Source organism: Streptomyces sp. NPDC055815, from assembly GCF_053616475.1.
This window is the reverse complement of sequence record NZ_JBSHDU010000036.1, coordinates 11,301-65,099: the sequence shown is the minus strand read 5'-3', so window position 1 is coordinate 65,099 and position 53,799 is coordinate 11,301. Positions and strand designations below refer to the sequence as shown.

The 53,799-nt window shown below is 72.4% G+C and carries 54 protein-coding genes, 1 tRNA gene, 1 pseudogene and 1 riboswitch (1 of these 57 cut by a window edge); of the genes and pseudogenes, 36 read left to right on the top strand and 20 right to left on the bottom strand.

What is annotated here, in order from left to right; translation table 11 throughout:
- Both ACWGN5_RS22970 and ACWGN5_RS22965 read right to left on the bottom strand, forming a co-directional pair.
- Positions 1-351, bottom strand: the 5' portion of a protein-coding gene (locus ACWGN5_RS22970) for an HAAS signaling domain-containing protein (protein WP_453518138.1). The gene continues 243 nt to the left of window position 1, outside the view; the window shows 351 of its 594 coding nt (coding positions 1-351); the start codon lies at positions 349-351; its stop codon lies beyond the left edge, outside the window.
- Positions 348-722, bottom strand: a complete 375-nt coding sequence (locus ACWGN5_RS22965) for a PadR family transcriptional regulator (RefSeq protein ID WP_453518136.1) — start codon at positions 720-722, stop codon at positions 348-350. The genes ACWGN5_RS22970 and ACWGN5_RS22965 overlap by 4 nt, the downstream gene beginning before the upstream one ends.
- A gap of 94 nt (positions 723-816) precedes the next feature.
- On the opposite strand from ACWGN5_RS22965, the gene ACWGN5_RS22960 reads away from it, so the two are divergent.
- Genes ACWGN5_RS22960 through ACWGN5_RS22950 form a run of 3 tightly spaced genes read left to right on the top strand, consistent with a single transcriptional unit; the run spans position 817 to position 2,395 of the window.
- Positions 817-1,545, top strand: a complete 729-nt coding sequence (locus ACWGN5_RS22960; RefSeq protein WP_453518134.1) for a DUF2625 domain-containing protein — start codon at positions 817-819, stop codon at positions 1,543-1,545.
- Entirely contained in the window at positions 1,542-2,039 is a 498-nt protein-coding gene (locus ACWGN5_RS22955; protein WP_453518131.1) for a GNAT family N-acetyltransferase, read from the top strand. Before ACWGN5_RS22960 ends, ACWGN5_RS22955 begins: the two co-directional genes overlap by 4 nt.
- The gene (locus ACWGN5_RS22950) at positions 2,036-2,395 is read left to right on the top strand and encodes a hypothetical protein (protein WP_453518129.1); all 360 of its coding nucleotides are present in this window, start codon (positions 2,036-2,038) and stop codon (positions 2,393-2,395) included. The genes ACWGN5_RS22955 and ACWGN5_RS22950 overlap by 4 nt, the downstream gene beginning before the upstream one ends.
- Here ACWGN5_RS22950 and ACWGN5_RS22945 read toward each other — a convergent pair.
- Positions 2,298-4,676: a YfhO family protein gene (locus ACWGN5_RS22945; RefSeq protein WP_453518127.1), complete on the bottom strand. Its 2,379-nt coding sequence runs from the start codon at positions 4,674-4,676 to the stop codon at positions 2,298-2,300. The two genes, ACWGN5_RS22950 and ACWGN5_RS22945, sit on opposite strands and share 98 nt — an antisense overlap.
- Before the next feature lie 126 nt (positions 4,677-4,802).
- On the opposite strand from ACWGN5_RS22945, the gene ACWGN5_RS22940 reads away from it, so the two are divergent.
- The 4 genes from ACWGN5_RS22940 (at position 4,803) to ACWGN5_RS22925 (ending at position 7,948) form a co-directional block, all read left to right on the top strand.
- A complete protein-coding gene (locus ACWGN5_RS22940) occupies positions 4,803-5,786 on the top strand; it encodes a glycosyltransferase family 2 protein (RefSeq protein WP_453518125.1) in 984 nt (327 codons plus the stop codon).
- 80 nt (positions 5,787-5,866) lie between these two features.
- Positions 5,867-6,511 (top strand): SurA N-terminal domain-containing protein, encoded by a 645-nt coding sequence (locus tag ACWGN5_RS22935; RefSeq protein ID WP_453518121.1) that lies wholly within the window; start codon positions 5,867-5,869, stop codon positions 6,509-6,511.
- Positions 6,512-6,560: 49 nt separating this feature from the next.
- Positions 6,561-7,523 (top strand): nucleoside triphosphate pyrophosphohydrolase, encoded by a 963-nt coding sequence (locus tag ACWGN5_RS22930; RefSeq protein WP_453518118.1) that lies wholly within the window; start codon positions 6,561-6,563, stop codon positions 7,521-7,523.
- The gene (locus tag ACWGN5_RS22925) at positions 7,520-7,948 is read left to right on the top strand and encodes a hypothetical protein (RefSeq protein ID WP_453518115.1); all 429 of its coding nucleotides are present in this window, start codon (positions 7,520-7,522) and stop codon (positions 7,946-7,948) included. The genes ACWGN5_RS22930 and ACWGN5_RS22925 overlap by 4 nt, the downstream gene beginning before the upstream one ends.
- Before the next feature lie 11 nt (positions 7,949-7,959).
- Here ACWGN5_RS22925 and ACWGN5_RS22920 read toward each other — a convergent pair whose 3' ends face one another.
- Positions 7,960-9,171: a globin domain-containing protein gene (locus ACWGN5_RS22920; protein WP_453518112.1), complete on the bottom strand. Its 1,212-nt coding sequence runs from the start codon at positions 9,169-9,171 to the stop codon at positions 7,960-7,962.
- A gap of 114 nt (positions 9,172-9,285) precedes the next feature.
- Here ACWGN5_RS22920 and ACWGN5_RS22915 point away from each other — a divergent pair, with 114 nt between their 5' ends.
- The 9 genes from ACWGN5_RS22915 to ACWGN5_RS22875 all read left to right on the top strand — a co-directional run bounded on the left by ACWGN5_RS22915 (position 9,286) and on the right by ACWGN5_RS22875 (position 19,672).
- Entirely contained in the window at positions 9,286-10,542 is a 1,257-nt protein-coding gene (locus ACWGN5_RS22915) for a cytochrome P450 family protein (RefSeq protein WP_453518178.1), read from the top strand.
- A 94-nt stretch (positions 10,543-10,636) separates the two neighbouring features.
- Positions 10,637-11,656 carry a transglycosylase family protein gene (locus tag ACWGN5_RS22910; RefSeq protein ID WP_453518109.1) on the top strand — a complete coding sequence of 340 codons (1,020 nt, stop codon included), beginning with the start codon at positions 10,637-10,639 and terminating at the stop codon, positions 11,654-11,656.
- Positions 11,657-11,914: 258 nt separating this feature from the next.
- Positions 11,915-12,088: riboswitch (cyclic di-AMP (ydaO/yuaA leader) on the top strand.
- Between the two features lie 3 nt (positions 12,089-12,091).
- Entirely contained in the window at positions 12,092-12,796 is a 705-nt protein-coding gene (locus tag ACWGN5_RS22905; RefSeq protein ID WP_453518106.1) for a transglycosylase family protein, read from the top strand.
- A gap of 309 nt (positions 12,797-13,105) precedes the next feature.
- The gene (gene eno, locus ACWGN5_RS22900; RefSeq protein ID WP_369144621.1) at positions 13,106-14,392 is read left to right on the top strand and encodes a phosphopyruvate hydratase; all 1,287 of its coding nucleotides are present in this window, start codon (positions 13,106-13,108) and stop codon (positions 14,390-14,392) included.
- 90 nt (positions 14,393-14,482) lie between these two features.
- Positions 14,483-14,953 carry an FtsB family cell division protein gene (locus ACWGN5_RS22895; RefSeq protein ID WP_453518104.1) on the top strand — a complete coding sequence of 157 codons (471 nt, stop codon included), beginning with the start codon at positions 14,483-14,485 and terminating at the stop codon, positions 14,951-14,953.
- Positions 14,954-14,991: 38 nt separating this feature from the next.
- Positions 14,992-15,534, top strand: coding sequence for a DUF501 domain-containing protein (locus ACWGN5_RS22890; RefSeq protein ID WP_453518102.1), 543 nt, complete (start codon positions 14,992-14,994; stop codon positions 15,532-15,534).
- On the top strand, positions 15,531-16,445 hold the full coding sequence (locus tag ACWGN5_RS22885; protein ID WP_453518100.1) for a Ppx/GppA phosphatase family protein: 915 nt from the start codon (positions 15,531-15,533) through the stop codon (positions 16,443-16,445). Before ACWGN5_RS22890 ends, ACWGN5_RS22885 begins: the two co-directional genes overlap by 4 nt.
- Positions 16,446-16,815: 370 nt before the next feature.
- Positions 16,816-18,201, top strand: coding sequence for an NAD(P)/FAD-dependent oxidoreductase (locus ACWGN5_RS22880; protein ID WP_453518097.1), 1,386 nt, complete (start codon positions 16,816-16,818; stop codon positions 18,199-18,201).
- Positions 18,202-18,379: 178 nt separating this feature from the next.
- Positions 18,380-19,672 (top strand): class I SAM-dependent methyltransferase, encoded by a 1,293-nt coding sequence (locus ACWGN5_RS22875; protein ID WP_453518095.1) that lies wholly within the window; start codon positions 18,380-18,382, stop codon positions 19,670-19,672.
- 55 nt (positions 19,673-19,727) lie between these two features.
- Here ACWGN5_RS22875 and ACWGN5_RS22870 read toward each other — a convergent pair whose 3' ends face one another.
- Complete coding sequence (locus tag ACWGN5_RS22870; protein WP_453518092.1) at positions 19,728-22,262, bottom strand: ABC transporter permease; 2,535 nt, start codon at positions 22,260-22,262, stop codon at positions 19,728-19,730.
- 53 nt (positions 22,263-22,315) lie between these two features.
- Entirely contained in the window at positions 22,316-23,086 is a 771-nt protein-coding gene (locus ACWGN5_RS22865) for an ABC transporter ATP-binding protein (protein WP_453518089.1), read from the bottom strand.
- A gap of 391 nt (positions 23,087-23,477) precedes the next feature.
- Between ACWGN5_RS22865 and ACWGN5_RS22860 the strand changes: the two genes are divergently transcribed.
- Positions 23,478-23,562, top strand: a tRNA-Leu gene (locus ACWGN5_RS22860).
- An 8-nt stretch (positions 23,563-23,570) separates the two neighbouring features.
- On the opposite strand, the gene ACWGN5_RS22855 is transcribed toward ACWGN5_RS22860, so the two are convergent.
- Positions 23,571-24,185, bottom strand: coding sequence for a hypothetical protein (locus ACWGN5_RS22855; protein ID WP_453518086.1), 615 nt, complete (start codon positions 24,183-24,185; stop codon positions 23,571-23,573).
- 184 nt (positions 24,186-24,369) lie between these two features.
- Here ACWGN5_RS22855 and ACWGN5_RS22850 point away from each other — a divergent pair, with 184 nt between their 5' ends.
- Complete coding sequence (locus ACWGN5_RS22850; RefSeq protein ID WP_453518084.1) at positions 24,370-25,272, top strand: Bax inhibitor-1/YccA family protein; 903 nt, start codon at positions 24,370-24,372, stop codon at positions 25,270-25,272.
- A gap of 97 nt (positions 25,273-25,369) precedes the next feature.
- Here ACWGN5_RS22850 and ACWGN5_RS22845 read toward each other — a convergent pair whose 3' ends face one another.
- Complete coding sequence (locus ACWGN5_RS22845) at positions 25,370-25,930, bottom strand: TetR/AcrR family transcriptional regulator (RefSeq protein WP_453518081.1); 561 nt, start codon at positions 25,928-25,930, stop codon at positions 25,370-25,372.
- A 102-nt stretch (positions 25,931-26,032) separates the two neighbouring features.
- Between ACWGN5_RS22845 and ACWGN5_RS22840 the strand changes: the two genes are divergently transcribed.
- On the top strand, positions 26,033-26,905 hold the full coding sequence (locus tag ACWGN5_RS22840; RefSeq protein ID WP_453518078.1) for an alpha/beta fold hydrolase: 873 nt from the start codon (positions 26,033-26,035) through the stop codon (positions 26,903-26,905).
- Between the two features lie 18 nt (positions 26,906-26,923).
- On the opposite strand, the gene ACWGN5_RS22835 is transcribed toward ACWGN5_RS22840, so the two are convergent.
- On the bottom strand, positions 26,924-27,154 hold the full coding sequence (locus tag ACWGN5_RS22835; protein ID WP_453518076.1) for a DUF4287 domain-containing protein: 231 nt from the start codon (positions 27,152-27,154) through the stop codon (positions 26,924-26,926).
- A gap of 109 nt (positions 27,155-27,263) precedes the next feature.
- Here ACWGN5_RS22835 and ACWGN5_RS22830 point away from each other — a divergent pair, with 109 nt between their 5' ends.
- Positions 27,264-27,593, top strand: a complete 330-nt coding sequence (locus tag ACWGN5_RS22830) for a hypothetical protein (RefSeq protein WP_453518074.1) — start codon at positions 27,264-27,266, stop codon at positions 27,591-27,593.
- A 16-nt stretch (positions 27,594-27,609) separates the two neighbouring features.
- On the opposite strand, the gene ACWGN5_RS22825 is transcribed toward ACWGN5_RS22830, so the two are convergent.
- The 3 genes from ACWGN5_RS22825 to ACWGN5_RS22815 form a co-directional block, all read right to left on the bottom strand.
- Positions 27,610-28,443, bottom strand: a complete 834-nt coding sequence (locus tag ACWGN5_RS22825; RefSeq protein ID WP_453518071.1) for a hypothetical protein — start codon at positions 28,441-28,443, stop codon at positions 27,610-27,612.
- Positions 28,444-28,789: 346 nt separating this feature from the next.
- Complete coding sequence (locus ACWGN5_RS22820) at positions 28,790-30,010, bottom strand: acetyl-CoA C-acetyltransferase (protein ID WP_453518068.1); 1,221 nt, start codon at positions 30,008-30,010, stop codon at positions 28,790-28,792.
- Between the two features lie 517 nt (positions 30,011-30,527).
- Positions 30,528-31,526: an SGNH/GDSL hydrolase family protein gene (locus ACWGN5_RS22815; RefSeq protein ID WP_453518065.1), complete on the bottom strand. Its 999-nt coding sequence runs from the start codon at positions 31,524-31,526 to the stop codon at positions 30,528-30,530.
- Positions 31,527-31,630: 104 nt separating this feature from the next.
- Between ACWGN5_RS22815 and ACWGN5_RS22810 the strand changes: the two genes are divergently transcribed.
- The 3 genes from ACWGN5_RS22810 to ACWGN5_RS22800 all read left to right on the top strand — a co-directional run bounded on the left by ACWGN5_RS22810 (position 31,631) and on the right by ACWGN5_RS22800 (position 34,711).
- The gene (locus tag ACWGN5_RS22810) at positions 31,631-33,019 is read left to right on the top strand and encodes a cystathionine beta-synthase (protein ID WP_453518062.1); all 1,389 of its coding nucleotides are present in this window, start codon (positions 31,631-31,633) and stop codon (positions 33,017-33,019) included.
- Between the two features lie 322 nt (positions 33,020-33,341).
- A complete protein-coding gene (locus tag ACWGN5_RS22805; RefSeq protein ID WP_453518060.1) occupies positions 33,342-33,815 on the top strand; it encodes a hypothetical protein in 474 nt (157 codons plus the stop codon).
- A gap of 62 nt (positions 33,816-33,877) precedes the next feature.
- Positions 33,878-34,711: a MurR/RpiR family transcriptional regulator gene (locus tag ACWGN5_RS22800; protein WP_453518058.1), complete on the top strand. Its 834-nt coding sequence runs from the start codon at positions 33,878-33,880 to the stop codon at positions 34,709-34,711.
- 13 nt (positions 34,712-34,724) lie between these two features.
- On the opposite strand, the gene ACWGN5_RS22795 is transcribed toward ACWGN5_RS22800, so the two are convergent.
- The 6 genes and pseudogenes from ACWGN5_RS22795 to ACWGN5_RS22770 all read right to left on the bottom strand — a co-directional run bounded on the left by ACWGN5_RS22795 (position 34,725) and on the right by ACWGN5_RS22770 (position 38,697).
- Positions 34,725-35,096, bottom strand: coding sequence for a hypothetical protein (locus ACWGN5_RS22795; protein ID WP_453518056.1), 372 nt, complete (start codon positions 35,094-35,096; stop codon positions 34,725-34,727).
- 68 nt (positions 35,097-35,164) lie between these two features.
- Positions 35,165-35,599, bottom strand: a complete 435-nt coding sequence (locus tag ACWGN5_RS22790; RefSeq protein WP_351191428.1) for a roadblock/LC7 domain-containing protein — start codon at positions 35,597-35,599, stop codon at positions 35,165-35,167.
- Positions 35,599-36,354 (bottom strand): transcriptional regulator, encoded by a 756-nt coding sequence (locus ACWGN5_RS22785; protein WP_453518053.1) that lies wholly within the window; start codon positions 36,352-36,354, stop codon positions 35,599-35,601. Before ACWGN5_RS22785 ends, ACWGN5_RS22790 begins: the two co-directional genes overlap by 1 nt.
- Positions 36,351-36,733: pseudogene (locus ACWGN5_RS22780) on the bottom strand (hypothetical protein). The gene ACWGN5_RS22785 and the pseudogene ACWGN5_RS22780 overlap by 4 nt, the downstream one beginning before the upstream one ends.
- A gap of 135 nt (positions 36,734-36,868) precedes the next feature.
- A complete protein-coding gene (locus ACWGN5_RS22775; RefSeq protein WP_453518051.1) occupies positions 36,869-37,348 on the bottom strand; it encodes an SRPBCC family protein in 480 nt (159 codons plus the stop codon).
- Between the two features lie 32 nt (positions 37,349-37,380).
- Entirely contained in the window at positions 37,381-38,697 is a 1,317-nt protein-coding gene (locus ACWGN5_RS22770) for a diaminopimelate decarboxylase (RefSeq protein WP_453518049.1), read from the bottom strand.
- A 114-nt stretch (positions 38,698-38,811) separates the two neighbouring features.
- Between ACWGN5_RS22770 and hutU the strand changes: the two genes are divergently transcribed.
- The 5 genes from hutU (at position 38,812) to ACWGN5_RS22745 (ending at position 44,955) form a co-directional block, all read left to right on the top strand.
- Entirely contained in the window at positions 38,812-40,488 is a 1,677-nt protein-coding gene (gene hutU, locus ACWGN5_RS22765; RefSeq protein WP_453518047.1) for a urocanate hydratase, read from the top strand.
- Between the two features lie 17 nt (positions 40,489-40,505).
- A complete protein-coding gene (locus ACWGN5_RS22760) occupies positions 40,506-41,702 on the top strand; it encodes an allantoate amidohydrolase (protein WP_453518176.1) in 1,197 nt (398 codons plus the stop codon).
- Positions 41,693-43,033: a formimidoylglutamate deiminase gene (locus ACWGN5_RS22755; RefSeq protein ID WP_453518044.1), complete on the top strand. Its 1,341-nt coding sequence runs from the start codon at positions 41,693-41,695 to the stop codon at positions 43,031-43,033. The genes ACWGN5_RS22760 and ACWGN5_RS22755 overlap by 10 nt, the downstream gene beginning before the upstream one ends.
- Before the next feature lie 102 nt (positions 43,034-43,135).
- Positions 43,136-44,302, top strand: a complete 1,167-nt coding sequence (gene hutI, locus ACWGN5_RS22750) for an imidazolonepropionase (protein WP_453518042.1) — start codon at positions 43,136-43,138, stop codon at positions 44,300-44,302.
- A gap of 41 nt (positions 44,303-44,343) precedes the next feature.
- Entirely contained in the window at positions 44,344-44,955 is a 612-nt protein-coding gene (locus ACWGN5_RS22745) for an HD domain-containing protein (RefSeq protein WP_453518040.1), read from the top strand.
- Positions 44,956-44,989: 34 nt separating this feature from the next.
- Here ACWGN5_RS22745 and ACWGN5_RS22740 read toward each other — a convergent pair whose 3' ends face one another.
- The gene (locus ACWGN5_RS22740) at positions 44,990-45,346 is read right to left on the bottom strand and encodes a hypothetical protein (protein ID WP_453518038.1); all 357 of its coding nucleotides are present in this window, start codon (positions 45,344-45,346) and stop codon (positions 44,990-44,992) included.
- Between the two features lie 107 nt (positions 45,347-45,453).
- On the opposite strand from ACWGN5_RS22740, the gene ACWGN5_RS22735 reads away from it, so the two are divergent.
- Complete coding sequence (locus ACWGN5_RS22735; RefSeq protein WP_453518037.1) at positions 45,454-46,044, top strand: hypothetical protein; 591 nt, start codon at positions 45,454-45,456, stop codon at positions 46,042-46,044.
- Positions 46,045-46,108: 64 nt separating this feature from the next.
- Here the strand turns inward: ACWGN5_RS22735 and ACWGN5_RS22730 are convergent, their stop codons facing one another.
- On the bottom strand, positions 46,109-46,996 hold the full coding sequence (locus ACWGN5_RS22730; protein WP_453518035.1) for an RNA polymerase sigma factor SigF: 888 nt from the start codon (positions 46,994-46,996) through the stop codon (positions 46,109-46,111).
- Between the two features lie 222 nt (positions 46,997-47,218).
- Between ACWGN5_RS22730 and ACWGN5_RS22725 the strand changes: the two genes are divergently transcribed.
- The 7 genes from ACWGN5_RS22725 (at position 47,219) to ACWGN5_RS22695 (ending at position 53,671) form a co-directional block, all read left to right on the top strand.
- The gene (locus ACWGN5_RS22725) at positions 47,219-47,587 is read left to right on the top strand and encodes an STAS domain-containing protein (protein WP_453518032.1); all 369 of its coding nucleotides are present in this window, start codon (positions 47,219-47,221) and stop codon (positions 47,585-47,587) included.
- Between the two features lie 80 nt (positions 47,588-47,667).
- Positions 47,668-48,087 (top strand): ATP-binding protein, encoded by a 420-nt coding sequence (locus ACWGN5_RS22720; protein ID WP_041129544.1) that lies wholly within the window; start codon positions 47,668-47,670, stop codon positions 48,085-48,087.
- Between the two features lie 108 nt (positions 48,088-48,195).
- A complete protein-coding gene (locus tag ACWGN5_RS22715; protein ID WP_453518029.1) occupies positions 48,196-49,464 on the top strand; it encodes an RNA-guided endonuclease InsQ/TnpB family protein in 1,269 nt (422 codons plus the stop codon).
- A gap of 166 nt (positions 49,465-49,630) precedes the next feature.
- On the top strand, positions 49,631-50,314 hold the full coding sequence (locus ACWGN5_RS22710) for a peptidase (RefSeq protein ID WP_453518173.1): 684 nt from the start codon (positions 49,631-49,633) through the stop codon (positions 50,312-50,314).
- A complete protein-coding gene (locus ACWGN5_RS22705) occupies positions 50,314-51,126 on the top strand; it encodes a COG1470 family protein (RefSeq protein WP_453518026.1) in 813 nt (270 codons plus the stop codon). Before ACWGN5_RS22710 ends, ACWGN5_RS22705 begins: the two co-directional genes overlap by 1 nt.
- Positions 51,123-52,199 (top strand): hypothetical protein, encoded by a 1,077-nt coding sequence (locus ACWGN5_RS22700; protein ID WP_453518024.1) that lies wholly within the window; start codon positions 51,123-51,125, stop codon positions 52,197-52,199. Before ACWGN5_RS22705 ends, ACWGN5_RS22700 begins: the two co-directional genes overlap by 4 nt.
- Before the next feature lie 14 nt (positions 52,200-52,213).
- Entirely contained in the window at positions 52,214-53,671 is a 1,458-nt protein-coding gene (locus ACWGN5_RS22695) for a hypothetical protein (RefSeq protein WP_453518022.1), read from the top strand.
- The last annotated feature ends 128 nt before the right edge of the window (positions 53,672-53,799 follow it).

The following is a 53,799-nucleotide window of genomic DNA, read 5'->3' as shown; positions in this document are numbered from 1 at the left end:
GAAGGGGGAGACGACGGTGGCGACCCCGCTGACGCCGAGCAGCACGGCGGTGGTGACGGTCCGCGACCGGGGCTGCGGGTCCTCGGCGGGAGCCGGTGCCGGCGCCGGTGCCGGTGCCGCGGCGGCCTCCGGCTCCTCCGCGCGGGCCGCGGCCACGATGGCCGAGGGGCTGCCGAGCCGTTCGAGGGCATCGCGGACGGCCTGCGGGTCCTCCTCGTCCCCGACGGCGACCGCGAGGTGTTCGCGCAGGTCGGCGAGGAGTTCCTCGCGGCGCCCGGCGGGCAGGAAGGACGCCTCCCGCTCGATCGTGGCCAGGTAGTCGGTCACGAGGGGGTGTTCGGTGCCGGTCATGCGGAGCCTCCGTGGGATGCGGTCAGGAAGTGGTCGACGCCGTCGCGGAAGCGCGGCCAGCTCTCGGCGAACTCGGTGAGCGCGGTCCTGCCCGGCGGGGTGAGCGTGTAGTAGCGGCGGGCGGGTCCGGTGGCCGACTCGCGCAGCTCGGTGTCGACGAGCCCGTCGCGGCGGAGCCGGGACAGCAGGGGGTAGATCGTGCCCTGGCTGGTGGTCATGACGCTGACCGCGGCCAGTTCGTCGAGGATCTCGACGCCGTAGCGCGGGCCGTCGCGCAGCAGGGCGAGGACGCAGTACTCCAGCACCCCCTTGCGCAGCTGACTGGCGACCTTTCCGGCCGCCGGATCGGATCTTGCTTCGCCAGGAACCATGTAATGCAAGATACCCCCGAGAGTGCCCCCGATCAACGACCCCCGAACAACGACCCCCGAACAACGTCTCCGAACCGCGTGGGACGATTTCCACGTGCGTGAACTCAGCGAGCTGACCGAGGTCGACGAGCCGGCGTGGCCGCTGCTCGAAGAGGAGCTGCGGGCCGCGAAGGTGCCCGTCGAGGTACTGGACCCCGACCCCGGACAGGCGGCGGCCACCCTCCTGCAGACACAGGTCACCGTCCGCTCCTACCTCGGCGCGTTCGTGTTCCACACCGGCGGGGTGCTCGTCGACGACGGCTGGCTGCGGCTGTACGGCAGCCCGGCCGTCCACAACGACCGGCGCCTGCCCGGCCTCGCCCGGGTCAACGGCTACCCCGACGAACCCGACGCCGACTGGCGGCCCGCCGCGGGGCTCGTCGTGGCGCACGACGTGCTCGGCGGGGCCTTCGCGATCCAGGGCGGCACGGAGGAGGAGACCGGACTGCCGGGCCGGCCCGGCGAGATGGTCTACTTCGCGCCCGACTCGCTGCGCTGGGACGCCGTCGGCGCCGGGTACGGCGCCTGGCTGTCCTGGCTGCTCGCCGGGGGCGCCGAGGAGTTCTACGAGGGGCTGCGCTGGCCCGGCTGGCGCGACGAGGTCCCCGGGCTGACCGGCGGGGAGGGGCTCAGCCTCTATCCGCCGCTGTGGTCCGCCGAGGCGCACCAGGACCTGGCCGGGACCAGCCGCGCGGTCGTCCCCCTGGGCGAGCTGCTCGGCCTCGGACGCGAGACGGCCCTGCAGCTCGACGGCACCGACCCCGGCTTCCTGGGCGCCCCGTGAGGACCACCACGGTCGGCACGGGGCGGCTCGACCTCGTCCCGCTCGCCGTCGCGCACGCCGACGAGATGGCCGGGGTCCTCGCCGACCCCGCCCTGCACGCCTTCATCGGCGGCGCCCCGCTGACCGGGCCCGAGCTGCGGGCCCGGTACGAGCGGCTGGTCGCCGGATCGCCGGACCCGGCGGTCCTCTGGTGCAACTGGGTGGTGCGGGTCCGCGCCGAGGACCGGCTCGCCGGGACCGTGCAGGCGACGGTCACCGAGGGCGGGCGGACCGCCGAGGTCGCGTGGGTGATCGGCACGGACTGGCAGGGGCGGGGGATCGCGCGCGAGGCGGCCGGGGCGCTCGTCGGACTGCTCCTGGACGAGGGCGTCCGTACCGTCGTCGCCCACGTCCACCCCGACCACGCGGCCTCGGCGGCCGTCGCCCGCGCGGCCGGCCTCACGCCGACCGACGAGCTGCAGGACGGCGAAGTGCGCTGGGAGTTGCGGCCGTGAGCGCGGAGACGTTCCTCCTCCGGTTCGTGGACGGCGAGTTGGCCGCGCTTGACGTCGAGCGGTTCCGGCGGGTCGTCGAGCCGTACGTGGTGGCGGGCTCGGTGGACGCCGGTGAAGTCCTCCTGCGGGCGGAGGACGGAGGCGAGGCGGAGTTCTCCGTCCCCACCGGCGGCCCCGTGACGTCCCTGACGGCGATGCGTGTCTCGCGCGGCGCCATGCTCGCCGTGGTCGCCCGCGTCGCCGACGCCCTCGGGGCCGTCATCCTTCCCGTGGGCGGACCAGCGGAGCTCCGTCACGAGGACGAGCGGCGGCACCTTCCGCCGGAGCTGCGGGAAGAGGCGGTCGTCCGCTCCTGACCCGCACCAGGACCAGGACCACGACCAGGCCCAGGAGCGCGAGCGCCCCCGCCGCCAGGCCCGCCCGCAGCCCCGGGGGCCGGAAGGCGCAGGAGAGTGCGCCGTCGCGGGCCGGGACGGCGAGGAGACCGCCGTACGGGACGGGGCCGGCGCCCTCGCAGTGCCAGCCCGCGATGTGCGGGACCGCCACGACCGCCGTGCCCGTGGAGCCCGGGGGGAGGGTGGCCCGGATGCCGTCGGAGGTGACGCGGACCGAGGTCGCCGCACGCGCGCGCAGGGCCGTCACCGCCGTACGGAGCCGGTCGTGGTCCAGGCAGCCGAGCTCGCCGGGCCCCGGCAGCTCGGGCTTCAGGCCGGGTACCTCCTGGACGCCGAGGGAGGTGAGGGCCGCGCGCCGCTTCGGGGTGCCGCCGAGGAGGTGGACCGGCGTGTTCCCGCCGAGGCGGGCCGGGCCCGTGGCGTCCGGGGCCCACAGGAAGACCTCCGTACCGACCCGGCACGCGCCCGCGTGCGGAGCCTCGTACACCCGGGCGCCGAGCAGGAGTTCCTGGTTCCGGAAGGGCGACGGGCCGTAGACCGGGGGCGGGCCCGGCGGCCGTACCGTCACCAGCGGCAGGAACGTCTCCGTACGGACCACCCCGCCGTCCCGCCAGCGCGCGCCCACCCCGAACAGCGCGTCCGTCACCGGATTGTCCAGGCTCAGCAGGTTCCGGCCGCGCGAGGTCCAGCCGCCGCCGAGCGCGGCGAGGGTCTCCGTCAGGACCGCCGGGGTGTGGCTGCTGTAGTACGCGGCGCCCTGGCCGCCCAGGAGCAGCGGATCGTTCCCCGCGACCCGGGGAAGCCCCGAGTCCGTGCGGTACGCGGGCCAGCCGTCGGCCCCGGCCAGGGCCGCCGCCCGCCGCTCGTGCTGCGCGCCCCACGGCGGGTGGTCGTCGAGCCGGGCGAGCCGCTCCCGGTCCGCGTACGCCGTCGTCGCCGCCGCCTGCCCGAGCAGGGTGCCGGTGACGAGGAGCGCGGCCAGGAGCCCGTACCGGCCCCGGCGGGGGAGCAGCAGCGCGCCCGCCACCGCCGCGAGGCCCGCGCCCGCGAGGAGCAGCGCCCACGGGGTGAGGAGGTCGCTGGGCAGGGCCCCGGCCGTGAGGGCCAGGACGACCGCCGCCCCGCCCAGGAGCGAGCGGCGGTCCGGGAGGCCGTGCGCGAGGCCCGTCCAGGCGGCGAGCACGAGGACGCCGCAGAGGACGAAGGTCTGGCGGTACGGGCTGCCGTTCGGGGTGGCGAAGACATGCCACAGCAGGTGCGTCGGGGTCCACTGCATCGACAGCGCGACCGCCGCGCACAGGCCGCCCCACAGCACCCGCTCCCGGCCCGGCGCGTCCCGGCGGAAGAGCAGCGCCCCCGCGAGCAGCGGCACCGCCGTGCAGACGAAGGCGGCCGGGGTGGAGAAGCTGTACGTCACCGGGAGCAGCCGGGCGAGGACGTCCGGGCCGGCCGCCGGGGCGAAGTCCCGGACCACGCCCGGGTAGGCGTACCGGGAGCCGAGGAAGACGGGGACGAGGACGGGGGCCGCGAGGCCCGTGCCGATCGCGGTCGTCAGCGCCGCCCGCCCCAGGACGCGCAGGCGGAAGGAGTCCGTGAGCGCCAGCCGGACCAGGAGCACCAGGGCGGCGCCGAGGGTCGCCATGTAGGCCGTGTAGAAGTTCGCGACCCAGCAGACCGCCACGACCAGCGGGCCCAGGAGCGGCCGCCGGCCCTCCCGTGCCCATTCGCCCACCAGGCAGAGCAGCGGGAAGGCGATCAGGCCGTCCAGCCACATCGGGTTGTACGTGCCCTCCGCGAGCGACCAGCCGCACAGCGCGTACGAGGCGCCGAGCACCGACGCCCACCACCACACCCCGGCCGGGCCGATGCGCCGGAGGAGGAACGTCATCGCCGCCGCCGCGACCGCCGTCTTCAGGACGGTGATCCCGTACACCGCGTACTCGATGTCCCCGCGCGGGAAGAGCGCGACCAGCGGGGCGAAGGGGCTCGACAGGTAGGTGCCGTAGTCGGGCAGGAAGCTCGTGCCCCAGCCGGCCTGCCAGTCGAGCAGCGGCCCGCCGTCCGCCCGGCCCCGCAGCAGGTCCCACAGGTGCGCGTGGAACGGCACGAACTGGTTGGCGAGGTCGTTGACGGCCCGGTGGCGCGGCCCGAAGGGGAAGACCCGGGCGACGGCGTCCCCGCCGCAGACGGCGAGGCCGGCAAGGAGGGCGGAGAGCAGGTACGAACGCGTGGATTTCGGCATGACGGATCGAATATGACAGCGGCCGCACGGGAAAAGGCCGGCCCGCCGGGCCAGTTCACGCGATGGTCGCCTGCTCGCCATCCCCGGGCACCGGCCGGGTCACCCGGCTCCGTTGTCGTGGTCCGTGTGCTGCTCTCGATCGTCGTCCCGTGCTTCAACGAGGAGGACGTCCTCGGCCGCTTCCACGACCACGTGACCGCCGAACTCGACCGTCTCGACGGAGAGTTCGAGCTCGTCTACGTGGACGACGGAAGCCGCGACGGGACCCTCCGACTCCTCCGGGAGCTCGCGGGGCGCGACCCGGACCGGGTCCGCTACCTCTCCTTCAGCCGCAACTTCGGCAAGGAGGCCGCGATGCTCGCCGGGCTCCGGCACGCCGCCGGCGACTCCGTCGTGATCATGGACGCGGACCTCCAGCACCCGCCGGAGCTCGTGCACCGCATGGTCGCCCTGTACGGCGAGGGGTACGACCAGGTCGTCGCCCGCCGCACCCGCGAGGGCGACCGGGTCACCCGTACCCTCACCGCCCGCCTCTACTACCGGGCGATCAACCGGCTCGTCGACGTCGAGCTCGTCGACGGCGTCGGCGACTTCCGGCTCCTGTCGCGGCGCACCGTCGACGCCGTCCTCGGCCTCGGCGAGTACAACCGCTTCTCCAAGGGCCTCTTCTCCTGGGTCGGCTTCCGCACCACGACCTTCTCCTACGAGAACGCCGTCCGCGAGCAGGGCCGCTCCAAGTGGACCTTCGGCAAGCTCCTCAACTACGGCCTCGACGGGCTCCTCTCCTTCAACAACAAGCCGCTGCGGGCCGCCGTCCACCTCGGCCTCCTCCTCACCGTCCTCGCCCTCGGCTACGCGGCCTGGATCGTCGGCGACGCCCTTCTCAACGGGGTCGACACCCCCGGCTACGTCACCCTCCTCGTCGCCGTGACCGCGCTCGCCGGCGTGCAGATGGTGATGGCGGGACTGATCGGCGAGTACGTCGGACGCATCTACTACGAGGTCAAGCGGCGGCCGCACTACCTGCTCAAGGAGACGAGCGGAGGTGCGGGGACGGCCGACACCCGGGTGACGGGTGAGTCGTTGTGGGAAACAGTCGCTCCGAAGTAGTGGCTCCGGCCCCGGCGACTCCCTACCATCGATCACCGCAAGGTCGTTCAACTGACGCACGACCAGCCCGGGAGGCTCCTTTGCACCGCCGCACTGCGCTCACCGTGTCCGCCGCCCTGCTCGCCGCGGCCCCGCTGCTCACCGCCTGCGGCAGTGACGCCCACCCGGGCGCGGCAGCCGTCGTCGGCGGCGAACGGATCGAGGTCTCCAGCCTCCAGGCCCAGGTCGCGGACGTCCGGGCCGCGCAGGCGGCCTCGCCGCAGTCCGCCCAGCTGGTCGCCGCCACCGGCGACCTCGGCCGCCGCAAACTCAACGTCATGATCTTCGACCGGGTCGTCGACAGGGTCGCCCGGGACCAGGGCGTCACCGCCACCCGCGCCGAGCTCCAGCAGACCCGGACCTCCTTCGTCCGCCAGGCCGGCGGCGAGGACCAGCTCGCGGCCGTCCTCCTCCAGGAGCAGGGCGTGGCGCCCGACCAGATCGACGCGTTCGTCCGCCGCAACGTCCTCATGACCAAGATCGCGACGAAGCTCGGTGCCACCGACGACGCCGCGGGCCAGAAGAAGCTGACGGACGTCTTCTCCGCCGCCTCCAAGGCCCTCGCCGTCGACGTGAACCCGCGCTACGGCCGCTGGGACGACGCCCAGGTCCGCCTCTCCGACACCACCACGCCCTGGCTCCGCCAGATCAGCCAGGACCCGGCCGCCGTCCCTGGCGTGGCGTAGGGGGTGCCCGGCGGGCCAGGGGCGGGTCCTGCCGGGGTAGGTTCGAGGGGTGACTTCTGAGAGCCCCGGCCGGATCATCCTGCTCACCGCCAGCCATCGCGTGGCCCCCGGACTGCTGTCCTGGCCCGCCTGGCAGGCGCTGCACGCTGCCGACCGGGTGCTCTGCCCCGACGAGGACCACCCCCAGCTGCCGTACCTGCGGGAGGCCGGCGTCGCCGTCGAGCACGTCCGGCCCACCGCCGAGGAGCTCGTCGAGGCCTGCGCCGGAGGCCGCACGGTCCTGCTGCTGCCCTCCGGCGAGGGCGACAGGGCGCTGACCGACGGCCTCGCCCGGCTCGCCGGCTCCGGCCGCTTCTCGATGCCCGACCTGGAGCTGCTGCCCGGCTCGTACGACCTGCCCGGCGCCCGCCTCCTCGACCTCGTGCAGATCATGGACCGCATCCGCCGCGAGTGCCCCTGGACCTCGCGCCAGACGCACCAGGGACTCGCCAAGTACGCCATCGAGGAGGCGTACGAGCTCGTCGAGGCGATCGAGGAGGGCGACCGGCGGGAGCTGCGCGAGGAGCTCGGGGACGTCCTGCTCCAGGTCGTCTTCCACTCCCGGATCGCCGAGGAGGACCCGGAGGAGCCGTTCTCCGTGGACGACGTCGCCGGGACGCTCGTCGAGAAGCTGATCCACCGGCACCCGCACGTCTTCGGTGACGCGACCGCCGAGACCCCCGAGGACGTCCACGCGCACTGGCTGCGCACCAAGGCGATCGAGAAGCAGCGGGAGTCCGTGACGGACGGCGTCCCGCTCGGGCAGCCCGGCCTCGCCCTGGCCGCGAAGCTCGCGGGCCGCGCCCGTGCGGCGTCCCTCGACGTGAAGCTCCCGGCGGGCGAGGGCATCGGCTACGAACTCCTCGCCCTCGCGGCCCGCGCGGAGGCCTCGGGCGTGGACCCGGAAGCGGCCCTGCGCGCGGCGGCCCGCACGTACCGGGACGCGATCCGGGCGGCGGAGGGCGTGGCATGAGCGGGACGCCGCGTCTGGACGAGCCGGGCACGCCCGACACCGACACGCCGCGTCTGGACGAGCCGGGCACGCCCGACACCGACACGCCGCGTCTGGACGAGCCGGGCACGCCCGACGCCGACACGCCGCGCCTGGACGAGCCGGGCACCGACACGCCGGGCTCGGGCAAGACGGACATACCCGACGCGTCCGGCGCCGACGCGCAGCAGACGCCGCGCCGCGCCGAGTCGACGCGGCCTCGGAGGCCGAAGGGTGTCGATGCGCCGGGCATGACGGCCCTGGTCTTCGTCTTCTTCACGTGGGAGGCGGCCAGTTCCTCGGTCTCGGTCTGGCTGCGGATCGTCCTGGCGCTGTGCGCCGTGCCCGCCCTCGTGGACCTCGTGAAGTTCGGCGTGTGGCGCGCGCGGACCCGCTCCCGGGACTGACCCCGCCCCCGTCAGGGCTCGCGCGGCGCCCGGGCCTCCGGGTTGTGCCAGAGGGGGGCCGGGGGGCCCAGGAGGCGTTCCGCGGCGGTGTTCGGGCGGGTGGTGAAGCGGCCCACCGGCGGCAGGGTGTCGTGGTGGATCCGCGCCGGGTCGGTGCCCAGCTCCTCCAGTACCTCGCGGACCTCCGTCACGAAGCCCGGCGGCCCGGCGAGGTACGCGTCGTGCGCGGACCAGTGGACGCAGGCCCGCAGGGCCTGGAGCAGCCGCTCGGTCGCCTGGTCCTTGCGCTGCCGGGGCGCGGCCGTGATGTAGGTGACGTGCAGACCGGGGAGGCGCTCCTTCAGGAGTTCGGCGTCCTCGCGCCCGTACAGGTACTCCTTGGCGCGGGCCACCATGAACAGCCGGCCCTCCAGCTCCGGCTCGGTCTCGGCGGCCTCCGCGAGGAGCGCCCGCACCGGGGCCCAGCCCGTACCGCCGCATATGTAGGTGCGCAGTCCGCCCGGCGGTGTCCGCGGGGTCAGCGCGCCGCCCGGGGCGCTGAGCCGCAGCACCTCGCCCGGGCCCGTCTCCTCGACCAGCGCCGTGCTCATCGCGCCGCCTCTGATCCGGCTCACGTGCAGCTCCACGGTGCCGTCGGCGCGGGGCGCGTCGGCGAGGGAGTAGGTGCGCCAGACGCGCGGGACCCGCAGCGAGCTGACGCTGACGTACTGGCCGGGGCGGAACGGCAGCGGCTGCCGGGGGCGGAGGGTCAGGACGGCCAGGTCGGCGCCGTACCGCTCGTGCCGGACGACGTCCGCGTCCCACCAGGCGGGCTCCCCGGCCCCGGCCGCCGTGTCGGCGCCGTCGAGCATCAGGTCGGCGACGAGGCCGTACGCCTCGGTCCACGCCTTCTCCGCCTCGATGGTCCAGGCGGTGCCGGCGGCGTGCGCGAACGCGGCGAGGAGGCTCTGCCCGACGGCCGCGTACAGCGCGGGGGAGGCGAGGAACTTGCGGTGGTCGCGGCCCAGCTGCCCCAGGTACGGCGCGAGTCCGGGGTCCTCCAGGTGGGTCACCACATGGGTCAGCGCGGCGAAGAGCCGGTCCCGCTGGGGGAGCATGTCCTCGGGGAAGAGCTCGCGCACGCCGGGGTTGTGCCAGAAGAGGTGCGAGTAGAAGAACGCGACGGCCTGTTCGGCGCGTCTCTCGACGACCGCGAACGTGCTTCTGAGCAGCTGAGGATCCACTGACAAGAATCTAGGGCACGAGATGCACCTCTTGATCACAGGTTCTCCACGAACGTGACGTCAGGGCCCGCCCTGTACCGTCGTGACGTGAGTACGACCCCCGGCCCCGCCCCCATGCCCGAGCTCTTCACCTGGGAGTTCGCGAGCGATCCGTATCCCGCCTACGCCTGGCTGCGGGAGCACGCGCCCGTGCACCGGACGACGCTGCCGAGCGGGGTCGAGGCCTGGCTCGTGACCCGGTACGCGGACGCCCGGCAGGCCCTCGCCGACCAGCGGCTCTCCAAGAACCCGGCGCACCACGACGAGTCGCCGCACGCGAAGGGGAAGACGGGCATCCCCGGCGAGCGCAAGGCCGAGCTGATGACGCATCTGCTCAACATCGACCCGCCGGACCACACCCGGCTGCGGCGGCTCGTGTCGAAGGCGTTCACCCCGCGGCGGGTCGCCGAGTTCGCGCCGCGGGTGCAGGAGCTGACGGACCGGCTCATCGACTCGTTCGTGGCGCGGGGGAGCGCCGACCTCATCCACGAGTTCGCCTTCCCGCTGCCGATCTACGCGATCTGCGACCTGCTCGGGGTGCCGGCGGAGGACCAGGACGACTTCCGGGACTGGGCCGGGATGATGATCCGGCACGGCGGCGGGCCGCGCGGCGGGGTCGCGCGGTCGGTGAAGAAGATGCGCGGCTATCTCGCCGAGCTGATCCACCGGAAGCGCGAGGAGCCGGGGGACGACCTGATCTCGGGGCTCATCAAGGCCTCCGACCACGGCGAGCACCTCACCGAGAACGAGGCCGCCGCCATGGCGTTCATCCTGCTGTTCGCCGGCTTCGAGACGACGGTCAATCTGGTCGGGAACGGGCTGTACGCGCTCCTGCGGCACCCGGAGCAGCGGGCGAGGCTCCAGGCCTCGCTCGCCGCCGGGGAGACCGGCCTCCTGGAGACCGGCGTCGAGGAACTGCTGCGGTACGACGGGCCCGTGGAGATGGCGACCTGGCGGTACGCGACACGGGCGCTGACGATCGGCGGGCAGGAGATCCCGGCGGGCGACCCGGTGCTCGTGGTGCTCGCCGCCGCCGACCGGGACCCGGCGCGGTTCGAGGGGCCGGACACCCTCGACCTCGCCCGGCGCGACAACCAGCACCTCGGCTACGGGCACGGCATCCACTACTGCCTCGGCGCGCCGCTCGCCCGTCTCGAAGGGCAGACCGCGCTCGCGACCCTGCTGACTCGCCTGCCGGATCTGCGACTTGCCGCCGATCCCGCCGAACTCCGGTGGCGCGGTGGGCTCATCATGCGTGGTTTGCGCACGCTTCCGGTGGAGTTCTCCCCTTCCGTACCCCTCTTGGCTACTGACGTGCCATCAGAAATGTGATCTTCACGTGATCGCGGGGCGATCGACTTGTGACGGGCGTTCGAATACCGCTACGTTTCCCGGCAGTCTCAGCCGTCACGCGAAAGGCCCTCCTATGCGTTCCGGGAACGGACGACACCGTCGCCCCCGTCAGGCCCCCGCCATCGTCGTCGCCGCGGGCGTCACCGGATCCGCCATGGCGCTGCCGCTGCTCGCCACCGGATCCGCCTCCGCCGCCGACGCCGCCACCTGGGACCGGGTCGCCGAGTGCGAGTCCGGCGGCCAGTGGAGCGCCAACTTCGGCAACGGCATGTACGGCGGCCTCCAGTTCACCCAGGACAGCTGGGAGCGGCACGGCGGTCTCGCGTACGCGCCCAGCCCCGACCTCGCCAGCCGTGCCCAGCAGATCGCGGTGGCCGAGAAGGCGCTCGACGCGGGCAGCAACGAGTGGGCCACCTGCGCGCCGATCGCCGGCCTGAAGAACGACGGCAAGGCCACCGGTGTGAACCCCGGCCCGACCGTCGTCCCGACCACCCCCACGGGCCCCCTCCCCGAGTCCAACCGCACCGCGGGGGGTGAGGGGTCGTCCGCCGGGCGGTCCGCCACTCCCGCCGCCCCCGTGAAGCCGGTCACGCCGACCGCTCCGGCGAGCTCGGCCACCCCGGCCTCGCCCAGCACGCCGACCGCGCCGACCACTCCCGCGACCCCGGTCACGCCCGACGCTTCCGTTACGCCCGGTACGCCGGATTCGTCCGAGACGCCCAAGGGTGACGTGCCGTCGGCCACACCCGGCACCGGCAAGCACCGGGGCGAGGCCGCCCCGGAGGAATCCGACACAACGGGCAGCTCGTCCGAAACCGGCCGACACGCGGGCGGGTCTGCGGGCAAGGTCGACGCCACTCCGGTGACCGACGAAGCGGCGAATTCGGACGCAACGGACAGTCAGGGCACTTCGGGCGAGTACACCGTGCGCCCGGGCGACAGCCTGTCCGGCATTGCGGAGGAGAACGAACTCCCCGGAGGCTGGACCGCCCTCTACGACGCCAACAAGCGGACGGTGGGCGCCGATCCGGACCTCATCCTCCCTGGTCAGAGCCTTGACCTGACGATCGGTTCGACGGCGGCGGCGGGTTAGTTCGCGGGCTTATGTCCGGTTCTGGCCAAGTGAGACATGGGTCTCTTCGCCCCAACTGGCGTGTCACGTCCGCAAACTTTGCTTCCGTCACCTCTCACCTGCGCAAACACCGCCCACCGGAGGGCAAGCAGGGGCGATTTTTCCGCAATGGGCCTCTTTGAACTTCCGGTGGGTCTGTGTCTACGGTCGTCACCGCTCGCCACCGCGGGCCCCGTCGACCGAAACGCCGAATCCTGCCGTCGGCCGATGGGAACAGTCGTCGCGCAAGCGCCGAAGGCAGGAGTGGGGGACCCAAGGTAAGTGCCGGTCCCGGCCGTTGAGACAGACGGCCGACGACCGGCTTGGGGTGAAGCCGCGTGCAAGGACACGCGGCCGGGCAACTTTCCGGCCCGAACCCGACAGCTCACCTCACAGGCGTCGGTGAGGAGAATTCCCATGCTGTTTTCCGCCAAGGGCAAACACCGCCGTCCCTCCAAGGCCGCCCAGGTCGCCACGCTCGTCGGCGTCACCGGTGTCGCCGTCGCCGCCCCGCTGCTGACCGCGGGCACCGCCTCCGCCGCCACCACCGCCGAGTGGGACACCGTCGCCCAGTGCGAGTCCGGCGGCAACTGGTCCATCAACACCGGCAACGGCTTCTACGGCGGCCTGCAGTTCACCAACTCCACCTGGGCCGCCTTCGGTGGCACCGCCTACGCCCCGCGCGCCGACCTGGCCTCGAAGGCCCAGCAGATCGCCGTCGCCGAGAAGGTCCTCGCGGGCCAGGGCAAGGGTGCCTGGCCGAGCTGCGGCGTCGGCCTCTCCAACGCCGCCTACGACGGCGGCGCCGCCGAGAGCGCCCCGCAGCAGACCCAGCAGGCCGCCCCCGAGCAGGAGGCCGCCCCCAAGCAGCAGGAGCGTCGCGCCGAGCAGCCGACCACCCGCAGCGAGCAGCGCAAGGCCCCGAAGACCGTCACCACCCCGACCGGCAAGAAGGTCAAGAAGGGTGACGGCGAGTACAAGGTCGTCGCCGGCGACACCCTCAGCAAGATCGCCCAGGCGCACGGCGTCAAGGGCGGCTGGGCCAAGCTCTTCGAGCTGAACAAGGACGTCGTCGAGAACGCCGACCTCATCTACCCGGGTCAGCAGCTCCACCTGAAGTGACCCCGGCGGTTCGCGTGAGTCCGGCGGCTCACGCGGCCCCGACGACCCTCCCGCGGTGACCACCCCGGTCCGGCGTGCCCCTTCCCCCGTGCGCGCCGGACCGGGGTTTCCCCTTTTATGGGGACTCCGCGGTTACCGTCCAGTAGATTCGGGGTCCTTCGTCCCGCAATGCGTGCCCTTGGGTCCTTTTTCGTCCCAGGGGGCGGGCGCACGGCGGGCCGGAGCCCCCGAGCCGGTTAGGCTCTTGTCGCAAGGCCACGCGACCCTGCACGACCTTGCGTCACATCCAGCGTCACATCCCAGAAGGAGATGCTCGTGCCGTCCATCGACGTCGTCGTAGCCCGGGAAATCCTGGACTCCCGAGGCAACCCCACGGTCGAGGTCGAGGTCGGCCTCGACGACGGCAGCACCGGCCGTGCTGCTGTTCCGTCCGGCGCCTCCACCGGTGCGTTCGAGGCCATCGAGCTTCGCGACGGTGACCCGAACCGCTACCAGGGCAAGGGTGTCGAGAAGGCCGTCCTCGCCGTCATCGAGCAGATCGGCCCGGAGCTCGTCGGCTACGACGCCACCGAGCAGCGCCTGATCGACCAGGCCATGTTCGACCTGGACGCCACCGAGAACAAGGGCTCGCTCGGCGCCAACGCCATCCTCGGCGTCTCCCTCGCCGTCGCGCACGCCGCCTCCGAGGCCAGCGACCTCCCGCTCTTCCGCTACCTGGGCGGCCCGAACGCGCACCTGCTGCCCGTTCCGATGATGAACATCCTCAACGGTGGGTCGCACGCCGACTCCAACGTGGACATCCAGGAGTTCATGATCGCCCCGATCGGCGCGGAGTCCTTCTCCGAGGCCCTTCGCTGGGGTGCGGAGATCTACCACACGCTCAAGAGCGTGCTGAAGCGCAAGGGCCTCTCCACCGGCCTCGGCGACGAGGGCGGCTTCGCCCCGAACCTGGAGTCGAACCGCGCCGCCCTCGACCTCATCGTCGAGGCCATCAAGGAGGCCGGCTACACCCCGGGCACCGACGTCGCGCTCGCGCTCGACGTCGCCGCGTCCGAGTTCTACAAGGACGGCGCGTACGAGTTCGAGGGCAAGTCCCGCTCGGCCGCCGAGATGACCGAGTACTACGAGGAGCTCGTCTCCGCGTACCCGATGGTCTCCATCGAGGACCCGCTGTTCGAGGACGACTGGGCCGGCTGGAAGATCCTCACCGACAAGCTGGGCACCAAGGTCCAGATCGTCGGCGACGACCTCTTCGTCACCAACCCGGAGCGCCTCGCCCGCGGCATCGAGGAGGGCACCGCCAACGCCCTCCTGGTCAAGGTCAACCAGATCGGCTCCCTGACCGAGACCCTGGACGCCGTCGAGCTCGCCCAGCGCAACGGCTTCAAGTGCATGATGTCCCACCGCTCCGGCGAGACCGAGGACGTCACCATCGCCGACCTCGCGGTCGCCGTGAACTGTGGCCAGATCAAGACCGGCGCCCCGGCCCGCTCGGACCGCGTCGCCAAGTACAACCAGCTCCTGCGCATCGAGGAGATCCTCGACGACGCCGCGGTCTACGCCGGCCGCAGCGCCTTCCCGCGCTTCAAGGGCTGACCTGTCCTGACGCTGTAGTTACGTCCGTCCCCGTACTCGGTCCCGTACCGTGTGCGGGGACGTACGTATGAACAGGGGAGGCGACACGACATGGCCGCGAAGGACCGGGACCGGTTCTCGACCGCGACCCGGATCAAGCTGTTCGGCGAGCAGACCGCCGCCCGTGTCTACCGCTCCCAGACCCGCCGCCAGGCCCGCCGCTCCCGGCTCACCGGCCGCGCGGCATTCCTCGCCCTCGTGGTCTGCTCCCTCGTCGTGGCCCTCGCCTACCCGATGCGGAGCTACGTCTCCCAGCAGGGCGAGATCGCCGAGCAGGAGCGCAGGGCCGCCGAGGCCGCCCGGCGGGTCGAGGAGCTGAAGGACGAGAAGGCCCGCCTCCAGGACCCGGCCTACGTCCGCCGCCTCGCCCGCGAGCACCTGCACTACGTGCTCCCCGGCGAGACCGGCTTCACCGTGAACGACCCCGACGCGGAGCAACGGCCCCGCGCCGACCAGGGCGCGGCCGAGCGCCCCTGGTACGACAACCTCTGGGACGGCGTCGACCACGCCGACCGTCCCTGACCCCTCCGCGACACACGAGCAAGGCAACCGAGAAAAACATGGAAACGCCCCCTCCGCAGACCGAACGCACCGAGCCCACCGAGACGGACATCGCCGCCTTCGAGCTCCAGCTCGGCCGCCCGCCCCGCGGCCTGCGCGCCATCGCGCACCGCTGCCCGTGCGGCAACCCGGACGTCGTCGAGACCGCGCCCCGGCTCCCCGACGGCACGCCGTTCCCGACGACGTACTACCTGACCTGCCCCCGGGCGGCCTCGGCCATCGGCACCCTGGAGGCCAACGGGGTCATGAAGGAGATGCAGGCCCGGCTCGCCACCGACCCGGAGCTCGCCGCCGCCTACCGGGCCGCGCACGAGGACTACATCGCCCGCCGTGACGCCATCGAGGTCCTGGAGGGCTTCCCGAGCGCCGGCGGCATGCCCGACCGGGTCAAGTGCCTGCACGTCCTCGTCGGCCACTCGCTGGCCGCGGGACCGGGCGTGAACCCCTTCGGCGACGAGGCGCTCGCGATGCTGCCGGAGTGGTGGGCGAAGGGCCCCTGCGTGAACCCGTGCGGGGACGAGAAGGAGGGCGAGGAGAAGTGACCCGGGTCGCCGGAATCGACTGCGGTACGAACTCCATCCGCCTCCTCGTCGCCGACGTCCACCCCGAGACGGGTGACCTGATCGAGCTGGACCGGCGGATGACGATCGTCCGGCTCGGGCAGGGCGTCGACAAGACCGGCCGGCTCGCCCCCGAGGCCCTGGAGCGCACCTTCGCGGCCTGTCGCGAGTACGCCGGGATCATCGAGGAGCTGGGCGCCGAGCGGATCCGCTTCGTCGCCACCTCCGCCTCCCGCGACGCCGAGAACCGCCAGGACTTCGTGGACGGCGTCGTGGAGATCCTGGGCGTCGAGCCCGAGGTCATCACCGGCGACCAGGAGGCCGAGTTCTCCTTCACCGGCGCCACCGGCGAGCTGCACGGGGACGACCGTCGCCTCGTCGTGGACATCGGCGGCGGCTCCACCGAGTTCGTGGTCGGCAACCAGCACGTCGAGGCCGCCCGCTCCGTCGACATCGGCTGCGTCCGGCTCACCGAGCGGCACGTCCGCCACGACCCGCCGACCGCCGAGGAGGTCGCCGCGATCCGCGCCGACGTCCGTACCGCGCTCGACCTGGCCGCCGAGACCGTCCCGATCGACGCGGCCGAGACCCTCGTCGGGCTCGCCGGCTCGGTCACCACGGTCGCCGCGATCGCCCTCGGGCTCCCCGAGTACGACTCCGAGAAGGTCCACCACTCCCGGATCTCCGCCGCGCAGGTCGCCGAGGTGACCGAGCGGCTCCTCGCCTCCACCCACGAGGAGCGGGCCGCGATCCCCGTCATCCACCCCGGCCGGGTCGACGTGATCATCGCCGGCGCCCTCGTCCTGAGGGAGATCGTGGAGCGCGTCGGGGCCCGCGAGGTCGTCGTCAGCGAGCACGACATTCTCGATGGGATCGCCCTATCCGTGGCATAGCGGACGGCTATCGAGCCCCCCGGCGACACCCCGTCGGAAAAGGTTCGTGAAGTTCTTCACAAGGAAAAGGGCCCCGATGGCGTCCGAGGAAGGTCATTAGGCCCTCCGGGGGGCGTCACGGGGCCCTTTCGCAGGTGCGGAGGCCGATTCGCTCGATGTTTCCATCGTGTGAAGCGGGAGTCCGGTTCAGCGTTAACGGCCGCTCTCCAGGCCAGTTCAAGGGGGGTGAACAACGTTCACCAGTGCACCCCGGTTCCTTTGCAGGACCATGACGTGGATCACGTGGGCGGCGGAGTGTAGCAGAGGTGTCCAGAGAGCTTGTGAAGGGGCGCACGAGCACCCCCCTGAGGAGGGGTGGATACTCGATCTCATGAGCACCACGGAGCGTCCCAGGATCCTCGTAGTAGGCGGCGGGTACGTAGGCCTGTACGCAGCTCGGCGCATCCTCAAGAAGATGCGCTACGCGGAGGCGACCGTCACGGTCGTCGACCCGCGGTCGTACATGACCTACCAGCCCTTCCTCCCCGAAGCCGCCGCCGGCAGCATCTCCCCGCGTCACGTCGTCGTCCCGCTGCGACGCGTCGTCCGCGGAGCCGAGGTGCTCACCGGCCGGGTCACCACCATCGACCAGGACCGCAAGGTCGCCACGATCGCGCCGCTCGTCGGCGAGGCGTACGAGCTGCCGTTCGACTACCTGGTCATCTCGATGGGCGCGGTCTCGCGCACCTTCCCGATCCCCGGTCTCGCCGAGCAGGGCATCGGCATGAAGGGCATCGAGGAGGCCATCGGCCTGCGCAACCACGTCCTCGAGCAGCTCGACAAGGCCGACTCGACCACCGACGAGGAGGTCCGCCGCAAGGCGCTGACCTTCGTCTTCGTCGGCGGTGGCTTCGCCGGCGCCGAGACGATCGGCGAGGTCGAGGACATGGCCCGCGACGCCGCGAAGTACTACCAGAACGTGTCGCGCGAGGACATGCGCTTCATCCTGGTCGACGCGGCCGACAAGATCCTTCCCGAGGTCGGCCCCAAGCTCGGCCAGTACGGCAAGGAGCACCTGGAGTCCCGCGGGATCGAGATCTACCTCGAGACCTCCATGGACTCCTGCGTCGACGGTCACGTCGTGCTGAAGAACGGCCTCGAGGTCGACTCCAACACGATCGTCTGGACCGCCGGTGTGAAGCCGAACCCGGCGCTCGCCCGCTTCGGTCTGCCGCTCGGCCCCCGCGGCCACGTGGACTGCAACGAGAAGCTCCAGGTCAACGGCATGGACTACGTCTGGGCCGCGGGCGACAACGCCCAGGTCCCGGACATGGCCGCGATCAAGGCCGGCGTCCCGCGCGAGCGCGCCTGGTGCCCGCCGAACGCCCAGCACGCCCTGCGCCAGGCCAAGGTCCTCGGCGACAACGTGGTGGCCGGCATGCGCGGCTTCCCGCAGAAGGAGTACAGCCACGCCAACAAGGGCGCTGTGGCCGGCCTCGGTCTGCACAAGGGCGTCGCGATGATCGTCATGGGCAAGATGAAGATCAAGCTCAAGGGCCGTCTCGCCTGGTACATGCACCGTGGCTACCACGGCATGGCGATGCCGACGTTCAACCGCAAGATCCGCGTCTTCGCCGACTGGACCCTCGGCATGTTCCTCAAGCGCGAGGTCGTGTCGCTCGGTGCCATGGAGACGCCGCGCGAGGAGTTCTACGAGGCGGCCAAGCCCGCCCCGGCGCCGGCCGCCCCGGCGCAGGAGAAGGCCAAGGCCTCGTAACACCGCAGTACCCGTAGTACACGCAAGGCCGTAAAAGGGCCGTCCGCCATCCGTGGTGCGGACGGCCCTTCGCGTGTTTTGCCGACTCGTTGCGCTGCGGCGGGACTGCAAACGCCTACGGACGGTGTTCCCTTGGTGACGAGCATTTCTGGGGCACGAGATCACGGAGGTGTGCACCATGGCCGACGCCGCGTCGCGGCTGACGACTCTCGCCGAGGAACTCCTCGGAGGACCGCTCCCGGTCCGACTGCGAGCCTGGGACGGCAGTGAAGCCGGCCCCGCCGGCGGCCCCGTCCTGATCGTCCGCGACCGCCGGGCCCTGCGGAGGATGATCTGGAAGCCCGGCGAACTGGGCCTGGCCCGCGCCTGGGTGGCCGGCGAGATCGACGTCGAGGGCGACCTCCACGAGCTCCTGGACCGCCTCTCCGGCCTCCTGTGGGAGCGCGGCGAGGAGACGCGGGGCCTGCTGGACTCCGTACGCGATCCCAAGCTCCGTGCCGCGGCCGGTGCCCTGCTGCGGCTCGCCGGGCCGCTGCCGCCGCCGCAGCCCCCGGCCGAGGAGATGCGCGGCCGTCACGGCAGACGGCACAGCAAGCGCCGCGACAAGCAGGCGATCAGTCACCACTACGACGTGGGCAACGACTTCTACGAGCTGGTCCTCGGCCCCTCGATGGTCTACTCGTGCGCGTACTGGACCGAGGACGGCACCCTTGAGGACGCCCAGCGCGACAAGCTGGACCTCATCGCCCGCAAGCTGAACCTCAAGGAGGGCGACCGGCTCCTCGACGTGGGCTGCGGCTGGGGCTCCATGGCCATCCACGCCGCCCGCGCGTACGGCGCCAGGGTCGTCGGCGTCACCCTCTCCCGCGAACAGGCCGCCTACGCCCGCAAGAGGGTCGCCGAGGAGGGCCTCACCGACCTGATCGAGATCCGGGTCCAGGACTACCGCGACGTCACCGACGGCCCGTACGACGCGATCTCCTCGATCGGCATGGCCGAGCACGTCGGCGCCGCGAAGTACCGGGAGTACGCCGACGACCTGTACGCCCTCCTCAAGCCCGGCGGGCGGCTCCTGAACCACCAGATCTCCCGGCGCCCCGAGCCCGACGAGGAGGCCTACGAGGTCGACGCCTTCATCGACGCGTACGTCTTCCCCGACGGCGAACTCGCCCCCATGGGCCGCACCCTGACGACCCTGGAGGACGCCGGCTTCGAGGTCCGGGACGTGGAGGCGATCCGCGAGCACTACGCGCTCACCCTGCGCCGCTGGGTGGCCAACCTGGAGGCCGACTGGGACCGGGCGGTCCGGCTCACCTCGCCCGGCCGGGCCAGGATCTGGCGGCTCTACATGGCGGCCTCGGCGGTCTCCTTCGAGCGCAACCGGATCGGCGTGAACCAGTTCCTCGCGGTGAAGACCCCCGTCTCCGGGGCGAGCGGGACGGCGCTGCGGCCGCGCGTCTGGCAGGAGTGAGACGAGGAAGGGCCGGTCTCCCGACGGGGAGACCGGCCCTTCGTGTCCGTACGTGCTACTCGGCCTTGATGGCGGAGAGCATGTTCAGCTTCGCCGCGCTCCGGGCCGGCCACAGGGAGGCGAGGACACCGACCACGCCGGCCAGGACCAGGAAGAGCCCGATCCGGTCCCAGGGCAGGACCAGGGAGTAGCCCGGCAGGCTGTTCTTGAAGGTCTCGCCGATCGCCCAGCCGAGGAAGGCGCCCAGACCGATGCCGACGACCGCGCCGAACACCGAGATGACGACGGCCTCCAGACGGACCATCCGCTTCACGCGGCGCCGGTCGAGGCCGATCGCGCGGAGCATGCCGATCTCCTGCTGGCGCTCGAAGACGGACATCGCGAGGGTGTTGACGACGCCGAGGATGGCGATGATCAGGGCCATGCCGAGCAGGCCGTAGACGATGTTCAGGAGCAGGTTGATCTGGCCGCCGAAGGTGTCACGGATGTCCTTCTTGTCGAGGACGGTGATCGCCGGGTTGTCGCCGAGCGCCTTCGACAGGGCCTTCGCGTTGGCGTCGGACGCGCCGCCGTCCATCGAGACGAAGATCTGCGGGGTGTAGGGCTGCTGCTCGTGGGCGTCGATCGTCCGGTGGTCGATCAGGACGGGCGAGAGGAACTCGCTGTCCGCGTAGACCGCGCCGATCGTGAGCTTGTCCTTCGCCTTGTCCAGGAACTCGACGGGGACGGTGTCGCCGACCTTCAGGCCGCGGCTCTGGGCGGTCTTCTCGGCGACGGCGATCTTCCCCTCGCGGAGGGAGGCGAGCGAGCCGTTCACGACGTCGATCTTGAGGACCTTCTCGATGTCGCCGGGGGTGACGCCGGAGGCCGAGACGAAGCTGCCCTTGATGTCGAGGGCGCCGGCCTGCTGCGGGGAGACCGCCGTGACGCCCGGGGCCTTCGCCAGGGCCGCGAGGGCGTCCTCGCTGAGGCCCTGGGAGCCGCCGGCCATGGTGATCATGTAGTCGGCCCTGATCTGGTCGACCGTCATCCTGTCGAGGGCCGAGCCGACGGTCGTGCCGATCACCGAGAGGCCGGTGACCAGGGTCAGGCCGATGGCGAGCGCGGAGGCGGTGGCGCCGGTGCGGCGCGGGTTGCGGACCGCGTTGAGGCCGGCGAGCTTGCCGGAGACCCCGAAGACCGACACGAAGAACGGGCGGATCACGGCGATCACGGGCCGGGACAGCATCGGGATCAGCACGATCACGCCGATGAGGGTGAGGAACGCGCCGCCCGCGATGAGCATGCGGCCGTCGTCGCCGCCCTTGCCGGCGCCGAGCACGATGAGGACGGCACCGATGGCGGTGAGCGCGGCGCCGATGGAGTTGCGGACGACGAGCGACTTGGTGCTGGCGGTGGCGTGGACGCTGCTCATCGCGGCGACCGGCGGGATCTTCGCGGCGCGGCGGCCGGGCAGCCAGGCGGCGAGCATGGTGATCAGGACGCCGACGCCGAAGGCGGCGAGGACCGGGGTCGCCTTGAGGATCAGCGGGCCGTCCGGCACCTTCAGTTCGAAGGCGGCCATCGCGGAGCGGAGCCCGACGGCGAGGCCGATGCCCAGGACGTAGCCGATGGCGGAGGCGACCAGGCCGACGAGTCCGGCCTCGGCGAGGACGGAGCGGGTGATCTGCTTGCGGGAGGCGCCGACGGCGCGCATCAGGGCGAGTTCCTTGGTGCGCTGCGCGACCAGCATGGTGAAGGTGTTGGAGATCAGGAAGACGCCGACGAAGAGGGCGATGCCGGCGAAGGCGAGCAGCATCTGGTTGAAGGCGCCGAGCCCGGCCTCGATGTCCTTGGCCTGCTGGTCGGCGAGGGCCTGCCCGGTCTGGGCGGTGGCGGCCTTCGGGACGACCTTCAGGACCTCGTCGAGGAGCTTGTCGTCGTTCGTGCCGGGGGTGGAGGTGACCGTCAGGTCCGAGAAGTAGCCGGGCTTCAGGTAGAGCTTCTGGGCGACGGCGCTGTCGAAGACGACGAGGCTGCCGCCGGCGTTGACGGAGCCGTCCTCGGTCGTGAAGACGCCGGAGAGGGTGTACTCCTTCACCGGGCCGTTGGTGGCGACGCGGACGCGGTCGCCGACCTTGTAGCCGCCCTTGGCGGCGGTGGCCTCGTCCAGGGCGATCTGGCCGGCCTCGGCGGGGCCGCCGCCGGTCGTGAAGGTGTACGCGGCGTCCTTGCCGTCCTTGCCGGGGGCGAAGTTGGTGCCCTTGTTGGCCCAGCCCAGGCCGATCAGCTTGCCGTTCTTGTCGGGCACGCCGGCGAAGCCGTCGACGCGGGGGGTGGCGGAGGCGACGCCGTCGAGCTTCGTGACCTTGTCGACGTCCGCCTGGGAGAGGCCGGGGTGCTTGCGGGCCTCCTCCTCGGTCGGCCGCATGCTGACGGCGACGGCGACGTCGTCGTAGCTCTTGGCCGACTGGTTGCGGAAGGCGTGGGAGAGGGTGTCGGTGAAGACGAGGGTGCCGGAGACGAAGGCCACGCCGAGCATCACGGCGAGGACGGTCATCAGCAGCCTCGCCTTGTGCGCGAGCACGTTGCGCAGGGCGGTACGGAACATGGGTGGGTCCTGGAGTTCGAGGGGGCGGCGGGCGGTGGCGGCGTGGCGCCGCGTCAGCTCGTACGGCCCTTGGCGTCGAAGGCCTTCATGCGGTCGAAGACGCCGTCCGCCGTGGGGCGGAGCATCTCGTCGACGATCCGGCCGTCCGCGAGGAAGATGACGCGGTCCGCGTAGGAGGCGGCCGTCGCGTCGTGGGTGACCATGACGACGGTCTGGCCCAGCTCGCGTACGGAGTTGCGGAGGAAGCCGAGGACCTCGGCGCCGGAGCGGGAGTCCAGGTTTCCGGTCGGCTCGTCGCCGAAGATGATCTCGGGGCGGGAGGCGAGGGCGCGGGCCACGGCCACGCGCTGCTGCTGGCCGCCGGAGAGCTCGGACGGGCGGTGGCTGAGCCGGCCGGAGAGGCCGAGCATGTCGATGACCTGCTGGACCCACTGCTTGTCGGCCTTGCGGCCGGCGATGTCCATGGGCAGCGTGATGTTCTCCAGGGCCGTCAGCGTCGGCAGCAGGTTGAAGGCCTGGAAGATGAAGCCGATCTTGTCCCGGCGCAGTTGGGTGAGCTGCTTGTCCTTCAGGGTGGACAGCTCCGTCTCGCCGATGCGGACCGAGCCGGAGGAGAAGGAGTCCAGGCCGGCGACGCAGTGCATGAGCGTCGACTTGCCGGAGCCGGAGGGGCCCATGATCGCGGTGAACTCGCCCTGCCGGAAGTCCACGCTGACCCGGTCGAGCGCGACCACCTGGGTCTCGCCGTGTCCGTAGACCTTCGTGAGATCCGTGGCGCGGGCGGCCACCGCGGTGGCGCGGGACACGGTGGGGGTGGTGGTCACGGGGGGACTCCTGTCACTGTGACGGCGATTCGGGAACCCCTCCATCGTGTCGAGCGTTCCGCCCCGGGTCGTCCGCCCACGTGCCCGTTCCGGGGGCCGTCTCGAGTCTGACCGGAGGTCCGGTCCCTCCTCCTTTGGGATGACGGGATCCCTGACTCCGGACGACGGGGAACCCGCCGCCCGGAGGTGACAGACCTGCGGCGACTTTTCGTCATTCCAGGGGGTGCCGCTTTGCGCCTGCGACCCCTGTCACAGTTTGGCGAAAGGCCCCCCACCTGCACTGACGCACCCTCAGACGTCAATAAAATAAGACAACATCGGGCCGACGTTCCGCTGATCGGGGGAAACCGTCCCGATAGGCTCATGTGCCAACGCGGAGCTTCGCGGCGACGCCCGGGTGGTGGAATGCAGACACGGCGAGCTTAAACCTCGCTGGCCTTCGGGCCGTACCGGTTCGAGTCCGGTTCCGGGCACCACGGTCTCGCTATCGCGGGAGGTTCTCCAGCAGCCAGGAGCCGTACTCCTGGGAGAGGAGCGGGCCGGACGGGCCCGCTCCGCCGATGATCGTCCGGTCGGCGGCCTCCTCGTCCAGACCGTCGTCCACGCCGCTGTCGACGAGCCGCAGGAACGCGGGGGTCCGCGGCCTGTCGCCCATCCGGCTCAGCTCGGCCTCGTCCTCCAGCTCGGGAGCGGCGGCGTTGTGGGAGAAGAAGACGCCCGTCCGGTGGTCGATCCGCTGGTACTCCATGCCCGCGAGGGCGTAGCGGGCGGCGAGGGCGCCCTGCCCGGTGCCGCCGACGGTCAGCGGGGCCTCGCCCGTGCTCTCCGCGAGCGCGCGGGTCACGGTGTTCTGGACGGTTCCGCCGTCGCCGGTCATGGAGCCGTCCTCGGGCAGGCCGAGCAGGATCAGGTCGTGGCCGCGCGCCTTCAGCCCCGCGAGGAGCGAGTACGAGCCGTGGTCCGCGCCGGCGGCGAGCTCGGCGAGTCCGGTGCCGGCGTCGCCGACCAGGATCACGGGCCTGGTGAGGCGCCCGTCCGCGGTGAAGACCCACGCGGTGGCGTGGCGCAGGGTCCAGGTCTCGTTCGGTTCGGCGGCCATGGGGCTCTCCTGTGGAGGGGGTGGTTCCGTACGGGACGAGCCTGGCCGGGCGGGGTGGCGCACCGCCGACGAAGATCGAAAACTTACGGGAAAAGATCCTCCCCGAGCACTAGGGCGTTCCTTTTGCCTACCCATTACTCTTGACGCAAGACCGCGCCGTGCGGTCTTGCCATGGAGGAGTGAGATGAGGAGCAGCAACCCGGTCTTCTCGCGACGGGGGTTCAGCCGCGACGCCGGCTACGCGGGCTTCAACGCGCAGCAGCCGCAGGCCGGGGGCCCCGCCGTCGGAACCAACCCGTACGCCCAGGGCAACCCCTACGCCCAGGGCGAGGCGAACCCGTACGCCACCAACCCGTACGCCCCGCAGGACGTCCAGCTCGGCGCCCCGCAGCAGGCCCGCGGCAACGTGATGACGATCGACGACGTCGTGAGCCGTACGGCCATGACGCTCGGCACGGTCGTGCTCACCGCCGTCCTGTCCTGGCTGCTGCTGCCGGTCGACCCGGCGAACCTCGGCAAGTCCTACGGCATCGCCATCGGCGCCGCCCTGGTCGCCCTGGTCCTGTCGCTGGTGCAGTCCTTCAAGCGCAAGCCGTCTCCCGCGCTGATCCTGGGCTACGCGGCCTTCGAGGGCGTCTTCCTCGGCGTCATCTCGGCCGCCGTCTCGACGTACATCGCCGACGGCGTGGTCATCCAGGCGGTCCTGGGCACGATGGCGGTCTTCGCCGGCGTGCTCATCGCCTACAAGATGGGCTGGATCCGCGTCACCCGCCGCTTCTACGGCTTCGTGATCGCCGCCGCGATCGGCTTCACGCTGCTCATGGTGGCCAACCTGCTGTTCGCGGTCTTCGCCGGTGGTGACGGCCTCGGCTTCCGCAGCGGTGGCCTCGGCATCGTCTTCGGCATCGTCGGCATCATCCTCGGTGCCTGCTTCCTGGCCCTCGACTTCAAGCAGGTCGAGGACGGCGTGACCTACGGCGCGCCGCGCGAGGAGGCCTGGCTGGCCGCCTTCGGTCTCACCATGACCCTGGTGTGGATCTACCTGGAGATGCTGCGTCTGCTGTCGATCCTGCAGGGCGACGACTGACGCACCCCCTGACTCGGGGGAGGGCCCGTCCGGCTTCGTGCCGGGCGGGCCCTTTCGTGTGTCTTCCGTGTTGTCTTCCGCGCGTCTTTCCGTGCGTCTAGGAGGCCGCGGAGTCGAGCAGGACGCGGGCCGCGGCCTTGGCCTGCGCGGCCGGTTCGGCGGAGCCGGTGATGCCCGCGACGGCCATGGCGCCGTTGGCGAGCAGGGCCAGCTGGTCGGCGAGGACGGGCGGGGCGCCGAGGGCGTCCGTCTGCTCCGCGAAGTAGGCCCGCAGGGCCTCCTTGTGGTCGCGGGCGATCGTGGTGACCGCCGGGGCGACCCCGCCGAGCTCGCCGAAGGTGTTGATGAAGGCGCAGCCGCGGAACTCCGGCTCCGCGAACCAGCCTGCCAGCCAGTCGAAGACCGCGAGGGCCCGCTCGTACGGCCCGTCGGCGGTCCGGGCGCCGTGCGCGGTCAGGTCGGACCGTACGGTCTCGTCGCGGCGCCTCAGGACGGCCTCGACGAGCAGGTCCTTGGACGGGAAGACCTGGTAGAGCCGCTTCAGGGAGACCCCCGACGCGGTGCGGATGGCGTCCATGCCGACGGCCTGCACCCCCCGCTCGTCGAAGAGCCGTTCCGCGGTGTCGAGCAGCTTCAGCTCGGCGGTTTCCGCGTCCATCGTCCGATCACCCCTTGCGTGGAGAACCATCGTTCTCGTAGTCTACAGGGCATCGGGAGAACGACCGTTCTCCCGATCGGATCCGGAAACGGGGAGTCAGCCATGTCCGCGTTCAACCTGCGTGCCCGCACCGCCACCGTCGACGGGCTCGACGTCTTCTACCGGGAGGCCGGCGACCCGGCGAACCCCACCCTCGTGCTGCTGCACGGCTTCCCGTCCAGCTCGCACATGTACCGGGGGCTCATCGCCGAGCTCGCCGACGCGTACCACCTGATCGCCCCGGACCACATCGGCTTCGGCGCCTCCGCCGCACCGGCCGTCGAGGACTTCACGTACAGCTTCGAGAAGCTCACCGAGATGACCCTCGGCCTCCTCGACCAGCTGGGCGTGGAGCGGTTCGCGCTCTACATCCAGGACTACGGAGCGCCGATCGGCCTGCGGATCGCCTCCCGCCACCCCGAGCGCGTCACCGCGATCGTCAGCCAGAGCGGCAACGCCTACCTGGAGGGGTTCACGCCCTTCTGGGACGTGCTCTTCGCCCACGCCGAGGACCGGGCGGCGAACGAGGCCGGCGTACGGGAACTGCTGACCGCCGAGGCCACCCGCTGGCAGTACACCCACGGGGTCCCCGCCGACCGGCTCGACCGGATCGGCCCCGAGACCTGGACCCTCGACCAGGCCGGCCTCGACCGGCCCGGCAACAAGGAGATCCAGCTCCAGCTCTTCTGGGACTACCAGTTCAACCTGGACGGCTACCCGGCCTTCCAGGAGTACTTCCGCACCCACCGGCCGCCGCTGCTCGCGGCCTGGGGGCGCGGCGACGAGATCTTCGGGCCGGCCGGTGCGGAGGCCTTCGCCCGCGACCTGCCCGACGCCGAGATCCACCTCCTGGACGCCGGGCACTTCGCCCTGGAGACCCACGGCGAGGAGATCGCCGCACTCGTCCGCGACTTCCTCGGCCGGCACGTGAAGTGACGCGCCGCCGGCCCCGGATCAGAGCAGTCTGCGGGCCGCCCGCCGCAGGTCGTACTCGTGGATGATCGCCTTCGCGTGGCCGTACGCCAGCTCGTGCGCCCCGCGGAGCCAGTTGACCCGCTCCTCGAAGCGGAGGAGGGAGGGACCCTCCTCGACGGTGCGCATCCAGTCGGCGATCTCACGACCGGTGCGGCGCGGGATCCGGGCCAACAGGTTGCGGTGGGTCTCTTCGGAGAAAGTGTGGGACATCGGCGCCTCCGGACGCTTCGTACCGTGTGCTTCTCGTACTCCTTCAGGTCACCGTGCCGAAGCCTTCGGCCGTTGGCAAGGGGCCCGGGAGGGCGCGTAGGGTCGCGGGGTGCCTGATACGAGTGAACTGACCGCCGCCGTCGAGCGGTTCGCCGACCGGCTGCGGGCGGCCCCGCAGAGCCGCCTCAAGCAGACCGCGGCGGCCGAAGGCCTGGCCCTGGCCAGGGAGTTGTCGGTGCGCGCCCAGCGCGCCGAGGCCCCGGACCGGGAGCCCAGGATCATGCCGGAGGCGGGCCTCTTCGTGGTCGGCGACCAGCTCGCCGTCGCCGGGAACGATCTGGCCGAAATCCTGCGAACGGCCCCGGCCGGCTCCCGCGAGGCGGAGCTGGACGAGGCCGTGAGGCTGGTACGGGAGGCGGCGGAGCGCTCGGGGCTCTGACGCCGCCTGGTGGACGTCAGAGGGAGGCGATGACGCGGTCGGCGAGGATGTAGACGTTCTCCTCGTCCGAGTCGCCGTACGAGAAGGTCAGGGCGAAGGCGCCCGAGACGCCCGAACCGCCGAGCAGCACCGGGGTGCGACCGGCCCGCAGGGCCTCCGCGAGGCGCTCCGCGGTCTCGCGGTGACCCGGGGTCATACAGAGCGTGGTGCCGTCCGCGAAGACGTACACGTCGAGGGTGCCGAGCGGGCCCGGGCGCACGTCGGTGAGCGCGGTACGGGTGTCCGCGAGCTCCTCAAGGCGGGCCACCGTCCGCTCGTGGTCCGTCACGACGGGCGTCTGCACCGGCACGAAGTCCGGGTGCGAGGGGTGCCGGCGGCGGGCCGCGGCCAGCTCCGCCGAGTCCTCGGGGTACTCGTCGAAGGAGTCGAAGGCCTCCAGCGGGTCGGGGCCGTCGAGCGCGGCGGCCTCCGCCTCCATGGCCTCCAGGGCCATCGCCTCCAGGCCCACGAAGTCGGCCTGGCGCGGCACGAAGAGCGTGCCGTCGTCGACCGGGCCGCCCAGACCGCCCAGCAGGGACGGGGCGTCGGCCGCGTCACGGGCCTCCTGCGCGGCCCAGAAGGCGCGCGCCTCCGCGAGCTCGCGCTCGCGCTCCTCGGCCAGCGCCTCGGCGACCGCGGCCCGTATCTCGGCGGCGGGCGTGGCGCGGGCCGCGGGGACCGTGGCACCGTGACCGGCGGCCAGCTCGCCCCGGAGGGCGGTGACCTCCTTGCGGAGACCGTGGACGGCGTGCAGGGCAGCAGCGCCCACGGCCGTGGCAGCGGCCGTGGTCAGCAGCAGGGCAAGAGACATGGCGCTCACTGACGTACTCCCGATTCCGAGTCGATCCCCCGACTTCCTACATCAGCTTGTCCTGGGGTGGTGCCCGCTGTCAGTGCATTACGTCACGAATTGGACAGGTATTTCTGCCAGGTGTTTAGTCCCGAAACGGCTCTGACCTGGGAAAACGAACTCCCCCGGGATATAGGTCACATCCTGGGGGAGATTCGGTCACGGCTCGGACGCGGAGCGGTTGACGCGCTCGGTCCGTGGAGAGCGGGGGATCCGGAGCCGGGTCAGTTCGGGCGGCTCAGCTCAGTCGCTCGCTTTCTTGGTCGCACTGAGCTTCGCCACCGCTGCGGGCAGGTGCCGCTACGGCTCAGCTCAGTCGCTCGATGACCATCGCCATGCCCTGGCCGCCGCCGACGCACATGGTCTCCAGACCGAACTGCTTGTCGTGGAACTGGAGGCTGTTGATCAGCGTGCCGGTGATGCGGGCGCCGGTCATGCCGAAGGGGTGGCCGACGGCGATGGCACCGCCGTTGACGTTCACCTTGTCCAGGTCGAGGCCCAGGTCCTGGTAGGACGGGATCACCTGGGCGGCGAAGGCCTCGTTGATCTCGGCGAGGTCGATGTCGCCGATGGTCAGCCCGGCGCGCTTGAGGGCCTGCTTCGAGGCCTCGACCGGGCCGAGGCCCATGATCTCCGGGGAGAGGCCGGAGACGCCGGTGGAGACGATCCGGGCCAGCGGGGTCAGACCCAGCTCGCGGGCCTTCGTGTCGGACATGATCACGAGCGCGGCGGCGCCGTCGTTCAGCGGGCAGCAGTTGCCGGCGGTGACCAGGCCGTCGGGGCGGAAGACCGGCTTGAGGCCCTGCACGCCCTCCAGGGTGACGCCGGCGCGCGGGCCGTCGTCCGTGGACACGACCGTGCCGTCCGGCAGCGTGACCGGGGTGATCTCCCGCTCCCAGAAGCCGTTCTTGATGGCCTGCTCGGCGAGGTTCTGCGACCGTACGCCGAACTCGTCCATCTCCTGGCGGCTGATGCCCTTCCAGCGGGCCAGGTTCTCGGCGGTCTGGCCCATCGCGATGTACGCGTCCGGGACGATGCCGTCCTCGCGCGGGTCGTGCCAGGTGGAGCCCTCGGAGGCGGCGACCTGCGCGGTGCGGGCCTCGGCGTCGGCGAAGAAGGGGTTGTGCGTGTCGGGCAGCGAGTCCGAGTTGCCCTTCACGAAGCGGGACACCATCTCGACGCCGGCCGAGATGAAGACGTCGCCCTCGCCCGCCTTGATCGCGTGCAGCGCCATGCGGGAGGTCTGCAGCGAGGAGGAGCAGTAGCGGGTGATCGTGCAGCCCGGCAGGTGGTCCATGCCCATCTGCACGGCGACGATCCGGCCCAGGTTGTTGCCCTGCTCGCCGCCGGGGAGGCCACAGCCGAGCATCAGGTCGTCGATGTCGCGCGGGTCCAGCTCCGGCACCTTGGCCAGGGCGGCCTGGATGATGGTCGCGGTGAGGTCGTCCGGCCGCAGGTCCTTGAGGGAGCCCTTGAAGGCCCGGCCGATGGGCGAGCGGGCGGTCGAGACGATCACGGCTTCGGGCATGACGGCTCCATGAGGGTGCGGAGTGGGCGGACTGAAAGGGAAGTTACCCGCACGTACCGCACGGGTCACCGCCGGAAGGGTGTGACACGGACCTCTTTTCTAAGCGAGCGCTCAGCCTCCGGGCCTCCGCCCGTGTGTGGCCCGCGCCTGCCTGTGCGGTGCCCCGCCCCCGTGTGGGCAATCGTCCCGCTGGGGCGATGGGGGTCCCCCCTGCTCGAGCGAAGCCGAGAGCTTGGGGGAGGGTGGGCACACGGGACGGCGCCCTCCAGCGGCGCCTCCGCGTTCCGTGCCCCGACCCGCACCTCAAGGGTGCCGCCGCCGGTGGTGCGGGTCCAGGCGCGGGAGCCTCTGGCGCCGGCAGGGGCGCCGTTCCGTTGTGCCCACCCGTTCCGCCCCTTGCGGAACGCCTGCCCACAACGGGGTGGGCACCGTCCGGGCGGGTGGGCACCGCCCCGGCGGAACGCAGGCCCACAACGGGGTGGGTGCCGCCCCGGCGGAACGCAGGCCCACAACGGGGCTACGCCTGGGCGTCCTCCGGGGTGGGGGTTTCCGTGGGGACCGGGAGGCGGCGCCGCCGGCGGTGCTTCAGGAGGGCCCACGGCGCGCGCGCACCCGTGACCTCCGTCCCCGCCTCCCGCGCCGCCTCCGCCGCCGCCTTCGCCACCGGCAGCATGTCCTCCCGCCGCGCCGGCTCCAGCCGGTCCGTTTCCGGCCAGACGCCCAGCGCCGCGCACAGCGTCGGCAGGACCGCCATCGCCGCCGTCGCGTACCCCTCCGCCGAGGGGTGGAAGCTGTCGATCCCGAACATCTCGCGCGGGTTCGCCGCGAACTCGGGGCCGAGGAGGTCCCCGAGCGACACGGTCCGGCCTCCCTGCTCCACGACCACGATCGTCTGCGCCGCGGCCAGCTGCCGCGAGGCCCGCCGGGCCAGCCAGCGCAGCGGCTGGTAGACCGGCTCGATCGTGCCGAGATCCGGGCAGGTGCCGACCACCACCTCCGCGCCGGCCGTCCGCAGCCGCCGTACGGCCGAGGCGAGGAGCCGTACCGACTCGGTCGCCGGCAGCCGGTGCGTCACGTCGTTCGCGCCGATCATGATCACGCACACGTCCGGCGGCCCGAGCGGCTGCGCGAGGAGCAGCGAGACCTGCCGCTCCAGATCGTCCGAGCGCGCTCCCGAGAGCGCAACGTTCCGCAGCACCACCGGCCGCTCCGCCACCGCCGCGAGCCCGGAGGCGAGCAGCGCGCCCGGTGTCTGACCCGAGCGGCGCACCCCCTGGCCCGCCGCGGTGGAATCACCCAGAAGGGCCAGCCGCAGCGGGTCCTCCGTGCCGAACGCGCGGCCGTAGAGGCCGTCCGCCACCGGCGGCAGCGGTGCCGGTGCGCCGTAGACCGTGCGCTTGGCCAGCTGTGCCTCGGCCAGGAGGACCCCCACCGCCGCCACCCCGACCAGCCCGATGCTCCCGCCGCCGTACGCCGCACCCGCCGCGATCCGCCGCGCCACCCTCGCCCTCGACATGGGGGCCGTCACCTCCTTCAAGCCGTTCAGGGTCTAACTGCCCCGTAACCCGCTCCGACTACGCATACGCTGGCCACACCATTACGGAGACCCCGGAGATTACGGTGCAATTCCACGACTCGATGATCAGCCTCGTCGGCAACACCCCGCTGGTGAAGCTCAACAACGTCACAGCGGGCATTCAGGCGACCGTTCTGGCCAAGGTCGAGTACTTCAACCCCGGCGGCTCGGTCAAGGACCGGATCGCCGTGCGCATGATCGAGGCGGCCGAGGAGAGCGGCGCGCTCAAGCCCGGCGGCACCATCGTCGAGCCCACGTCCGGCAACACCGGCGTCGGCCTGGCGATCGTGGCCCAGCAGAAGGGCTACAAGTGCATCTTCGTCTGCCCGGACAAGGTGTCGCTCGACAAGATCAACGTGCTGCGGGCCTACGGCGCGGAGGTCGTGGTCTGCCCCACGGCCGTCGACCCCGAGCACCCCGACTCGTACTACAACGTCTCGGACCGCCTCGTCCGTGAGACGCCGGGCGCCTGGAAGCCCGACCAGTACTCGAACCCGAACAACCCGCGTTCGCACTACGAGACGACCGGTCCCGAGCTCTGGGAGCAGACGGACGGGAAGATCACCCACTTCGTCGCGGGCGTCGGTACCGGCGGCACCATCTCCGGCACCGGCAACTACCTCAAGGAGGTCAGTGGCGGGAAGGTGAAGGTCATCGGCGCGGACCCGGAGGGCTCGGTCTACTCGGGCGGTTCCGGCCGTCCGTACCTGGTCGAGGGCGTCGGCGAGGACTTCTGGCCGACCGCGTACGACCGGAACGTCACGGACCGGATCGTCGCCGTGTCCGACAAGGACTCGTTCCAGATGACCCGCCGCCTCGCCAAGGAGGAGGGCCTGCTCGTCGGCGGTTCCTGCGGCATGGCGGTCGTCGCGGCCCTGGAGGTCGCCAGGGAGCTCGGCCCCGACGACGTCGTCGTCGTGCTGCTTCCGGACTCGGGCCGCGGCTACATGTCGAAGATCTTCAGCGACGAGTGGATGGCCGGCCACGGCTTCCTGGAGGACACCTCCACCGCCACCGTCGCCGACGTGCTGCGCCACAAGGAGGGCGGCCTGCCCTCGCTCGTCCACATGCACCCGGACGAGACCGTCGGCCAGGCCATCGAGGTGCTGCGCGAGTACGGCGTCTCCCAGATGCCCATCGTGAAGCCCGGCGCCGGCCACCCCGACGTCATGGCCGCCGAGGTCGTCGGCTCGGTCGTCGAGCGCGAGCTCCTGGACCACCTGTTCACCAAGAAGGCCTCCCTGGAGGACCCGCTGGAGCAGCACATGAGCGCGCCGCTGCCGCAGGTCGGCTCCGGCGAGCCGGTCGCCGCCCTGATGGCCGTCCTCGGCGAGTCCGCCGACGCGGCGATCGTGCTGGTCGAGGGCAAGCCGACCGGTGTCGTGAGCCGTCAGGACCTGCTGGCCTTCCTGGCCAACGGCGGATCGAAGTAGGCGGTACGCAGCAGTTCGTGCAACTGGTACGAGGGCGACACGTACCCGCAGCACCGGCTTAACACGCGTCCGGCACATTGGTGGTCGTCGGCGTCACGGACTTCCGGAGCGGCTCCCGGGCCTCCACAGACGCCGCGGACGCGGTGACCGGCCCTGACCCGGTCCCGTGTCCCTCGCGGGGACCGCCGTCGTCCCGCCCCCCGTCACCGGGGGTGCGGCGGTCCCCGCGCCAAGCGCCTCGCACGACGCCGACGGGCCCTCGCTCACGCGGGGGCCCGTTCGCCTGCGCTCCCGGGTCCTCCCCGGGTAGCCTCCCGAACCAGTGACATTCGAACGCAGAGGCGGAACCCCGTTCTGGGCCAAGGTCCTGGCCGCGGTTCTGCTCGTCCCCGCCGTGGCGGTCGCCGCCTTCTTCGTCCTCGCCCGGGTCCGTGAGTCCGGCCGGGAGGACGAGGCCTTCGAGGCCACCCGGGCGGACGCGGCGCGGTTCGCCGAGATCCTCGCCGCCGAGGGCGGCACGCCCTCCGCGCAGGACGTGCGGGACGCCCTCGACCGGTCCGCCGACGGCGGCCCGCGCCTCGGGGCGCTCGCGGAGGTGCGTCCCACGGAGCACGGCACCCGGGTCCTCGTGCGGTTCTCCCGCCCGTACGAGCGGACCGTGGTCGTCTTCGGCCCGGCCGAGGCCATGGCCACCCGCTGCTTCAGCATCGAGCTCACGGAGACGGACCGGCCCCGGGTCACGGCCCACGGCCCGGGGGAGTCCTGTACGGCGGTGGCCGACCGCCCCTCGCCCTGAGGCCGAGTTCCTGCATATCCTTATACAAGGTCTTCCATGCGTGAATAGATGAAGGGGGCGGCATGAGCGACAGCCCGGCCGGTCGGCTGCAGGCGCTCTTCGAGGGGCACCGGCTGACGCCGACGCAGCGGCGGATCGCGCACTGCATGGTCCGGCGCGCCGGCGACGTGCCGTTCCTGTCCAGCGTCGAGCTCGCCGAGCTCGCCGGCGTCAGCCAGCCCTCCGTCACCCGCTTCGCCGTCGCCCTCGGCTTCGACGGCTACCCGGCGCTCCGCAAGCACCTGCGGGACAGCATGCCCGCGGCCGCCGAGGAGACCTCCGGCCACAACGAGTACCAGCAGGCCGTGCTCGCCGAGATCGAGAACCTCCAGCACCTCGCCGGACTCCTCGCCGACCCCGCACCCGTCGAGAAGGCGGGCCGGCTGCTCGCCGCGTCCCGGCCGCTGGCCGTGCTCGGTCTGCGGGCCGCCTCCTCGCAGGCCCGGGGCTTCGCCTACTTCGCCGCCAAGGTGCACCCGGACGTCCGGCTCCTCGACGAGGGCGGCTCGATGCTCACGGACCGCATCGACGCGGCCGTACGGGCCGGGGCCACGGCCCTGCTCTGCTTCGCGCTGCCCCGGCACCCCAAGGAGGTCGTCGAGGCCCTGGAGTACGCGCGGGCGGCCGGGCTCACCGTCGTGACCGTCGCCGAGTCGGCCTTCGCGCCCGTCGCCGCCCACAGCGACCTGCTCATCCCGGCCGCCGTGGGCACCGGACTCGCCTTCGACACGGCCTGCGCGCCGATGCTCCTCGGCCGGGTCCTCCTGGAGGCCATGGCCGACGAACTCCCCGACGCGCAGGCGCGTCTGGAGGAGTTCGACACGAAGGCGGCGGCCCGGGGCCTGTTCGTCGAGTAGCGGCGGAGGGAGGTCAGACCTCCAGCTCGGCCTCGATCTTCTTCAGCTGGTGGCGGGCCATCGCCAGGTTCGCCCGGTTCTTGTCGAGCGCCAGGTAGAGGAAGAGGCCGTTGGTGCCGCGCCCCTTGAGGAGCCGGATCAGGTGGTACTGGTTGCCGAGGGTGATGAGGATGTCCTCGATATCGTCGTTGAGGCCCAGCATCTCCATCGCCCGGACCTTGGCCCGGACGACGTCGGTGTTGCCCGCCGCGGCCATGTTGAGGTCGAGCTCCTTGCTGCCGCCGATCGTGCCGAGCGCCATGCCGCTGGTGTAGTCGACGAGGGCCGCGCCGATCGTGCCTTCGATCTGGGCCGCTTCCTTGAGGGAGGTCTCGGTGTTCGCCATGGTGTCGTTCTTCTTCCTTCTCGGTGCTGATCAGACTGCTGATCGCACGGATTGCTGATCGGACGGATTCAGTTCAGGTCTCTGCGTTCCAGTGCGCCGTCGACGAGTTCCCCTATCCGGGCGCTCGCCCTGCGGGCCTCCAGATGGAGCCGGCCCACGTTGATCCGGGGTTCGGCGAGCAGTGTCAGGACGGCCGAGCCGCCCGCCGCGTACGTCGCCACATAGCCGTCCTCGCCGCGTACGAGCAGCTCACGGAAGCGGCCCTGCCCGGTGGTGTCGGTCAGCCGCTGGCCGACGCCGAGGGCCGCCGCGGTCAGCGCGGCCACGCTCTCCGCCTCGCCGTCGACGGTGTCGTGGGCGAGCACGAGTCCGTCGGCGCTGGCCGCCAGGGCCCCGGTGAGCTGGGGCAGCCGGGCCCGCAGCCGTCTGAGCTCGCCGAGGACCTCGGCTTCTGCCGTCATGAGCTGTCTCCTCTCGGCGCGCATGCGCAGGGCACGCCTCATCACAGGTGTGCCTCCAGGGCGTCACGGAGCCGGCGCAGCAGGGCGATGTCGGGATCGGCCACCGGCGGGCCCGGTAAAAGTGCCGGCGGGGGCGGTACGGGGTCGGGTTCCGGTGGTGTCTCGACGAGCCCGGCGGCGGCGAGGCGGCGCACGTCGAGCAGCGTGTGGAAGGCGGGCCGGCCGAGCTTCCGGGCGAGGTCGGCGGGGGTCTTCTCGCCGTCGGCGGCGGCGAGCAGCGCGCGCTGCCGGGCCCCCGTGGTCTGGCCGGGGGCGGCGGGGCGCGGCACGACCGGGGCGGTGTCGACGGAGGCGTACGGCCAGACGGCGTCGAGGAGTTCGCGGCGGCGGACGGTCTCGCGCTCGACGGCCTCGGCGGAGACCGGCCGCACCGTCCCGAACCAGTGCCCCACCCCGTACCGGAAGCGGGTCGGCCCGCTGGTGGGGGAGAGGGCGAAGAAGGCCGCGTCGAAGACGGCGCCGAGGTGGCAGATCTCCAGCTCGCCGTCGTGCAGCCGGCCGCTGTCGACGAGGAAGCGGCCGACGGCACGGTGGGCGCCGGCCCGGTCGACGGCCTCGTCCCAGCCCTCGCGGGGCAGCCGGCCGCCGGTGGTGAGGAGGACGTCGACGCCGGGGGCGGCGGGGGACTCGGCGTGCACGACCCGGCCGTCGACGAGGTAGAGCGTGCCGTGGTCGCGGAGCAGGGCGCCGGTGGCCTTCTCGGCGGCGAGCCGGACCAGCATCGGGGAGACGCTCATCCCAGGACCAGCCTGTCCGCCAGGTCGCGGAGCCGGAGCCGGGCGAGGGCGAGGTTGCCGGAGTCCCGGTCGAGCCAGAGGTGGAGGAAGACGCTGCTGTCGAAGGAGGTCTCGACGAAGCGGAGGACGTGGTAGCCGGCGCGGGTGGTGACGATCAGGTCCTCGACCGGCGGGCCTTCGGCCGCTCCGGCGGTGAACGAGTCGAACTCGGCTGCGGCGCGGGCGAGTTCGGCGGTCTCGGCGGCCGTCGTCTCATGGTCTCCGACCGGTGACTCGCCCGCCGTCCCGAGCGCGAGCCCGCTGGTCCAGTCGACCAGGGAGGCGCCCCGGGCCCCGGGCAGGGCCAGGCCTCCAGCAAGCACTCGTCGATTCCGGGCACGCGGATTCCCCTCCCGATGCGGCGTGCGAACGTGCGGCAGTGACGGTGACGCTACTGAACGTTCGTGCCCCGGGGAGGCGTTCTGGCATTTTCCATCGGAACATGCCACTGTCTGACGCGAATTGATCCAAACGATCAGCCGCGGGCCTCCACGGCGTGCGCGATGTCGGACAGGTCCTTCGCGAGGGCCTTCGCGACCGCCTTCGCCCCGAAGCGGGCGAGCAGCCGGGCGACGAGCCCGGGGGCGCGGCCGCCGGCGGGCCGCGCGGAGAAGGACATCCGCAGGGTGGTGGACCCGGCGCCGTCGGGCGTGAGGGTGAGCTCGGAGACGTAGTGCATGCCGTGCGAGTCGGCGACCGTGACGTACCGGTCGGGCGGCTCGCACTCGGTCACGGTCATCTCCTCCGTGGCCTCCTTGCCGAGCATCCGCCGGGTCTCGCGCCAGCGCGTGCCCACCCCGAAGCCGCCCTCGGTGAGCACCTGCACCCGTTCGACGCCGGAGAGGACCCGGGGCATGTCCCGCAGGTCGGTGATGGCCTCCCAGACCCGCCCGGGGGAGGCGGCGACCCGGCGCTCGACGACGACGGAGGTGGTGTCCGTACCCGTTCCAGTCATGGCTCCATGGAAGCCGGGCCGCCGGGCCCCCGCTACCGGACCAGCGCGTCCGCCCGCGCCCCGCCCGCCTCGGCGACGATCTCGTCGAGCGTCTGGGCCTCGCGGACGGTCGTGAAGGTCACCGCCCCCTCGTCGTCGACCGTGAAGCCGTGGATCCCCGGCCGGCGCAGGCTGTTGTAGGCGTAGTGGTGGGCGAAGTAGTACGCGCCGGTGTCCGGGACCGCCACGACGTCCCCCGGGTGCAGCAGCGGCAGCGCGCGGCCCGTGGCGAGCAGGTCCCCGGCGAAGCAGGCGGGGCCCGCCACGTCCTGGACGGTGACGTCATCGGTGCGGGGGCGGCCCTCGGAGTCGTACGCGAGGACGCGCAGCGGCCAGGACTCGGGGGCGTAGACCGTACGGGTGGCCAGCTGGACGCCCGCGTGGGTGACGGCGATCGGGCGGCCGCCGGAGGTCTTCGTGTACTCCACCCGGGCGAGGACCGTGCCGTGCTTGGCGAGCAGGGAGCGCCCGAACTCGGTGACGAGCCGGTAGCGGCCGTCGAAGAGCCCGGGGACGGTCTCGGCGAGCAGCCGGGCGTACTCCGCGTACGTCGGCGTCTCCTCGTCGGAGGTGAAGTTCACCGGGAGCCCGCCGCCGATGTCGAGGGTGTCGATCTGCTGCCGGCCGGCCGCCCGGTTGATCTCCTCGGCGAGGGCGTACGCCTCGCCGACGCCCTCGGCCATGAGGGCGAGCGGGATGCCCTGGGAGCCGGTGTGGGTGTGCAGCCGGGTCAGCCAGGGCCGCTCCAGGTACGCCTGGACGACGGCCTTGCGGGCGCCTTCGTCGCGGAGCGTCACGCCGAACTTGGAGGTGGCGGTCGCGGTCGAGAGCGCGCCGATGGAACCGGCTCCGACCTGCGGGTTCACCCGGAGCCCGAGCGGTGAGGCGGTGGGTGCGGAGGCGACGAGCGCGTCGAGGCGGGCCAGCTCCTGGAGGTTGTCGGCGTTGACGGCGATCCCGAGCGCGAGGGCCTGGCGGAGCTCGGCCGGGGTCTTGGCGGGGGAGTCGAGGACGGTGTGGCCGGGCGGGATCCCGGCGGCGCGGGCGAGGGCCAGCTCGCCGGGGCTGGCGACCTCGACGCCGAGCCCGGCTTCGTGGAGCAGGCGCAGGACGGGGACGAGCGGGGTGGCCTTCACGGCGAAGGCGTGCAGCACGTGTGCGTCGGTGACGGCGGCGAAGGCGCTGGTCAGGGCGGTGGCGGAGGCGCGGATGCCGGCGGTGTCGAGGAGGGCGACGACCGGCTCGGCGGGGGAGAGGAGTCCTTGGTCGACGGTGGCTCGGACGGCGAGATCACGACGGGAGGAGGCCATGCGGCCCAGTCTTGTCCACATCCCGTCCACGGCGTGGCCGGTACGCCCTGTTGACTAAGACTATTCAGCGAGCCAGTATGTGAATATCTGAACGACATTCGAGGAGGCACCCCCATGTCAGGACCCCGCCCCGTGCGAGCCGCCCGCGGTACGGAACTGAGCGCCCTGGGATGGCAGCAGGAAGCCGCCCTCCGGATGCTCCAGAACAACCTCGACCCCGAGGTCGCCGAGCACCCCGACAAGCTCGTCGTCTACGGCGGCACCGGCAAGGCCGCCCGCGACTGGCGCTCCTTCGACGCCATGGTCCGCACCCTGCGCACCCTCAAGCAGGACGAGACGATGCTCGTCCAGTCCGGCCGCCCCGTCGGCGTCATGCAGACCCACGAGTGGGCCCCCCGCGTCCTCCTCGCCAACTCCAACCTCGTCGGCGACTGGGCCAACTGGGAGGAGTTCCGCCGCCTGGAGCAGCTCGGCCTCACCATGTACGGCCAGATGACGGCCGGCTCCTGGATCTACATCGGCACCCAGGGCATCCTCCAGGGCACCTACGAGACCTTCGCCGCCGTCGCCGCCAAGAAGTTCGGCGGCACCCTCGCCGGCACGATCACCCTCACCGCCGGCCTCGGCGGCATGGGCGGCGCCCAGCCGCTGGCCGTGACGATGAACGACGGCGTCGCGATCTGCGTCGACGTCGACCCGCGCGCCATCGAGCGCCGCATCGAGCACCGCTACCTGGACGTCAAGGCCGACAACCTCGCCCACGCCCTCCAGCTCGCCGTCGAGGCCCGCGACGCCCGCCGCCCGCTCTCCATCGGCCTCCTCGGCAACGCCGCCGAGCTGCTCCCGCAGATGCTCGCCGAGGGCGCCCCGATCGACATCGTGACCGACCAGACCTCGGCCCACGACCCGCTGTCCTACCTGCCGATCGGCGTCGCCTTCGACGACATGGCCGACGCCGCCGCCAAGGACCCGGCCGGCTTCACCCAGCGCTCCCGCGAGTCGATGGCCAAGCACGTCGAGGCCATGGTCGGCTTCATGGACGCCGGCGCCGAGGTCTTCGACTACGGCAACTCGATCCGCGGCGAGGCCCAGCTCGCCGGCTACGACCGCGCCTTCGCCTTCCCCGGCTTCGTCCCCGCCTACATCCGCCCGCTGTTCTGCGAGGGCAAGGGCCCGTTCCGCTGGGCCGCCCTCTCCGGCGAGGCCTCCGACATCCACAAGACGGACAAGGCGATCCTCGACCTCTTCCCCGAGAACGAGTCCCTGCACCGCTGGATCAAGATGGCCGGCGAGCGCGTCCACTTCCAGGGCCTGCCCGCCCGCATCTGCTGGCTCGGCCAGGGCGAGCGCGACAAGGCCGGCGCCATGTTCAACGACATGGTCGCCGACGGCACCCTCGCCGCCCCCCTCGCGATCGGCCGCGACCACCTCGACTGCGGCTCCGTCGCCTCCCCGTACCGCGAGACCGAGGCCATGCTCGACGGCTCCGACGCCATCGCCGACTGGCCGCTGCTCAACGCCATGGTCAACGTCGCCTCCGGCGCCTCCTGGGTCTCCATCCACCACGGCGGCGGCGTCGGCATGGGCCGCTCCATCCACGCCGGCCAGGTCTCCGTCGCCGACGGCACCAAGCTCGCCGGCGAGAAGATCCGCCGCGTGCTCACCAACGACCCCGGCATGGGCGTCATCCGCCACGTCGACGCCGGCTACGACATCGCCGAGCGCGTCGCCGACGAGAAGGGCGTCCGCGTCCCGATGCGCGAGGGCTCCGACGACGAGGCCTCGGCGTGAGTGCCACCTTCCACGCCATGTGGCGGTCGCTGCGGCCCATCGGCCGCAGCGCCGCCTCCGGTGGTTACCGCCGCTACGCCTGGACCGAGGCCGACGCCGACTGCCGGCTCTGGTTCCGGATGCAGGCCGAGGCCCGCCGCCTGGACGTCGAGACCGACCGCAACGGCAACCAGTGGGCCTGGCTCGGCGACCCCACCGCGGGCGACGCCGTCGTCACCGGCTCCCACCTGGACTCCGTCCCCGACGGCGGCGCCTTCGACGGCCCGCTCGGCGTCGTGTCCGCCTTCGCCGCCCTCGACGAACTCCGCTCCCGCGGGGTCTCGTTCAAGCGGCCCCTCGCCATCGTCAACTTCGGCGACGAGGAAGGAGCCCGCTTCGGCCTCGCCTGCGTCGGCTCCCGCCTCACCGCCGGACGACTGACGAAGGAGCAGGCGTACGAGCTCCGCGACGCCGACGGGATCACCCTCCCGCAGGCCATGGAGGCCGCCGGGTACGACCCGTCCGCCATCGGCGCGGACCCCGAGCGACTCGCCCGCATCGGCGCCTTCGTCGAGCTCCACGTCGAGCAGGGCCGCGCCCTGGACCTCTCCGGCGACCCCGTCGGCATCGCGTCCTCCATCTGGCCGCACGGCCGCTGGCGGTACGACTTCGCCGGCGAGGCCAACCACGCGGGCACCACCCGCCTGGTCGACCGCCGCGACCCCATGCTCACGTACGCCGAGACCGTCCTCGCGGCCCGCCGCGAGGCCGAACTCGCGGGCGCCGTCGCCACCTTCGGCAAGATCGCGGTCGAGCCGAACGGCGTCAACGCCATCCCGTCGATGGTCCGCGGCTGGCTCGACGCCCGCGCCGCCGACCAGGGCTCCCTCGACAAGGTCGTCACGGGAGTCGAGGCCGCGGCCCGGGAGTACGCCGACCGCCACGGCATCGACCTCGCCGTCGTCCAGGAGTCCTCCACCCCGATCGTGGAGTTCTCGCACGCCCTGCGCGACGAGCTCTCCCGCATCCTGGGCACCTCGGGCAAGGTGCCGGTCCTCGGCACCGGCGCGGGACACGACGCGGGCATCCTGTCCGAATCGATCCCGACCGCCATGCTGTTCGTACGGAACCCCACGGGCGTCTCGCACTCCCCGGCCGAGAACGCGGCCGAGGACGACTGCGTGGCCGGGGTCCTCGCACTCGCCGACGTACTGGAGGAGCTGGCGTGCCGCTGACGACGTACTGGCTGGAACACGCCTGGCTCGACACGAACGTGGAGCCGGGCGTGGCCCTGGAGGTCTCCTCGGACGGCCGGATCAGCGCCGTACGCACGGGGGTGGACGTCCCGCCCCCGGGCGCCGTCGTCCTCCGCGGCCTCACGATCCCCGGCCTGGCCAACGCCCACTCGCACGCCTTCCACCGGGCCCTGCGCGGCACGGTCCAGGTCGGCTCCGGGACGTTCTGGACCTGGCGCGAGATCATGTACACCGTCGCCCAGCGCCTCACCCCCGACAGCTACTTCGCCCTCGCCCGCGCGGTCTACGCGGAGATGGCGCTCGCCGGCATCACCTCCGTCGGCGAGTTCCACTACCTGCACCACGCCCCCGGCGGCACCCCGTACGCCGACCCCAACGCCATGGGCGAGGCCCTGATCGCGGCCGCCGGGGAGGCGGGCATCCGCATCACCCTCCTCGACACCGCGTACCTCTCCTCCGGCTTCGGCGCCGCCCCCGAGCAGCACCAGCTCCGCTTCACCGACGGCACGGCGGAGAAGTGGGCCGAGCGGGTCTCGGCCCTCAAGGAACGCGACGGCGTCCGCATCGGGGCGGCCATCCACTCCGTACGGGCCGTCCCGGCCGACCAGCTGTCGACGGTGGCCCGCTGGGCCCAGGACCGCCGGGCCCCCCTCCACGTCCACCTCTCCGAGCAGACCGCCGAGAACGAGGCCTGCCTCGCCGCCCACGGCATGACGCCGACGCAGCTCCTGGCGGAGCACGGCGTCCTCGGCGCGCGGACGACGGGCGTCCACAACACCCACATGACGGTCGAGGACATCGCGCTCATCGGCGGGTCCTCGACCGGCACCTGCATGTGCCCGACGACCGAACGCGACCTCGCGGACGGCATCGGCCCCGCCGTCGCCCTCCAGCGGGCCGGCTCCCCGCTCTCCCTCGGCAGCGACAGCCACGCCGTCGTCGACCTCCTCGAAGAGGCGCGGGCGATGGAGCTGAACGAGCGCCTGCGCACCCGCACCCGCGGCCACTGGACGGCCGCCGCGCTCCTCCGCGCGGCGACGGCCGACGGCCACGCGGCCCTCGGCTGGGCCGACGCGGGCACCCTGGAGACCGGCGCGCTCGCCGACTTCACGACGATCACCCTGGACTCGGTCCGCACGGCGGGCCCGGTCCCGCGCCTGGCGGCCGAGACGGCGGTCTTCGCGGCCACGGCGGCGGACGTGCACCACGTGGTGGTGGGCGGCCGGACGATCGTCGAGAACGGCACGCACGCCGCCGTACCGAACGCGGGCGAGGCCCTGGCCTCGGCGATCGCCACGCTCAGGAACTAGGCGCGCCGGCCGGTGGTGGGCATGCGTTCCGCGGGGCGGAACGGGTGGGCACCACCGGCCCACCGGCCCGCACCCGAACGCCCGCCCCCACCGGAGAACAACATGACGACGCTCATCACGAACATCGGCAGCCTGGTCACGAACGACCCCACCCTCGGCGAAGGCCCCCTGGGCCTGATCAAGGACGCCGCCCTCGTCCTGGAAGGCGAAAAGGTCTCCTGGGTGGGCCCGGCGACGGCGGCCCCGGCCGCCGACCAGGCCGTCGACGCGGCCGGCCGCGCCGTCATCCCCGGCTTCGTCGACTCCCACTCGCACCTCGTCTTCGCGGGCGACCGCACCGCGGAGTTCAACGCCCGGATGTCCGGCCAGCCGTACAAGGCGGGCGGCATCCGCACGACGGTCGCCGCGACCCGGGCCGCGACCGACGCCGAACTCTCCGCGAACGTGGCCAAGTACATGTGGGAGGCCCTCCGCCAGGGCACCACCACCTTCGAGACCAAGTCGGGCTACGGCCTCACCGTCGAGGACGAGGCCCGCGCCCTGCGCATCGCCGCGGAGCACACGGACGAGGTCACCTACCTCGGCGCGCACATCGTGTCGCCCGACTACGCCGACGACCCGGCCGGGTACGTGAAGCTGGTGACCGGCGAGATGCTGGACGCCTGTGCCCCGTACGCCCGTTGGGTCGACGTGTTCTGCGAGAAGGGCGCCTTCGACGGCGACCAGGCCCGCGCGATCCTCAAGGCCGGCATGGCGAAGGGCCTGCAGGCCCGCGTCCACGCCAACCAGCTCACGTACGGCCCCGGCGTGCAGCTCGCGGTCGAGCTGGACGCGGCGAGCGCCGACCACTGCACCCATCTGACCAACGCCGACATCGACGCGCTCGCCCAGGGCAACACGGTCGCGACGCTGCTTCCGGGAGCCGAGTTCTCCACCCGGGCCGAATGGCCGGACGCCCGCCGCCTGATCGACGTGGGCGTCACCGTGGCCCTGTCCACGGACTGCAACCCGGGCTCGTCCTTCACGTCCTCGATGCCGTTCTGCATCGCCCTCGCCGTCCGCGACATGCTGATGACCCCCGACGAGGCCCTCTGGTCCGCCACGGCCGGAGGCGCCGCGGCCCTCCGCCGCACGGACGTCGGCCACCTGAACGTCGGCGCCCGCGCGGACCTGACGATCCTCGACGCCCCCTCCCACGTCCACCTGGCGTACCGGCCGGGCGTGCCGCTGATCGCGGAGGTCTGGCGGAAGGGCGTGCGGGCGGTCTGAACCGCCCCCGCGGGAGGGGCGACGGCCTACCCTCTGGTGCCATGACGGCACCGATGTCACCGCCCGCCGACGCACTGTCCCGAGCGCTGGACGCTCCCGCCGACCCGCCCCTCGGCCCGCTCCCGCGGCCCGTCGCGGACCTGCTCCGCACCCTGGACGCGCCTCCCCGCCTGGCCGCCCACCTGCGTGCGGTCCACGACGTCGCCCGGGAGCTGGTCACCTGGGCTGAGGACCGCTACCCGGGCCTCGAACTCGACCGGGAGGCCGTCCTGTTCGGGGCGGCGACCCACGACATCGGCAAGGTCGTGCACCCCGGCGAACTCTCGGGCCCCGGCTCCCGCCACGAAGAGGCGGGAAGGGAACTCCTCGCGTCCCACGGCTTCCCGCCGGAACGGGCCCGCTTCGCGGCCACCCACGCGATGTGGACGGACCCCGGGGCGCGCCTGGAGGACCTCCTGGTCAGCACGGCCGACAAGATCTGGAAGAACAAACGGGTCCCCGAGCTCGAAGACCTCGTCGCGACCCGGCTGGCCGAGGCGAGCGGGCGGCCCCGCTGGGAGGAGTTCCTGGCCCTCGACGACCTGCTCGAACGGCTCGGCGACGGCGCGGACGCCCGCCTGGCCTTCCAGGCGTCGTTCCCCGTCGCCCGCTGACGACGCGGCTGCCGGGCACACTGACCACGTGCCGTCAGCGGAACGCGTGCACGACCTCGATCTCGCCGACGATGTGCGTGTTGAACTCGTCCAGCTCCTCGGCGGGAACCCACAACTCCAGGATCGTCCGCCCGCCCGCCTGCTGGACCGGGTACCTGCGGAGGAACCCCGTGTCGACCTCGAAGCGCGTGACGAAGCCGGCGCCGTCGTGCGTGACGTTCCAGTCGCGCGCGATCCGCACCGCGTAGTCCTCGTTCAGCACCGGATAGAAGATCGGCTGCTCCGGCAGCCGCGGCGGCCAGGCCCGCCATCCCGACTCCCTTACGAGCTCCAGCTCGACGGGGCCGGTGGGGCGCCACAGGGTCGTCGTCGGTCGGGTGCGGCCGGTCATGGTGGTTCGCTCTCTGCGTGAGGTCGGGGGCCCGACGGTAGCGACGGGCCTGTGCGGGCCGCCAATCGATTACGAGACCGGCCGGATCCCGTGCGAGTCTGCGCCGCATGGGGAATTCACGGGCCCACGCCGTCTTCACGACCACCGACGCCGACGAGGCCTACGCGCGCGCGTGGCGGCTCGTCGGGATGCTGGAGCGTGTCGACGGGGAGGTGTACGTCGACGTCGAGGTCCGTACCGTCGAGGAGGTGCGGCGGATCGCGCGCCTGCTTCCGGGCGCGGCCGTCGACCGGGTGGAGGCCGAGCGGGACCCCGTGACCGGGAAGTACCTCTGGTGCGAGCTCGACCTCGACACCGCGGGTGACGACGAGATCCGCGCCGAGCTGCCGCTCTGCCTCTCCGCCGAGGTGCCCTTCGCGGCCGTCGGGGCCGACATCGTCCGGGCCGTCGGGGACGGCACCACCGACATCTCGTGGCGAGGGCGCTGGCCGGACGACCCCGACGCGGAGCGCCCCGGCTCCGACCAGTACGACGGCGTCCAGCTCGTCCTGCACGGCGACACGGCCCAGATCGACGACTGGACCCCGCACCACACCGTCTTCGTGCACGTCGAAAAGTGGGGCGACCTCCCCCGCGCCCGGAAGCTCGCCGCCCTCATCGGCGGCGAGGTCCTCGGGGACGTACAGATCGGGTGGTAGCGCGAAAGGGCCCGTCCACGGTCGGTCGACCGTGAGCGGGCCCGTGACGCGGTCATGGTGACGGTCACTCCTCCAGCGTCAGCCCCCGCCGCAGCCGGCCCAGGGTGCGGGCGAGGAGGCGGGAGACGTGCATCTGTGAGATGCCGAGTTCCGCGCCGATCTCCGACTGGGTGAGGCCGGAGACGAAGCGCAGGGAGAGGATCTGCCGTTCGCGGGCGGGCAGCGAGGCGATCATCGGCTTGAGGGAGGCGATGTACTCGATCCCGGTGAGCCCGTTGTCCTCGTAGCCGAGCCGGTCGACGAGCGCGGCCTCGCCGCCCGCGCCGTCCTCCTCGTCGGGCTGCGCGTCGAGCGAGGCCGCGGTGTAGGCGTTGCTCGCGGCCATGCCCTCGACGACCTCCTCCGGCGCGATGCCGAGCTCCTCGGCGAGTTCGACGACGGTCGGGGCCCGGTCGAGGCGCTGCGCGAGCGCGTCACCGGCCCTGGCGAGGTCGAGCCGGAGCTCCTGGAGCCTGCGGGGCACGTGCACGGACCACGAGGTGTCGCGGAAGAAGCGCTTGATCTCGCCGATGATCGTCGGCATCGCGAACGTCGGGAACTCGACGCCGCGGGTCAGTTCGAAGCGGTCGATCGCCTTGATGAGGCCGATCGTGCCGACCTGGACGATGTCCTCCATCGGTTCGCTGCGGGTACCGAACCGTGCGGCGGCGAACCTGACCAGGGCCAGGTTCAGTTCGACCAGGGTGTTGCGGACGTACGCGTAGTCGTGGGTGCCCTCCTCCAGCTCGGAGAGCCGGGCGAAGAGCTGCTTCGACAGGGCACGGGCGTCGACCGGTCCGATCCGGTCGAGCGGCGTGTCGAGCAGCCGATCGGGCAGATCGACCACGGAAGGGAGGGGGACTGCTGCCGACGGCGCGTCGGGGGTACGCGGGGCGTCGAGCCGGGGTGACATGGGTCTCCTTCGGGTGCTTCTCGCTGCGGTTTGCGGCGCCTCCAAAGCCGGTTGGGTCGGACGTTCCCTTCTAGCCCTACCCGGTCGACCCTGATGGTTGCAAGTGGCAATAATCCGGTTCGTACCGATATGAGAAGTGCCTCGTGTGCATCGGAGGGCACGCCGCTTGTAGGGTTCGGGGCACGTCAGTCGGCATCCGCGACAGCGAGAAGAGGCACGGCCATGGACCGCGAACACATCGGCAGCGCGCCGCCCGCGCGGCTGCGGGTCGAGGTCCGCGACGTCGCCGGGAGCGCGCTCCTCACGCCCGTCGGTGAGCTCGATCACCACACCGCCGAACTGCTCCGCGCCCCACTGGACACCGCCCTCGACGCGGGCCGCGCACGGCTCGTCGTCGACTGCACGGGCCTGGAGTTCTGCGATTCGACCGGGCTCAACGTGCTCCTCGGCGCCCGGCTGAGGGCGGACGCCGCCGGCGGCGGCGTCCATCTGGTGGCGATGCGGCCCGCGGTGGCCCGGGTGTTCCACATCACGGGAGCGGACGCCGTCTTCACCGTGCACGAGACGCTCGCCACAGCGCTCCCCGGCTGAGACCGACGTCATACACCGCTCAACGGCTCCGCCCGTACGTCCTGTCCCTCTGTCCCGTCGATCGGTGAGGTGAAGCGTTGATGGACCAAGCTTCCGACGTCCGGACGCTCGCCCTCGGCGAGACCAGCGGCACGGTGCCGCTCGCACGCGACTTCACGCGCTCGGCGCTCCACGAGTGGGGCTGGCTCCCGGCCGCCACCGCCGACCGCAGGGCCGCCGCCGAGGACGTCCTGCTCGTCGTCTCCGAGCTCGTCACCAACGCCTGCCTGCACGCCGAGGGCCCCGAGCGGCTGCGCGTCCTGCGCATGCCCCGCACCCTGCGCCTCGAAGTCACCGACCGCGGCGCCGGCCAGCCCGCCCCCCGCACCCCGCACCGCTCCGGACGGCCGGGCGGCCACGGCATGTTCATCGTGCAGCGCCTCTGCCTCGACTGGGGCATCGACCGCACCCCGGGGGCCCCCGGCAAGACGGTCTGGGCCGAACTGGCCGCGCCCGCCTAGGACTTTCGTCCCAGAGAAGTGAACGCCCGTGCGAACTCGTCCCACGCAAGGTGGACAGGTGCGCGATCGTGATGCGGGTGTGCGACTGCGCGCCTACGGTGACGTGGCATGACGGCATCCACGACCAGGGGCTCCTTCCGGGGCCGACAGGCTGGCGAGGTGGCGGCCGGAGATGGCGGGTGTGCCCGGTGGGCGTTCCGGCTGCGGGTGTCGGCCAATGCTCACGCCGCGTTGTCGGCCGAGTGGGAGCGCTGCCGTTGGGTGTGGAACGAGTGCGTCGCGAAGTCGAGGCAGGTCCACGCCTGGAACCTGGCGCGCCCCGAGGGGGCCGCCATGCGGACATGTGGTCCGGCTGAGCTGGACCGCATGCTGACCGAGGCGCGGAAGAGCAGCGGCTGGCTGGGGGAGGGGAGTTGTGTTCCGCAGCAGCAGATCATTCGGGACTTCGGCAGGTCCAGGGCCAAGGCGCAGAAGGACATCCGGGAGCGGGTGTCGCAGCAGTGCCGGGCGGGGATGCCGAAGTTCAAGAAGAAACGCGAGGCGTTGCCGTCCCTGAACTACACCCGGCGCGGCTTCCGTCTGAAGGGCGGCCGTCTGCATCTCGCCGGGGGCGTCGTCCTGACCGTCGTGTGGTCCAGGGACCTGCCTGCCGCACCCTCCTCGGTGCGGGTCCATCAGGACAGCCTCGGGCACTGGTACGCCAGCTTCGTCGTCCCGGCCGTCGTCGAGCCGCTCCCCGGCACGGGGGCGGTGATCGGCATCGACTGGGGTGTGAGGGAGACGGCGACCACCACCTCCGACGCCCATGACCTGCCCCATGCCGAGCACGGCAGGAAAGTCGGAGAGAAGCTGGCCCGCTATGACCGGATGATGTCCCGCCGCAGGCCGAAGAAGGGCCAGGCCGGATCGAAGGGCTATCGCGAAGCCAAGCGGCTGCGCGCGAAGGCGCACAAGAAGGCCGCCCGACAGCGCCAGGACACCGTACGTAAATGGGCCAAGGCGGTGGTCCGTGACCACGACGAGATCGCGGTGGAGGACTTCAGGCCGAAGTTCCTCGCGAAGACGACCATGGCCAGGAAGGCCGCTGACGCCGCCATCGGCGCCACCAAGCAGGCCCTGATCGATATGGGCCGCAAGCACGGCAGGGCCGTGCACCTGGTCCACCCCGCGTACACCACGATGGACTGCGCGCAGTGCGGAGCGAGAGCCAAGCACGGACTGCCGCTGGGTGAGCGCACCTATACCTGCACCGCCTGCGGAGTCGAATCCCCCAGGGACAAGAACTCCGCATGTGTGATGCTCGTCCGGGCAGGTCTGAACCCGGCTGGTGTCGATCGCAGAAGACCGGACCAGGTGCCGCCTGGCCAGGCAGCGTGAGCCAGAAATCCCCATCCTCCTTGACGGTGAGAGTCCTCCTTTCAAGGAGGGGAGCATTCAAAAGTTCACCCGTTCCCTTCCTTCCTCAACGCCCCGGGCGTACCTTGACGGCCAATCTGAAAGACCGTCAGTTACGTTGCGGTGAGGGGTGCTCGGGGTGTCCAAGGTGCCGAACCGGAGGAGAACGACCGCCGCGCTCACGGCCGCGGTCGCGGTGGCGGGCGCGACCGTGCTGGCCGGTGCGCCGGCCGCCCACGCGGCCGTCGTCGACGTCGACTACGCCTGCGAGACGAAGATCGGGCCGAAGAGCGCCGTCTCGCCCGTCGACATCAAGGCCGTCAAGAACGGCAGCGCGTACACGATCACGATGTCCTTCGAGAAGGGGGTCTCCGACAGCCCGGTCGAGCTCCCCAAGGGCGTCATGACCCCGCGCGCCGAGCTCGTCCTCGGCGGAGACGCGAGCGGCACGGTCAAGGTGACCGGTACGCCGAACACGGCCGCCATCCCACCGGACACCCCGATCAAGATCGGCACGCTGACCGGCACGTTCACCCCGAAGAAGAACGGCAAGGTCACCTTCACGGCGGGCGTCCTCACCGTGCACGCCCTCGGGATGGACGCGGCCGTCTGCACCCCGAAGAACAACCCGAAGCCCTCGCTCGAACTCCAGGTCACCGGGGTCGCGGGGGGCGGCTCGGAAGACGACACGCCGCCGCCCGCGACCGAGGGCGACCAGCTGCCCAAGACCGGCCCGCTCGACTCCGCCATGGCGCTCGGCACCCTCGGCGGCACCGTCCTGCTGACCGGCGCCGCCGGAGTCCTCTGGCTCACGCGGCGCACGGCACGCTGATGCGTACGGCGGCGCGTTCCGGGCTCGTCGCCGCCGCGACCGCCCTCCTCGGCGCGGTCGCGGCGGCGCCCCCCGGCGCCCAGGAGTGGACGGCGGCGCCCGCCGCCGGACGGCCGTACGCCTACCTGGAGGGTCCGGCCGGCAGCGTCCTCCAGGACACCCTGTCGGTCACCAACCCCGGCACCGCACCCCTCACCGTGCGCCTCACCGGCCAGGGCGCCCCGGTGTCCTTCGCCGCGCCGTCGGTGACCGTGCCCGCCAGGACCCGGGCCGACGTGCCCTTCGCCGTGACCGTCACCGGGGACACCCCGCCCGGCGAACACCGGGGCACCGTACGGGCCGTGGCCGCCGGCCGGGAGGTCAGCGTCGACCTGCGGCTCCGGGTCAGCGGACCGCGCCTCGCCGCGCTCACCGTCGAGGACGTCCACGTGGAGGAGGACGCCGTCCGCTACACCCTGGTCAACCGCGGCACCACCGTCCTCGCCCCGCGCCTCGCGGTCCGCGCCGAGGGTCTCCTCGGCACCGTCCTCGACCGGCCGGACCGCCAACTGCCGCTCACCCTGCGCCCCGGCGAGCGGGCCACCAGGACCGAACCCTGGCCCGACCCGCCCGCCCTCGACGCCGTCACCGTCCGGCTGACGGCCACCGCACCGGGCGCCGCCCCCGCCACCGCCCGCGCCGAGGCCTCCTTCGCCTCGGGCCCCGCGCTGACCGGAGCGGCCGGACTGCTCCTCGCGGCGGCGGCCGGAGCCGGGTACGCGGCACGGCGGCGCACCACGTCCCGTACCCCGTCGGCCCCGGAGGCAGCATGAGGACGACCGGAGGCAGCATGACGATCCGTACGGCCGCCGCGCTCCTCGCCGCCCTCGCCCTCGTCCTGCTGCCCACCGCCCCCGCGGCGACGGCGGCCCCGGGGCCCGTCGTGGAACTCTCCGCGGCCGAGGGCGGCAAGGGCGGCGAGATCACCGTCAGCGGCAGCGGCTGGAAACCGGGCGCGCTGCTCATGCTCCTGATCTGCGGTCAGGGCGCCCCCGGCAAGGGCGTCATCGGCGGCACCAACTCCTGCGCCAACACCGAGGGCCGGGCGGCCACCGTCGACGCCAGGGGCGGGTTCAGCGCCAAGCTTCCCGTCTCCGAACCGCCCAAGCCCTGCCCCTGCGTGGTGCACGTCGCCGGGGTCACCGGCCAGCAGGACGCCGTCGACAAGGAGTTCACGGTCGCCGGGCATCCCACCGCCCCGCTCCCCGAGGCCTCCGGCGACGGCCGCCTCGCCGTCCTCGCCGCCGTCCGCCTCGACGGCTCCAGCGGCCTCCTCGTCTGGTTCGGGGCGCCCCCGCGCCGCGAGGTCGTCTTCACCGTCGGCAACCTCGGCGCGGCCCCCGTCAAGGACCCGGTCTTCCAGGTCGGCACCAGCCACGGCGTCTTCGCGCCGCAGTACGAGGAACGCCAGTGGCGCGGCACGATCGAACCCGGCAAGAAGGCCCTGATCCGGCTCCCCGCCGAGCTCTCGGCCGGCGCCCACGGCGACTACCAGGTCTCCGTGACGTACGCCGGCAAGGTCCTCGTCGAGCAGCCCTGGGGCGTCGGCAGGCCCTGGGGCGTGACGCTCTTCTGGGTGCTCCTCGCCGTCGTGGTGCCGGCCGCGCTGTTCCGGATCGGCATGGCCGTGGTCGACCGCGCGCGGCCCGCTTCCGGGGCCGGCCGGGCCGCCGCCCCCAGGACCCGGACGAGGGCGCGCCCGCGGCGGCGCGCCCCGGCCCGTACACCCGCTTCCGCCCCCGCACCGGGGGACGGGGAGACGACCGCGGCCCTGCCGTGGTTCAGCCCTGACTCCGCACCGTCAGCGCCAGAGAGCAGCAGCCCGACGACGAAGGGACAGGTGTGAGTACCCAACGGAGGATGAGCGCGGCCGGAGTCGCGCTGATGCTCGGCGGCGCGGGGATCCTGTATGCCGCCGGCCCCGCCCAGGCCGCCGAGGTGAGTTACGCGACGGAGTGCATCCCGCCGTCGATCTCGGGCCTTCCGCCCGTGCAGGGCACCACGAAGGTGCTGATCACCGCACCCGCGGAGGCCAAGGTCGGCGACGAGGTCGAGATCGTCTGGAAGACGGTCCAGGCCGCCTCGAAGAACCCCGACGTGCTCGACCTCGACAAGGACACGGTGAAGCCCACCGGCGTCCTCACCCTGGGCGGCGCGGGGAGCGGGACCGTCGCCATGGAGGGGCCGCGGCAGAACCCGCCGATCCCCAAGAACAGCCCGATGGTCCTCCCCGACATGAAGGGGAAGCTGAAGCTGGACAAGGCGGGCGAGATCACGCTGACGCCCGGCAAGTACACGATCAACGTCTCCAAGCCGCTGTCGACGGACACCAAGTGCTCCCCGAAGGAGACGGTGCCGGTCGGCGCGACGATCAAGGTGACGGACGGTTCGTCGACGTCCGGGGGCGGTACGACGACGTCGGGCGGTTCGACCACGTCCGGTGGTTCGACGGCGTCGGGCGGTTCGACGGCGTCGGGCGGCGGGTCCTCGGCCTCGGGCGGTACGACGACGTCCGGCGGTACGACCACCACGTCCGGCGGTACGACGTCGTCCGGCGGTACGAGTTCCACGGCGGGCGGCACCACCACCTCCGGCGGCACGACCGCTTCCGGCGGCACCGGGGGCGACTCCGGTGGCAGCTCCGGCGGTTCCGGCGGCTCCGGTGGGCAGACCGACTTCTCCGGCAAGCAGGTCGCCGTCCAGTTCTCCTGCCAGCCCCCCGGCCCCGCCTCGATCGCCTCCAAGGTGACGATCGACGCCAAGAAGAACGGCAACGGCTACGACCTCACGGTCAAGACCGCCAAGGGCGTCATGAACAGCCCGGCGGCCCTGCCCGCCGGTGCCCTCAAGCCGTCCATGGCCGTCAAGCTCGGCGGCGCCGACAGCGGAACGGTGAAGGTCACCGGACCCGCCAACGCGGCTCCCCTCGAAGCGGGCAAGCCGGTCGACCTGCCCGACATGAAGGGCACCTACACCCCGGGGGCCACGGGCAAGTCCACCCTCAGCCCGGGCGCGCTCACCATCAGCGTCTCGCTGGGCGGCTCGCCGATCGTGATCCCCTGCCAGGTCAAGGGCGCCGTGCAGGCCTCCCTCGAACTGGACACCAGCAAGCAGGCCGGCGGTGCCTCCGGCGGCTCCGACGGCGGGACGGCCGCGGGCACCAGCTCGGCCTCCGGCGGTTCCGACGGCGGGAACCTCGCCCAGACCGGCGCCGAGAACGACGGCGCCCTGCGCGCCCTCGCCCTCGTCGCGGGCACGATCATCCTGGTCGGCGGCGCGGTCTTCACCTTCACCCCCTGGGCGCGGCTCAGGCGGTGACGCACGACGGAGGGCCCGTCGCACCCTGGGGGGGGGCGGGGCCCCCGGGCGGGGGGGGGCCGCACCTTCCCCGGGCCCCCCCACGGCACCACTGTCCGCCGCAGCCGGTCTGTCACTCGCCCGTGGAA

What these genes read in the sequence shown, in the direction of transcription:
- ACWGN5_RS22965 (WP_453518136.1), bottom strand. Translation starts at nt 722, where the DNA reads ATGGTTCCTGGCGAAGCAAGATCCGATCCGGCGGCCGGAAAGGTCGCC.
- ACWGN5_RS22945 (WP_453518127.1), bottom strand. Translation starts at nt 4,676, where the DNA reads ATGCCGAAATCCACGCGTTCGTACCTGCTCTCCGCCCTCCTTGCCGGC.
- ACWGN5_RS22925 (WP_453518115.1), top strand. Translation starts at nt 7,520, where the DNA reads ATGAGCGGGACGCCGCGTCTGGACGAGCCGGGCACGCCCGACACCGAC.
- ACWGN5_RS22915 (WP_453518178.1), top strand. Translation starts at nt 9,286, where the DNA reads ATGCCCGAGCTCTTCACCTGGGAGTTCGCGAGCGATCCGTATCCCGCC.
- ACWGN5_RS22910 (WP_453518109.1), top strand. Translation starts at nt 10,637, where the DNA reads ATGCGTTCCGGGAACGGACGACACCGTCGCCCCCGTCAGGCCCCCGCC.
- ACWGN5_RS22905 (WP_453518106.1), top strand. Translation starts at nt 12,092, where the DNA reads ATGCTGTTTTCCGCCAAGGGCAAACACCGCCGTCCCTCCAAGGCCGCC.
- eno (WP_369144621.1), top strand. Translation starts at nt 13,106, where the DNA reads ATGCTCGTGCCGTCCATCGACGTCGTCGTAGCCCGGGAAATCCTGGAC.
- ACWGN5_RS22895 (WP_453518104.1), top strand. Translation starts at nt 14,483, where the DNA reads ATGGCCGCGAAGGACCGGGACCGGTTCTCGACCGCGACCCGGATCAAG.
- ACWGN5_RS22890 (WP_453518102.1), top strand. Translation starts at nt 14,992, where the DNA reads ATGGAAACGCCCCCTCCGCAGACCGAACGCACCGAGCCCACCGAGACG.
- ACWGN5_RS22880 (WP_453518097.1), top strand. Translation starts at nt 16,816, where the DNA reads ATGAGCACCACGGAGCGTCCCAGGATCCTCGTAGTAGGCGGCGGGTAC.
- ACWGN5_RS22875 (WP_453518095.1), top strand. Translation starts at nt 18,380, where the DNA reads ATGGCCGACGCCGCGTCGCGGCTGACGACTCTCGCCGAGGAACTCCTC.
- ACWGN5_RS22870 (WP_453518092.1), bottom strand. Translation starts at nt 22,262, where the DNA reads ATGTTCCGTACCGCCCTGCGCAACGTGCTCGCGCACAAGGCGAGGCTG.
- ACWGN5_RS22855 (WP_453518086.1), bottom strand. Translation starts at nt 24,185, where the DNA reads ATGGCCGCCGAACCGAACGAGACCTGGACCCTGCGCCACGCCACCGCG.
- ACWGN5_RS22850 (WP_453518084.1), top strand. Translation starts at nt 24,370, where the DNA reads ATGAGGAGCAGCAACCCGGTCTTCTCGCGACGGGGGTTCAGCCGCGAC.
- ACWGN5_RS22845 (WP_453518081.1), bottom strand. Translation starts at nt 25,930, where the DNA reads ATGGACGCGGAAACCGCCGAGCTGAAGCTGCTCGACACCGCGGAACGG.
- ACWGN5_RS22840 (WP_453518078.1), top strand. Translation starts at nt 26,033, where the DNA reads ATGTCCGCGTTCAACCTGCGTGCCCGCACCGCCACCGTCGACGGGCTC.
- ACWGN5_RS22835 (WP_453518076.1), bottom strand. Translation starts at nt 27,154, where the DNA reads ATGTCCCACACTTTCTCCGAAGAGACCCACCGCAACCTGTTGGCCCGG.
- ACWGN5_RS22825 (WP_453518071.1), bottom strand. Translation starts at nt 28,443, where the DNA reads ATGTCTCTTGCCCTGCTGCTGACCACGGCCGCTGCCACGGCCGTGGGC.
- ACWGN5_RS22820 (WP_453518068.1), bottom strand. Translation starts at nt 30,010, where the DNA reads ATGCCCGAAGCCGTGATCGTCTCGACCGCCCGCTCGCCCATCGGCCGG.
- ACWGN5_RS22815 (WP_453518065.1), bottom strand. Translation starts at nt 31,526, where the DNA reads ATGTCGAGGGCGAGGGTGGCGCGGCGGATCGCGGCGGGTGCGGCGTAC.
- ACWGN5_RS22800 (WP_453518058.1), top strand. Translation starts at nt 33,878, where the DNA reads ATGAGCGACAGCCCGGCCGGTCGGCTGCAGGCGCTCTTCGAGGGGCAC.
- ACWGN5_RS22795 (WP_453518056.1), bottom strand. Translation starts at nt 35,096, where the DNA reads ATGGCGAACACCGAGACCTCCCTCAAGGAAGCGGCCCAGATCGAAGGC.
- ACWGN5_RS22790 (WP_351191428.1), bottom strand. Translation starts at nt 35,599, where the DNA reads ATGAGGCGTGCCCTGCGCATGCGCGCCGAGAGGAGACAGCTCATGACG.
- ACWGN5_RS22785 (WP_453518053.1), bottom strand. Translation starts at nt 36,354, where the DNA reads ATGAGCGTCTCCCCGATGCTGGTCCGGCTCGCCGCCGAGAAGGCCACC.
- ACWGN5_RS22775 (WP_453518051.1), bottom strand. Translation starts at nt 37,348, where the DNA reads ATGACTGGAACGGGTACGGACACCACCTCCGTCGTCGTCGAGCGCCGG.
- ACWGN5_RS22770 (WP_453518049.1), bottom strand. Translation starts at nt 38,697, where the DNA reads ATGGCCTCCTCCCGTCGTGATCTCGCCGTCCGAGCCACCGTCGACCAA.
- hutU (WP_453518047.1), top strand. Translation starts at nt 38,812, where the DNA reads ATGTCAGGACCCCGCCCCGTGCGAGCCGCCCGCGGTACGGAACTGAGC.
- ACWGN5_RS22760 (WP_453518176.1), top strand. Translation starts at nt 40,506, where the DNA reads ATGTGGCGGTCGCTGCGGCCCATCGGCCGCAGCGCCGCCTCCGGTGGT.
- hutI (WP_453518042.1), top strand. Translation starts at nt 43,136, where the DNA reads ATGACGACGCTCATCACGAACATCGGCAGCCTGGTCACGAACGACCCC.
- ACWGN5_RS22745 (WP_453518040.1), top strand. Translation starts at nt 44,344, where the DNA reads ATGACGGCACCGATGTCACCGCCCGCCGACGCACTGTCCCGAGCGCTG.
- ACWGN5_RS22740 (WP_453518038.1), bottom strand. Translation starts at nt 45,346, where the DNA reads ATGACCGGCCGCACCCGACCGACGACGACCCTGTGGCGCCCCACCGGC.
- ACWGN5_RS22735 (WP_453518037.1), top strand. Translation starts at nt 45,454, where the DNA reads ATGGGGAATTCACGGGCCCACGCCGTCTTCACGACCACCGACGCCGAC.
- ACWGN5_RS22730 (WP_453518035.1), bottom strand. Translation starts at nt 46,996, where the DNA reads ATGTCACCCCGGCTCGACGCCCCGCGTACCCCCGACGCGCCGTCGGCA.
- ACWGN5_RS22725 (WP_453518032.1), top strand. Translation starts at nt 47,219, where the DNA reads ATGGACCGCGAACACATCGGCAGCGCGCCGCCCGCGCGGCTGCGGGTC.
- ACWGN5_RS22720 (WP_041129544.1), top strand. Translation starts at nt 47,668, where the DNA reads ATGGACCAAGCTTCCGACGTCCGGACGCTCGCCCTCGGCGAGACCAGC.
- ACWGN5_RS22715 (WP_453518029.1), top strand. Translation starts at nt 48,196, where the DNA reads ATGACGGCATCCACGACCAGGGGCTCCTTCCGGGGCCGACAGGCTGGC.
- ACWGN5_RS22705 (WP_453518026.1), top strand. Translation starts at nt 50,314, where the DNA reads ATGCGTACGGCGGCGCGTTCCGGGCTCGTCGCCGCCGCGACCGCCCTC.
- ACWGN5_RS22700 (WP_453518024.1), top strand. Translation starts at nt 51,123, where the DNA reads ATGAGGACGACCGGAGGCAGCATGACGATCCGTACGGCCGCCGCGCTC.
- ACWGN5_RS22695 (WP_453518022.1), top strand. Translation starts at nt 52,214, where the DNA reads ATGAGCGCGGCCGGAGTCGCGCTGATGCTCGGCGGCGCGGGGATCCTG.